We start from the raw sequence: 57,522 nt of genomic DNA on the forward strand, positions 1-57,522 counted from the left end.
GGTAGTATTGTTTTCTAGATCATATGAAAAAATATAACTCCTATCAGATTCCACAAACTCCCCAATCTGTTTAAGGGAACGATTAATGAGCTCGTCTATATCCGTTAAATCCGAATTGATATAAGTGGTAGAAATACTGATCAATAATTCCTGAAAACGCACTTGGCGTTCTATGATCTGGTCTTTTTCTAGCTGAGATAAGGTTGAATTCTTCATATAGCTACGTAAAGATTTTTAACCAATTCAATTTACCACTAATTCTCCATTAAAAAAGCCTGTAGTTCTCATTTTGGAGAAATACAGGCTTTTTTACTTATTACAATTCCCTAAAAGCAGGAAAAATGAACTTTCTTATTTTTTCATATTGACAAAACCAACCGGAGATAATAACGTCTCCATGCTACCAATATGTATACCGTCTCCAGGTGCAGTTCCCTTGGCGGCTACCCCTGGGGTCCCTTTGGGCAAATCATAGGATTCACCAACAGAGGCCGATCCATATCCAAGGTCTTTCATGGACCCGGCAGTAATACGACTTAAAGGATTTTCTCCCAAATTAAGGAAACCGGTCATCAGCTCATTGTTCAAAGCTGCTTCATCCCAATGTCCTAAAGCGGTACCCGGTCCAAAATCACCTTCAACAGGCAATTCTAAAGTTCCTCCTTCCGCATTCCAGAAGACATTGGCTTTCTTACCTAAGAAGTAAGGGTTGCTATCAGGACCGCCACGCAAAGTTCTATCAAAACCAAAGGGAGCTACGTTCCAAAGGGTTCCAATACCTAAAACGTGTCCCATCTCATGAACGATAACTTCCTCGAACAAATCCAATTCTTCCAAGAAATCCAAATCGTCCACATCAAAGAACATCACCCCTGAAAGGGTAAGAAAATCATCCGTACGAACAAATTGTGGGCCAGCCTGTCCCAAAACCTGACCAGGACCATCAATAGGAGCTAATGCTACTTCAATAATAATATCGTCAACCACTCCCTCGTCTACAAGCGGTGGAAAACCTGCAAAAGCGGAGGGCAACGTACCTGTAAAAGAAGGTTCGTCCTTAATAATGATACGCTCCCAGCGGGCTGCTGCAGCTTCAAAAACTTCTACCTGCCTTTCTGTTGGAGGCAATAAATATTTAAGTGTAATGTTAAAGCGACCCCTATCCACGCCAGGTGCCTCCGTAGTTTTTAGGGCATCCGTTCCAAGATCATCAATGATAATGGGGTCTGCAGGTGCCGATTTTAGGGCGAAAACAAGGTCTTCCTTAGTCTCCACACTTGAGACCTCTGGACTGTCAGTTTCTAGTGATACACTTTCCTGCGTACAGGAACTAAGAACGGCTGCACCAATAAAGCAAGTGCAAGCCAAAAACCGACTTGATTTAAGAAATGAGTTTTTCATATAATGTTACTGTGTTAAGAGTTAGAGACCGAAAAAAGAATTTCAGTCCTTTATTATTCTGTTAAACTTAACACAATAAACATGCAAATGCAACATTTTTTTAACATTTAAGGATTTAATAATAACCCGTTAAATATTTAAAAATGAAGCAATACCAATAAGGCTTTATTTATAAAAAAGATGGATTTAAGAAACCCCAATACTCCGTTGCGTTTTTACATCCGAAAGATAAGCCACTACCCTTTGGGCAAATTCTCGAAAGCGCCGTAGATGTTTAGAAAGTAGAAGAGCACTTTGTGAACTTACATCTACTTGGTTCCGTAAGTCTGCCAATATCGCTTCATTGTCATTTTCAAGTTCTCTAGCGTCACTTTTAAGTTCCAGAAATTGTTGAAATTGTAAGGGTGTTTTTGGTTCACTAAGATAAGAGACCAATTTATCGTTACATTGTTTGATATCGCGCTGGTTGCGGTCCAAACGCCTTAATTGAACATGTCTATCCTTAATGCAAGAAGATTCTAAAGTGAATTCATTATTAGTAGTCATAAGTTACCCCCGTTACTTGATTGATACTGCAAAATTACACTTCAAAATATCATATTTCTTACAAAGCTGAAGGATTTAACCCAAATTTCACATCAATTTTACCAATGTGCTCAATACAGTCGGTATATATTAATAACAACTTAAAAAAGAGGAGGTTATATTACATAGTTGGAACCTTGGTGGCTGAGCATTTCATAAGATATTCCTCCACATGAGATTGCAATTGTCTAAAAGTACTCAACTGTTTCTTTGCCTGGGCCACATAGGCGCTGTGCGGTATTTTTTCGCCCTTGAGAGCCGTAATTACCTCTTTATTGTTTCTATTACAAAGATCCATAGCCTTACGGAGCTGGTTGAGACGTTCAAATAGCGTATAGGTATTGGGTTCTGAGCGGTACGAATTAAGCTGTACCCGTAATTGTAGGAGATTGCGCTGATCTCGTTCCAAACGAAGTAATAAAGCGTCCTTGCTTTCCGATTCCCAGTTGAGGTAGCGATTTTGTTTAAATTTTTCCATAGCGTTCAAGATTTAGAGTTGAAATTTGTAGGATTTTAACAAGGGAACTTCTTAAAGTTACAAAAAATACGACTACAACGTTGTAGTTAGATACCTTAAATTCAGAGTTTAACATATTATAACATTCCTACATTTTAGCTGTGGCAATAAATTTCTTGTTTGAACACTCCTAGCCATTATACTGTACCTAATTTGCAGTATGGAAATAAATTTTGAATACGACAATGTAACTGCTAGTGACCGATTGGAAGAATTGGCCACCGATAAAATCAATAAACTTTTTGAACGGTATGACTTTCTTATACGCGCCGATGTATTCTTTAAACAGGAGAATACCTCAAGTCCGGAAACAGGGTTAATTTGCAACATACGCTTAAGCGCGCCGGGGCCCCGACTTTTTGCGGAAGCCAGTAACGAAAATTTTGAAGCCTCCATACGGGAATCCGTATCCGATTTGGAAAGACAATTAAAAAAACGGAAAGTAAAATTGAAAAGCCACTAAATTATGGATGATATGAGTGTAATTAGCACAGATGAAAATTTACTCACCTTGGTATACAGCTCAAAGTCGCACTTGGGAAAGCAGGTGTTGGGCTACGTTCAGGGCGCAGGTGATGACCTGAGGAGCATTGATATTGCGGAAACAAAGCTTGGTCATGCCATGTGGGTAACCTTGGCAGATGGTGTCGGGAAGAATCTTGGTGAACTTTTCAGTTTGGACAACACAGAAACACCGGATATTGAGGATAGTGATTCTTTTGAAACGGATGATTGGTTAAAATTGATAGACAACAATCCTGAATTGTTACAAAACCCCATAGCAATTAAAGGCAAGACTTTTAAACAAGTCACTAGCCGCTCAGAGGTTTTACAGTTCTTTGACGTAGATTCTGCAGGGTTGGAAAAGAAAAATATGGGAGAAGATCCTACAACGTCATCTACCACTAAGGGAGAATCCTTTATCTAGTATAAAAACAAACACCACCTAAATAAAAAAGCCACCTCTAGAGGTGGCTTTTTCGTGTGTTGGTTATTCCTCATCCTCAAACTCCAGTTTGGCCATGGTTTTGGACAAACGGCTGGAATAAGGTTGGTCTATAATATCTTGAAGCAAGCGTTCCCTTTTTCTTTCGGATATATCCAAGGTATCCACAATGGTACGGGTTTGTTCCATTTCGGCCACTCTATTCTCTTTCAGTTGAATGCGCTCTTGAGGGGTTAAGATCATTTCCGGCTCAAAGCGTTCCATGACCGTATACTTGGTTACCTCATGCTTTTTCTTATCACTTTCCTGTGCCTGCAAGGCAGCAGTACTGGCAGTACATGCCAAAACTAGGCACATACCCTTAAAAAATAATTTTCTCATAGGGGTTTTCATATAGTCTCTAGAGCTAATTTATCAATAGCTCTTTTCCATCGTATTTTTGCTGGGTGAACTGCAAAACAAATCGATAAACCGACCAATTATTCTTCTATCTTTGGATAAATCATCGATTCAATGATACGTTCTCTCGTTTTCCTTTTCTTTCTATTCGGCTGTCAGCCATCCCTTTGGTGCCAACAAATAAGTGTGCAATCTGCCGAAATTACATTTCACTTCACCTCAAAGGATGTAGAGGGAAGTATTGGAGGTTTCAACTCCAGTTCAATGATCGATTTGGGAAATCTTACCGAAAGTAAATTTTCAGGCTCCGTGCAGGTCGAAACCCTAAAAACAGGTAATTTCTTGAGGGATTGGTCGCTTAAAGGCGGAAAATATTTTGATGCCGATGCCTATCCTTCCATTCTTTTTAAAAGTACCAAAATTTCTGGAACTACAGATGGTACCTTTCAAGTGACCGGTAATCTAACCCTCAAAGGAACAACAAAACCGATTACCTTCACGTTTTCCCGTAAAGATAATCGGCTTATAGGTTTAACATCCTTGTTTACTTCAGACTTCGGCATTCATATAAAGGATGAACGGGAAGAAAATGAAGTGGATGTAACCATTGTTCTCAATTTCTAGGACATCTGCAAAAGTGAACGCATTTCTTGCTCATCCGTACTAACTCCATACAGTTTTTCGTCCACTTCCATCGCATTGGTGGCTCCCAAATCCCCTACATATAGAGGAACGAATCCAATATCGGAAATTAATTGTTCCGTTACCTTCCTACTTTTGGCATCCTGGGCGGCAAAAGGTACCGCCATTGGATTGGCTTCATCAAAGGCCCTGTTCTTTAAATCTTTGTGGTGAATGGTATTGAAAGCCTTTGCGGTAACGGCCGTATTGAATTTTAAAGCTGTATACTCAGATGCATTACGGTTGTTGTCCCTAACTTCTTGGGCAACCTCTCCATCCCTTTCAGGATAGGGATTGGTAGCATCAATGATCACTTTATTGCCATACTCCCCAGCAAAAACTTCTGCGGTTTCGTTTATGGCCTTAAATGGTGTCGCCAAAAGGTAAACATCCGCATTGGCCTCAAAGGCTTCCGCCACACTTACCGCCTTAGCATTCTTTCCGCTTTCGCGTACCATATCATTCAATTCATTGGGATGTCTGGAACTAAACAGGACTTTATGACCTGCCTTGGACCAATGTTTGCCCAAGGTTCCTCCAATTTTTCCACTTCCTATAATTCCAATTTTCATTTTGTTCTCTCTTTTAAGATTAATTAATTTCTGTCTTACGCCATTTCAGTTTTCAAAGCTACTTCAGCCTCGCCCCTTGCCGGGTAATCATTTTTGGTGACGTAGTCAATCATGTTAAGAATATCATCAAAACCCGGTCTCGCAAAAGGCATGGTTTGTATAGACGCGGCATAAAGGGTGTTATCCGGTTTTACAAAGAAAAGCCCCGGCTCGGTAAATTGATCCGGTTCTTTGTCACTAATTCCGTTGGAAACGTACAGTCCCCACTCCCTTGCCTGACTGATTGTAAGTCCGTAGGCCAATGGCAACTCTGGAATATCCCACTTTTCGGCTGTTTTTTTCGCTAGCTCTTCGGTATTGCTACTAATAGCCACCACATTAACGCCGCGTTCGCTGAACTCGTCCAACCTGCCGGCCAATTCTTCAAGCTGCTTCTTACAAACAGGGCAATGAATTCCCCTGTAAAAGACCATCATCGTAAAGCTTTCGCTTTCTTGGGCCTGTAAGCTCCAACGTGTTCCATTGATCAAATTCAGTTCTATTTGAGGTACTTCTTTTCTTGGTAATAACATATGTTTTAATTTTTATTTTAGTGATTTAAGGTATCTACAACCACCGCTATGGGTTGAATTTCATTTCGTACCTTTCTATATCTTCTTAATTGCGGTTTTGTAAGGATGTTCGACATTTCTGCACGTTGTTGACGGGCCAGTTCTGATAATAATGCCATTTTATCCTCCATGGTCATATTCGCTTTTTGAATTTTGTTCTCCCTTATGAGAAACTCCTCTAGCTTTTGCTGAAATTGCAAAATTTGCTTACCGTCCATAACCAATTCAGGTTGGTACGCTTGCGTGAGCGTCTTTGCCCATGTTTCGCTGCTTTTGTTCCCCTCCTGAAAATAGGTGTCCTGACCACGTAAACTAGTAACCAGTCCGAAACCGGATATCATCAATGCCCAAAATGTTGAATTCCTTTTCATCTTTTATTCTTTTGCGTTCCAATTATTCTCAAAGGCAAAATCATTCTGTGGAATCCGTTCCCGCTCACTCTGTTCCTGTTCTTGAAGGTCTTCCGGAAGTTTTTCCTGCTCTCCCCCAAAATATCCAATGGCGACGGCCGTAGAAAAATGATAGCCTTCAGGTACGTCAAATACTTCTTGCGCTTTTTTCCAGTCAAAGCCAGCCATATGGTGCATCGCTATTCCTTTATACTGTGCCTGTACGGTCATATTTCCCATGGCGAGACCCAAATCGTGGAGGGCATGAAAGTTGTCTTTACCGTCCGGCGTCTTCTCCTTGTAGGCAGTCAACATGAGTACGGGTGCATTGTCTGCCCAACTCTGATTGAATTCATCTAGGCAATCGTAAATCTTATCGTAGCCCTCTTCGCCCTTAAAGCCATAAATAAACCTCCATGGTTGCCAATTGTTGCAACTTGCTGCCCACCTAGCGGCTTCAAACAATTGTTTCATATCCTGTTTTCCTATGGGTTCTTCAGAAAATACCCTAGGACTATATCGTTGCTTTAATAGCGCATAGATTTCATGCTCATGATTGGCAATTTTATCCAATGCTATCTGTTCATATTCTGTCATAGCTAAATTTGTTTTAAATAATTATGTTCAATATAGCTCTGAATGAACAGGTCGCTTAACGCTACACATTCATTTTTTGATGTTAAAGCATTCCTACTTTTTGCGTCTATCTAGAATCTATTTGCATCAACTTAAATATGGATTTTAATTAACTTCGCGGCTTAAAATTCAAGTGTATGTGGGTATGGATTTTGTTTATTGCATTGGTCATGGTCTTTTTGGCATTGGACCTTGGTGTCTTTAATAAGAACGACCATGTAATCAAGAGTAAGGAAGCCGGAATATGGACGGCCGTGTGGGTTTCGGTCGCTCTTGGTTTTAGCGGGGTCATTTATTGGCTCTTTTCAAGCGGAATGGTAGAAAACCCTACAAACCTTACCCCCAATAATGCTGTTTTAAAGTATGTAACGGGTTACCTCATAGAATTATCCCTTAGTATTGACAACGTTTTTGTCATTGCTGTCATTTTTACCTCTTTTAACATACCGCCTTTATATCAACACAGAGTATTGTTTTGGGGTATTCTAGGAGCCATTATTTTTAGGGGACTAATGATTGTCTTTGGAGTGGCCTTGATATCAAAATTCGAATGGATTATCTATGTATTTGGGGTCTTTTTACTTTATACCGCCTATAAGATGCTCAAATCCGATGATAGCGAATTTGACCCAAAAAAATCATGGATTTTTAGGCAGGTTAAAAAGGTATTTCCTGTTACGCATCAAATTCAAGGACACGATTTTTTTGTAAAAAGAATGGGCGTGCGGGCGGCAACCCCACTTTTTATGGCTCTTATTGTAATTGAGCTGACCGATGTTCTTTTTGCCTTGGATAGTATTCCGGCAATTTTGGCCATTACGGCCGACCCATTTATCGTTTTCAGTTCCAATATCTTGGCAATTTTAGGTCTGCGTTCCATGTATTTCCTTATCTCGAGAATGCTGGAGAAATTCAGGTACATCAACTATAGTTTGGTAGTTATACTTGCCTTTGTAGGGCTTAAGATGTTATTCTCCCACAACATTGAGTTACCGGAATGGGTTTCCCTTACCGTTATCACCGTTTCTTTGTTAGCGGGAATAATCGCTTCCTTGGTCATTCCTCAAAAAGAGGATGAGGAAGTAATTTCAACAGAAGAGTAAGCTTTTAAGCAACCTTTTTAAATAGAGCCTGATAAATTTTAGCAACTGCCCAATTTCCTGCAGGAAAATACAAAGCGAAGAAAAGCGCCATTCCCAAGGAAAAATTTCGGATACCAAAAAACTGGTCCAATAAGTTATTGGGATAGGCATACGAGGTTTGCAAGCCATAACCTGCAAACTCCAAAAGTCCCATAGCTATAAGTCCGTACGCATACTGCATATGGAAGGGTAAACCTCTCAATAAGAGCGAAATTGGCACCATATATAAAAGATAACAGGTTATGACTTGCCACCAATAGGTGAATTGGGCAATCTCTACCGTGGCACCAAACCAGTTCATGGTGAGTCCCCACAAAAAATATAGCACACAATAAATTATAAGAAGTCGAGGATCTACTTGCAATTTGGCTTTTGCCCAGTGTAAAAATTCCTTCATGGATCAGGCCAATTTGGTATTGATTATCTGAATAGCATCTTCTACGGTCTGCATTTTTTCCATGTCTTCGTTTTCTAGCATAATATCAAATTCGTCCTCAACATCGAGAACTATATCTACTAAGTTGGCGGAATTAATATTCAGGTCGTTTATAAAGTGACTGTTCAATTCAATATCGTTAACCGAAACGTCTTCAGGTAGATAGGTTTTTATGATTTTTATTAATTTATCGTATTTAGTATGTTCATCCATTTACCAGTAATTTTAACACGTTCTAAAAATAGCACAAGCATTTACATCGCCAAAGCCGAAGCTTGCTTTTGCTAAAACTTGAAAATCCGTGTTCATTGATTTATGTGGTACACAGTCACTAGAAATGATTTTAACTATTTCCGGATGCAAATCTTCACAATTGAGATTTCCGAAAACCATTTGCTCCTTTAATTGCAAAATACAAGCTACCAGCTCAATACTTCCGGCTGCGGAAAGGCAATGGCCAAAATGCCCTTTAAACGAATTGATCCGAGGAAAATCACCCCCTTTTCGCTTGAGGGCCCTACTCCAATTTTCAATTTCCAAAGCATCCTTGGAGGTCGCCGTTAAATGTCCATTGACGATATCTACCTCTGAGGCCTGTACCTTACTATTTTCCAATGCCGACAGAATGCACCGCTGTACCGATTCACTATTAGGAGCGGTCATGGTACCTCCACCTCTTTGACCTCCACTATTGATATTACCGCCTAAAACTTCCGCATAAATGTTTGCTCCCCTTGCCTTGGCACTATCCAAGGATTCCAAAACCAAGGCACCTGCCCCGCTTCCAGGAACAAACCCTTGCGCCGAAGCACTCATAGGCCTGCTGGCACTTTCCGGCCGGTCATTAAAGTTTCTCGGAAGAATACGCATGGCATCAAAGCCGCCCCAGACGTAAGGTCCGCTATCACTGCAGCTCCCAACTAACATTCGTTCCGCTTGTCCGTTTTTAATCCGATCAAAACCCATCAATAAAGACTCCGTACCCGTAGTACATGCCGAAGAATTGGTAGTTACTTGATTACCGCACCCAATTTTACCCCCCAAGTAGGCACTCACACCGCTGGCCATGGTCTGAATAACCGTGGTGCTTCCCAAACGACGAACGTTACCTTCATCCACTAGGTTCATGGCTTCATTGAACTTGTCGACCCCTAGGGTGCCGGAACCGAAAACAATACCGCTATGCCAATCCGGATCATCTTCTGCTGCTAGCGGTAACGCGGCGTCCTTCCAAGCATCCAAACCGGCCATTACACCATATATGATTCCTGTGGCCTTGAGACCTCGTTGTTCCAAGGATGTAAAATGAGAACGAAGTTGTTCTTGAGAAATTTGCGGAGCCCCCGCTACCTGACATCCAAAATTTAGTTCTTCCAGTTCAGCAAAATGCCTAATCCCACTTACACCCATTTGCATGGATCGGTAAAAAGATTTTAGTCCCACTCCATTAGGAGCGCATACTCCCAGACCCGTAACCACCACTCTACTACCCATTAGAATCTACTTTAAGCATTCCTGCAATTTGTCCACGACAAACTATTTGATTATCAGAATTATACATTTTAACTTCGCACTTCAATTTATGAAATCGAAAATAGCGTTTTCGCGATACCACTTTTACTTTCTCTCCAGGTAAAACAGGTGTTAAAAACTCCATTTCACTACTGCTCATACCAATTTTAAAGGAGGATTTACTCTCTAACTCCTGTTCTTTGCCCAGCAAAAATAACCCCAAGGAAACTACACCAATCTGTGCGCAACATTCCGTAAGAATGACCCCCGGGGTCACTGGATAGTTTTTAAAATGCCCTTGGTAAAAAAAAGAATCCTCTGGAAATGTATATTCACCTTCCACTCCTTCCTCACTCACATGTATCAGTTTATCCACGAATAAGAAGGGCTTGGAATATGGAAGTTGCTTAATTAGATGCTGCCAGTTCATAGAGGAGAATTTATCGTAGACTTTCGCCCCCGTCCACCTTGATTACAGTGCCCGTTATCCATTGGGCCTCCGGGGTAGTTAAAAGATATACCACATTGGCCACATCCTCAGGGGAAGTTAGCCGACCATGGGGATTTCTTTGCAGCGCATTTTCCTTAATACGTTCATGGCCAGGTATCATTTTAAAGGATTTGGTTTCGGTAGCACCTGCCTGAATACAGTTCACCTTTAATCCTAAAGCAGCAAACTCCAACGCCATATTTCTTGTTAAAGACTCCAAGGTGGCCTTTGCCGCCGAAACGGCCGCATAGCCTTTCCACGCCCTTGTATTTCCTTCGCTGGTAAAGGAGATGATTCGCGCATCGCTTGAAAATAAATCTTCCTTAATCAAATCCTTTGTCCAATCATACAAACTAAGCGCCATGGCATTAAGGGTTATATGGAAATCTACATTCTCCAGTTCTTTTTCAGTTTGGGAGTTCATCGGTTTTAAATTTCCTTTGGCAATGCTATGAACCAATACTTTTAATTTTTCTTGGGCCCCTAATTTTGTTTTGATTTCCTTCAAAACCTGTTGACGTTTATTCGTTTTTACCAGATCCATATTGTACGAAACCAAATCCACGCCACTTGAAGTAATTTCTTGGAAATTAGATTTAACCTCTTCTAAATCAACTCTCCTATCTCTATGAATAATAAAAATGGAATATCCGTTCGCGGCCAGTTTTTTTGCCGTAGCCAAGCCCAATCCACTACTACCACCTAGAATAAGTGCCCATTGTTTTTTTGTTAGGTTCTCCATGATTTATGTGGCATTTACCATTCCAACAATATTCTTTGCCCCGAGAATCCCGGACCAAAACTCAGCATGAACCCTTGCTCCCCTTGTTTCAAATTGCGCTGCATAAAACGCTCCAATACGTAAAGCACCGTGGCACTACTCATATTACCAAATTGCCGTAAAACCTCTTTCGTATCGTCCACATTTTTGTCCATTTCACCAAATAGTTGTTCTACGGTCTGCACTATTTTCTTTCCTCCCGGATGAAAAATAAAGTGATTTACTTTTTTGATATCAGACCCGAATTTCTCCAAAAACGGATGGATGATTTTTGGAAAGTGTTCTTGGATAACATTGGGCACTTCAATATCCAATACCATTTTTAATCCGCCATTGGTGAGATCAAAGCCCATCATTTGAGTGGCGTTTTCAAAATGGTACATTTCAGCCCCCAGAATTTTGGGCCCGGAGGCTTTTTCTTCCGAGGACAACAAAACACATGCCGCCCCATCCCCAAAAATAGCGGCACTTACCATATTGGCCATAGAAAAATCATTCAGCTGAAAAGTTGCCGTCGGACTTTCTACCGCTACCACTGCAACACGTTTTCCAGGGTTTGATTTAAGAAAGTTATAGGCATATATCATACCCGACACCCCTGCCGCGCAACCCATTTCCGTGACCGGAAGGCGCACCACATCTTGGCGAAGCCCCAACGCTTCAATTAGAAAGGCATCCAAAGAAGGAATCATAATCCCCGTACAGCTAACGGTAATGATATAATCCAAGGAAGAAGCCTCCCATTCTTGTTGAAGCAAGGCTTTTCTAAGTACCTTTTCACCCAGCTTTTTGCTTTCCCGCACGTAAATTGCATTCTTTTCTTCAAAAGAAGTGGCAGTAAACACTTCGTCGGGACTCATGATACTATAACGGGTATCTACCGCTGCACCCTCAAAAATTTTAATCACTTTTCGCCTAAACCGTTCTTCTTGACCTTGAAGCCAGGATTCGACTAGGGGAATAATATCTTTTGTATTTCGGCTATACTCCGGAAGCTCCTTTGAAACCCCGGAAACCCTTACTTCGTTCATAAATCGTATACGTTTCTTTTTGGCCTTATGACCCAAATATATCTAAAGGCCCATTGCCAGCTAATGGTATGATTTGCCTCGGGCAGCGATTCCGCAAGTTTTAATAAATCCTTTTTTACAAAACCTCTTCTAATGGATACCTTACCATCATGCTTGGCCATCTTCGTCTTCATAAAAATAGTACTAAACCAGCCAAAAAGCACATATGCAAACCTACTTCTTTCCAAATCATTGATGATTATCGCTATACGCGACAATTCTTGGAGCTTGTTCAAGAAATGTTTGTGAAGCTCATCTTCTATATGATGAAGCGTTAGGGTGCACAAAACTATATCCACCGGCATATTTTTAATATCCCAATCGTTAACGTTCAGGTTTAAATAGGTTATCTCCGGATAAGAACGGGATTTCTCACGGGCTATATCCAAGCTAATTGGATTTAAATCAACCCCATAGCATTTAAGTTGAATACCACTGTCCCTAGCCCATTTTACCACATGTCGTAGCATTTCCCCATCACCACAACCCACATCTAAAATCGTATATGATTCTTTCTTATTTCTTTTAAAGATAGTATCTAACACCTGTAACGTTGACTTAAATCCCCCGAGTAGACGATTTACCAAGTTGATATCAGAAAAAGTAGCCTCCAACTCTTTTTTGGGCACATCGGGAGCATCCATCAATTCCAATCCTTGATATCTAGTAGGATACTCAAACATTACACAAGAGGTTTACCATGGGTAGCAGCAATTGTAGCTTTCAAAAGCTTAGAGCTCTTACCAACAAGCGATATTATAATATTGGACAATGTTGGCCTTAGAAGTATGCGCTGCAATTGCCTACCCCAATACAAACGCGCGTTAAAGGTCTTTTTCCATTCCTGCTGGTAACTTTTTTCCAATAGACTTCTATTTTCTTGACCCGATTTTACATAGGACACTACCAGCTCAGAAGCAATTTTAGCACTGTGTATGGCCATTGCCATTCCGTTGCCACAAAGAGGATGTATAAGTCCTGCAGTGTCGCCGATCATCAATACATGGTTTTCAACGGCTTTCTTTGGCCTGAATGAAATTTGTGCAATGGTCAACGGTTGCTCAAAAACGGGTTCTGCTTCTTGCAAAAAATCTTTTAAAAATTTGTTCTGGGCGATGATTTGTCCATTGAAATCTTCCACCTTCTTAAATTTCTGAAAACTATCATAATGCGCCATATAGCAAAAATTGACCTCTCCCGACTCCGTTTTGGAAAGTCCGCCATATCCTCCATGAAAATTATGTAACGCCACTACGTCATCGGGAAAGACATTCCATTTATAATGATTTTTGACCGCTACCCAGGCCGATTTTTCAGTAATAAAATCGCGATTTAGTTTTTTATCCAAAGTACTACGCTTTCCGTAAGCCCCTAAGACCACCCTTGAAGTAAATTTTTTACCATTCGATATAACTACCTCAAAACTAGATTTTTTGAATAAAATACCTGTGACTTTCTCGAATTGAACTTCTACACCAACCTCCAAAGCCCTCTTATACAAAAGTTCATCAAAAGCATAGCGACTAATCCCGAATCCGCCTAAGGGCAAATCGGCCTCCAATACCTTACCATTCCCTTGGCTCAATTGAAATTTTGAAATAGTTGGCGCTCCGGCAGCTTGCAGTGAAACTCCCAATTTTTGAAGATAGGGAAGCACCTCATTGGAAACATATTCCCCGCATACTTTGTGATGCGGATAGGTATTTTTCTCCAATACCAAAACCGAAACACCTTCTAAACCTAAATGAATGGCGGCCGTGAGTCCCGCAAGACCACCACCCACCACTACCACATCATAATCGAGTTTCACTTTTGGAATATACACATTAAAAAAAAGAATCCCGATCAAAAAATTGAACGGGATTCAAGGCTGAATTTCTCTTTTTCAAAATTACTTTATCCTTTCACTTGCTGCTTAGCTTCTTGCTTTAGGGCCTCACTAGCCACAATGGCCAATTCTACCCGTCTGTTTTTAGCTTTGCCTTCCTTGGTCTCGTTATCGGCAACAGGCTGATTTTCTCCATACCACTTGGTAGTCAACCTACTTGCATCAATTCCTTGGGATTTTAAATAATTGCTTACCGAAGTTGCCCTCGATTTTGAAAGTGTCATATTATAATCTTCCGGTCCGGCACTATCTGTATGCCCTTCCACCAACACGTTGGATTTAGGATATTCCTTTAAAATTTCGGCCAAACTGTTCAAGGTAGTTACAGATGTTCCCTTTACTTCAGATTTGTTCGTGTCAAAATAAACACCTGCATCCTCATTAAAGGTCACGTTTATTCCTTCTCCCACACGGGTAACTTCCGCTCCGGGTATTTCTTCTTCAATGCGCTCGGCTTGCCTGTCCATACGGTCACCAATGTAACCACCAGCAACACCTCCAATGGCTGCTCCTAGGATAGCTCCTAAAACGGTATTGTTACCGCTACCCACATTGTTACCAATGACACCGCCAATGGCAGCCCCACTTCCGGCACCAATAACAGCCCCTTTCTGCTTATTATTGGCGTTTTGAACAGTTTTACAACCTACGACCATAGACATGGCCATGAAAATATAAATTGATTTTATTGCAATCTTTTTCATCTATTATCTGATTTTATTGTTTGTTGAAAGAATATATGACCGAAACCATTTCGCCATTGGCGTTCACATTGGATTTTAGCGTCATACTGCCACTTGATAAAGAGACAATATCCATACCATAACCGGTACGCCCATAAAGGTCATTTTTCTTTTCGTCAATGTATTTGAACTGTAACCTATTGGCCCCGGAAGGGTCTTCCTGTACGGACCAACGAATATTTCGGGTACCCGTTGGGCAGGCTCCAGAATTCCCGTTAATAGTATAGCTTCCCGTACTGTTGTTTTCAAAAAAGTACCACGAACTACCCTCAAAACAGAAGGCATCCGCATCATTGAACAATTTTGCCTTAAAGTCACCTTCTTGTTCAAAGGAAACATCCTGCAAAATCCAAGTACCGTTTATGGTATCTCTTTGTTCCCTAATTTCTTTGCTTAGGGAGCAGGAGGCCAACATTAAAAATAGTGCGCCCAGCACAATGCTGTTCTTCATCATAAATTTAGTTTTTAGTTATCGTATATACGCGAGTAGTATGCCATTTGTTGTACGGCATTCGTTAATCTCTCGTTAACATGATGGCAAGATGCAGCTATAAATCTGGAAATCTGAATGTTAAAAAAGAAGATATTTGCTCAATTGCTAGTAGGCTATTAATTTAAGAAGTTGATCAAGAAATCGATTTTTAGGCAAGTAATTGTCTTCCAGTACTTTTGCAAATGGAATGGGAGTTTGCAAACTGGCCACTCTTTGAATGGGAGCGTCCAGAAATTCGAATCGGTTTTCCGAAACCATGGCCGAAATATCACTGGCAATTCCCCCGAAAATTGTATCTTCTTGCAGAATGATGAGTTTCCCAGTCTTTTCTACGGAGGTGTAGATGGATTCCATATCCATAGGCATCAAAGTACGTAAATCGAGTAGGTCTGCATCTATGTCCATATTCTCTTCCAAAGTTTTTAAAGCCCAATGCACTCCTGCCCCGTAGGACACTATGGTTACATCGGACCCCTCCTTCAATAGGGCCGCCTTGCCAAAAGGCAACGTGTAATAACCTTCTGGCACCTCTTGATATACACTACGGTATAAAGCTTTATGCTCAAAGAACAGTACAGGGTTGGGGTCGTTAATCCCCGTAGTCAACAGGCCTTTTGCATCTGCTGGAAATGCGGGGTACGCTACTTTTAAACCGGCAGTTTTTGTAAACCATGCTTCGTTTGTCTGGGAATGAAAAGGACCCGCACCCACATCCCCTCCACAGGGCATACGTATGACCACATCGGCCGGTTCTCCCCATCGGTAGTGGCTTTTTGCCAAATAATTCACGACAGGGTTGAACCCAGAAGAGACAAAATCTGCAAACTGCATTTCTACCACCGCTTTCATACCATTGATGGACAGGCCCATAGCAGCTTCAATAATTCCTGATTCGCATATAGGAGTGTTACGCACCCTTTCCTTTCCAAATTCGGTTAGGAAACCCTCCGTAACTTTGAAAACCCCGCCATACTCGGCAATATCCTGACCCATAACCACCAAATTGCCGTGCCTTTTCATCGACTCCTTAAGTCCGCCAGAAACAGCATCTACAAAACGTATGTTCTCGGTTTTTATAGAAGGCTCCATTACTTCATGCTGAAACGGATGATACACGTCTGCCAACTCTTTATCAGTATTCACTTCTATCAATCCCTCCTCGAAAGCCAAATTCAAATGTTGACTAATTTCTTTCTCGATTCCGGTCCGTATTTTTTGAATGGCAACTTCGGTCAAGAGTTTTTCCTCAATTAAAAAGCGTTCATAATTTTCTATGGGGTCTTTCTCCGCCCAGGATTCAAGTAAATCTTCGGGTACATATTTAGTACCGCTCGCTTCTTCATGCCCCCGCATTCTAAAAGTCTCAAACTCCAATAGAATGGGCCTTGGATTAGCCCGAACGGACTTCACCAAGTCCTTCATTCTTCGATAAATTTCCAGAATATTGTTCCCTTTAATCGTATACGATTCTATCCCGTAGCCAATACCCCTATCGGATAATCGTTTGCAAGCATATTGCTCATTAACTGGAGTAGATAATCCGTACCCGTTATTTTCAATACAAAATAAAACCGGTAAATTCCATACGGAAGCTACATTAAGGGCCTCGTGAAAATCCCCCTCGCTGGTGCCACCGTCACCTGTAAAAACAGCCGTTACTTTTTTTTCTCCTTTAAGCAAATCTCCCAAGGCAATTCCGTTGGCTACGCCCATTTGCGGACCCAAATGGGAAATCATCCCAATGATCTTATATTCTTGGGTTCCAAAATGAAAACTTCGGTCCCTACCCTTTGTAAAACCACTTGCCTTTCCTTGCCATTGGGCAAACAGTCGGTACAAGGGGATATCCTTAGTGGTGAACACTCCCAAGTTACGATGCATAGGAAGAATATACTCCTCATTAGTCAGCGCACTGGCAACACCCACAGAGATAGCTTCTTGCCCAATTCCACTGAACCACTTGCTCACTTTCCCTTGCCGCAATAGAACCAACATGCGCTCCTCGATCATTCGCGGTTTGAGCATGCGCTCGTACAAAAGGCCCAACATTTGATTACTAATACCCTCCTTGCTAAATTCCATATGGCAATTACGTCTTCAAATTTTATATAAATGTAGAAAAAAGGAATCTCACGGCTAAAATTACCTGTCACTGTTTGTATACAATATTTAGTACCTTTGCTCCACTAAAAATTTAATCGCTATGAGTGCCATACCCAGTGTAGATCTGCAGGATTTTGTTTCAGGAAATCCGGAGAGAAAAGAGAAGTTTATCAAGGAAATAGGGTCAGCTTTTGAAAATATAGGTTTTGTTGCCCTTAGTGGACATTTTTTATCCGATGAGCTGGTTGAAAACCTGTATTCGGAAATAAAGAAGTTTTTTGACCTCCCCCAAGAAACCAAGGATAAATATGAAATTGAGGGTATTGGCGGACAAAGGGGCTACACCTCTTTTGGAAAGGAACACGCCAAAGGCAGAAAAGAAGGGGATTTAAAGGAATTCTGGCATTTTGGTCAGTATGTGGAGGACAATCCGCAACTAGAAGAAGAATATCCAGACAATGTAATGGTCTCCGAATTACCGGAATTCAATAAAGTGGGGAAGGAAACCTACCAAATGTTGGAAAAAACGGCCCAATATGTGTTAAGGGCACTGGCACTTCATTTGGATTTAGAGGAAACCTATTTTGATGCGTATATCAAAAACGGTAACTCCATTCTTCGTCCCATACATTACCCACCTATTACCTCAGAACCGAAAAATGCGGTAAGAGCGGCCGCACATGGCGACATTAACCTTATTACCTTATTAATGGGGGCACATGGTAGAGGTCTACAGGTGCAAAATCATGAAGGCGAATGGGTAGATGCCATTGCCAGGCCGGACCAGTTGATGATCAATGTGGGCGATATGTTATCCCGACTTTCCAATAACAAGTTGAAATCCACCATTCACCAAGTGGTCAATCCACCCAAAGAGCTTTGGGGCACTTCCCGATATTCCATTCCGTTTTTTATGCATCCCATTAGTGAAATGCCGTTGAACTGCTTGGACAACTGTATTGATGAACAAAATCCAAAACAATTTGAGGATATTACTGCTGGAGAATTTCTGCACGAGCGATTGATTGAGTTGGGATTGATTAAAGGATAAATGCTTATTCGGCAATTAAAAATTGAATTAGGCGTTTAGGAGTCTAACCCAATTTTTGATTTATGAAGACTCACCTTTTTAACATTATATTATTCTTAATTCCAGCTCTATCATTTGGTCAGATTACATTTGAAAATGGCTATGTAATAAATAATCAAGGAGAGCGATTAGATTGTCTTATCAAAAACGTTGATTGGAAAAACAACCCCTCTAAATTTGAGTTTAAAAATACGCCAGACAGCGACATTAAGACTGGATATATCTATGATTTTCAAGAATTTGGGTTTGAAAATGGACCAAAATATATTAGAAAGAAAGTTGCTATTAATAGGTCTTCTGAAAATGTTCGTGAACTTGATGGAGACAGAAGGTTGCTATTTAACCAAGAAACGCTTTACTTAAAAATTTTGGTTTATGGTCATGCTAGCTTGTATTACTTTGAGGAAGGTAATTTAAGAAGATTTTTCTTCAGCTCTGTAGGCAATGATATTCAGCAACTACGTTATAAAAAGTACAGAACCTCTTCGCAGGGTTCTCGCAGTTCATCCATTGGTGAAAACAACGAGTTTAGACAGCAATTACTTAACAGTCTTAATTGTGAAGGTTTTAATAAAAAGAGTTTGGCGAAACTTCCTTATAAGAAGGAACCACTAGTTAAAATTTTTAAGGATTATAACAAGTGTAAAAATCCTGACTTCAATATAAATTTAAAAGATAATAAATCTGAAACAGAGTTTGACTTCAACTTAACTTTGAAGGGCAGCTTTAGGCAGTATTCCCTAACAACTTTCTATAATGCGAAACAAACGGAATTTGGAAGTGAGTCTGGAATAGGAGCAGGTATAGAACTAGAGATAGTTCTTCCTTTTAACCAAAACAAATGGGGCTTGATTTTTGAACCAACTTACCAATCCTTTTCAAGTACTACTGAACAGTCTTTTTCTTTCTCCGTTAATACTTACGAGGTTACAGCAGATTACAGCTCCATAGAACTACCGCTAGGAATTAGATATCACTCCTACATTAATAAGAAGACAAGCTTTTTTGTAAATGGCGGTATGTCTTACGATGTGATTATGAATGATAAAATTAGCAACAATAGTGACCTTTATGGTGATTTAAAACTAGAGTCTGCCAATAATCCATTTTTTGGGTTAGGATTTAAATATGGTAATTTGAGCTCTGAGTTTAGATATCAATCTGCAAGAGACGGATTGAAAAACTATCATTACCGTAAAAGTGAATTCAAAGGATTTTCTATTATTTTTGGATACAAATTACTCTAATGTCCGATTTAAAAGACCAATTAAAAAATCTTTTTCCAGATCACCAACCCCCGGAAGAAGAACCAACGGCTCAAGAAAAAAGCGATGTATGGTTGCAAGATGATCCCATCATCTGCAAGTACGAAAAACGTAAAGGAAAACCAATTACCATCTTGGAAGGGTACAATGGTGCCGATAGCGACTTTAAAAAATTGGCCAAGGAAATTAAGACCAGATTAAGTGTGGGCGGTAGTTTTAAGAATGAGCAAATCATCATTCAAGGAGATTACCGCGATAAGATCATGGAAATCCTTAAAGAAAAAGGTTTTTCCGTTAAACGCGTAGGAGGTTAATTACGTTACCTCATATTTGACGTCACAAATGACAGCGATTAGTGATTTCTGTTAATTATTTTTTGTTTTTTTCGATTAAATAGTACTTTTAATCGTCAAACCCTAATCCACCAAAAATTCATGAGTTCTCTTTTACACATCACCAATGGAGATAGCTTTACGGAAAAACTAAAATCCTTAAAGTTAAAAGGAGATATTATTACATGGCGTGAAATGCTGTGTGAAGGCAAGACATTGACCAACGTTGGAAGTGAAACCTTCTGGAAAACCCGCTTTGAATTCCTAAATAAAAATTACAAAGTCTCAAAATCTTGGTTCATTGAAAAAACATTAAAAGAATACCGTTCTCTTTGCAACCACAAGCAACAAGATGAGATCGTACTCTGGTTTGAGTACGATCTTTTTTGTCAAATTAACATGATTGCGGTATTAAGTTGGTTAAAGGCCAATCGAAAATATGCCCAGGTATATTTGGTCTGTAGCGGCAAAGAGGACAATTCCGGTAAATATTATGGTTTGGGGGAGCTTGGCGATGAAAAGCTATTGGAACTCTACAACAACAAAATTGAACTTACACAGGACGATATTGAGTATGCGGATTATGTTTGGCAATTGTATTGCAGTGATAATCCCATTCGCTTGGAAAACCTATCCGATTTCTCCCAATTTCAGTTTGAGTACCTGCCCGATGCCCTTCAGACGCATTTACAACGCTTTCCGAGTATCAAGAACGGTTTGAACGCCATGGAGAACAACATTCTTCAAATTGGAGCGAACAAAAAGCCGAAATCTAAAAAAGAATTTATTTCGGAAATTTTGCAGAACCAAGGCTTCTTAGGCTTTGGAGATTCGCAATATGACCGTGCCCTAACTCGAATGAAACCCCTATTTACAGCTCTTAACCCCGTTAGACTGAGTAAAAAGGGCAAGGAGGTACTGGACAATCAAACAAGTTATTATGCCCGCATACAAGATACGGATGTATATCTGGGCGGTGCGCTCAAATACAATTACCTCTACAATACCGATTCTAGAAGGATTTTAAAACTTTAGTATGCAATTAAGCCCTTCGGAGCTTATTTTAAATGCCGATAAAAGCATTTACCATCTTAATCTCCTCCCCCAAGACATTGCCCACACCGTTATCACTGTAGGCGATCCGGACCGTGTTGCCGACGTTTCCAAACATTTTAATACCATTGAAGTAAAAAAAGGCAAAAGGGAATTCCACACCCATACCGGAAGCTTTAAAGGAAAACGCATGACCGTCATTTCCACAGGAATTGGTACGGACAATATTGACATTGTTTTGAATGAGCTAGACGCGTTGGTGAACATTGATTTTGAAAAGCGCATATTAAAGGAGAACAAAACAAGCTTGGAAATAGTTAGAATTGGTACTTCCGGTGCCATTCAGCCCGATATTGAGGTGGACAGTTTTCTAATGAGTGAAATGGCGATGGGTTTTGATGGCCTCATGCATTTTTATGATGGTGAAAATCTTTTGGACCAAGCATTTTCCAATGCCTTTATGGAGCATGCCCAGTGGTCTTCTAAAAAGTCCAGCCCATATGTGGTTACATATGACGAAAATCTGGGGAAAAAGCTATTTTCAAATCGTATACGATTAGGTGTTACGGTAACCAATATAGGGTTTTATGGTCCACAGGGAAGAAAGTTACGCTTAAAAACGAGCGACCCGTCCCTAAACGATAAATTAAAGAGCTTTACCCACGAGGGCAGACAAATTACCAACTTGGAAATGGAAACTTCCGGTATTTACGGGCTCTCCAAACTTTTAGGTCATAAGGCCGTATCCATGAACTGCATTCTTGCAAATAGGGCTACCGGCCAATTCAGTCAAAAACCGGGTAAAAGCGTAGAGGAGTTGATTGTTTATACGCTAGAAAAACTCACCCGAAGCTAAGACCTTAACTATTCCTTTAAACAAAAAGCTTTCTCTTTTCCTATTTTTGACTTTCTATGGAAGAGAGACTATACCAACACCGAGACCTGAGCTGGCTTAGTTTTAACGGGCGTGTACTTCAAGAAGCCCAAGATAAGCGTAATCCGCTTTATGAACGCATTAAGTTCTTGGCCATATTTTCATCTAACTTGGACGAATTCTTTCGCGTAAGGGTGTCCAAATTGCGGCAGATTAAAAATGTGGATAAGCAGATTCGCAAGAAATTGAAATTACGCCCCACTAAGACCCTAAAGGAAATCATAAACAGGGTGGAAACCCAACAGGAAATCTTCGGAAGTATTTTCAAGGAGGGTATTATTCCAGAATTACAGCGTAATGGAATACATTTAATCTCCAAAGACGAATTCACAAAGGACCAACAACAAGAAGCAAAGGCATTTTTTAATTCCAATGTAAAAGAACATATAGAAATTGTACCTGTTTCTGAAGGGGAGATTCCTTTTTTGGCCAATAATGCCCTGTACTTTTACATTCGGTTTACGGACAGCAGTTCTAGTTTCGTTTCCATTCCTTCGGACAAGGTCCCTAGGTTTGTCACCCTCCCTGCAACTGACCAAAAACACTTTATCACATTTCTAGATGACATCATTTCACTAGAGTCTCATAATCTATTTAAAAATAAGAAAATACAAAGTTTATTTGAAGTAAAACTTTCACGTGATGCCGAACTGTATTGGGAAGACAATTTTGATGGGGACATCGCCCATCAGATAGGGGAATCGCTTTCGCAGAGAAAAGTAGGGCAGCCTACCCGACTACTCTATGATTTTAGTATGCCGGAAACAGACCGCAAAGCGCTTCGACATATTTTGGGCCTTGGCAAGGTGGATATGTTCCCGGGAGGGAAATATCATAATTACAGTGACTTTATGTCCTTTCCGGACCCCTCTAATAATCCGGAACTTCATTTTAAACCTCTGCCTCCCCTTCCCCATCCTGTTTTAAGCCATAGTCCGGACATATTTGCTTCCATTCGCCAAGCCGATCAGATGTTGCATTTTCCGTATCACTCATTTGACCCTGTATTGGAATTCTTGGAAAAAGCTACTATAGATCCGCAGACCGAGAGCATCAAGATTTCACTGTACCGCATTGCAAAGGACTCCAAATTGGCACTAGCGTTACTGAAGGCTCTTGAAAATGGAAAAAAGGTCATGGTATTTGTAGAACCCAAAGCCCGCTTTGATGAAGCCAATAATCTGGAATGGAGCAAAAAACTCAAAGAACATGGGGCCGAAGTGTATCACAGCGACCTTGAAATTAAGGTGCATAGCAAAATTATGATGGTGGAGCGAAAGGAAGAGGAGACTTTGCAGCGTTACGCATATATTAGCACCGGTAACTTCAATCGTAAAACCTCTAAGATTTATGCCGACCATGGGCTTTTTACCGCCGATCCCAGAATTTCAGGGGAGTTGGCACAGGTCTTTGAGGTACTGGAACGAAAACGGCTCGCCCCAATCACAAAGCACTTAATGGTGTCACCCTTTTCAACACGCACCAAGTTTTATCAATTGATAGACCAAGAGGTAAAAAATGCCAAGGAGGGACTACCGGCAGGCATTAAAATTAAAATGAACAGCCTTCAGGATAAGGATATGATCGCTAAGATTTATGAAGCGGCCGAAGCCGGCGTATCAGTTCGATTATTGGTTCGGGGTTTTTGCGCACTCCACATGGGCAACGAGAAAGCTGCTAAAAATATTCAAGTGACAAGTATTGTGGACCGATTTCTGGAACACGGCAGGATTTACTGGTTTGAAAATAACGGCGCGCCGAAAATGTTTACGGGCTCTGCCGATTGGATGACCCGAAATCTAGACCGAAGAATTGAAGTTCTTACCCCAATTTACGATAGGGAAATTTTCAAGGAACTATCACATATTTTGGAACTGCAATTAAGTGACAATGTTAAAGCCAGGATCATAGATGAAGTAGAAAGCAACGAATATTTCGCCAATGACGAAAAGCAGTGCCGTTCGCAATATGAAATTTATAAGGTTCTAAAGGAAAAGGTAATCGTATCTGCTGATTAAAAAGCATTAGGCTTAGTTTCGTATACGATTTTTTAGATGTGATATTTCATTTTATCGGGAGCCATATTAGCTTAAATTTGTAAAAAGTTTAAACCCACTTGCATGAAAGAAGTAAGAATTGTAGGCGTACCGGAACATTTCAATTTACCTTGGCATATGGCCATGGAAGACCGTATGTTCGAGGATCGAGGAATAGACCTACATTGGACCGATGTACCCGAAGGTACCGGTAGAATGTGCCAAATGCTGAAAGATGGGGAAACCGACCTGGCCATTATCCTGACCGAAGGACTGATAAAAAGCATTTCCGAAGGCAATCCCGCCAAAATCATCCAAGAATTTATTGCTACTCCCTTGCAATGGGGTATTCATGTGGGCTCAAAAAGCGATTTTAAAGCGATTTCCGAGCTTCAATCGGCGAAAGCCGCTATTAGTCGGTTTGGAAGCGGAAGTCACCTTATGGCGTATGTAAATGCCCAAAACGAAGGCTGGAGCACCGATCAATTACAGTTTGAGGTGATCAATAACCTAGATGGCGCCGTAGATGCCCTTACTTCCGGCACGGCCGATTATTTTATGTGGGAACATTTTACCACCAAACCTTTGGTAGATGATGGTACCTTTCGCCGTTTGGGCGACTGCCCTACCCCTTGGCCTTGTTTCGTAATTGCGGCTACGGACCGTTTTCTATCGGAAGAACCCAGCACTGCCCAGCATATCTTGGAGGTAATCAATGATTACACACTCGAATTCAAACAAATTCCCAGTATCGACCGCACCTTGGCCAACGAGTACGGACAACAATTGGAAGATATCAAGGAATGGCTTTCAATCACCCAATGGAGCCAAAACCAATTATCTCAGGCTTCCCTAAAAAAGGTACAGGAAACGTTACATAGTTTGGACCTAGTAAAGAACATCCTTCCAGAAGACCGAATTCTTAAGAATTTTTAAGAATACAAGACTTGACAAACACCTTTTTCGTTTTTTAATTTTAGGCTGTTTTTATTGATGCAACCATTCAGAACAAATAGCTTAACAAAATGAAAAACAGAAACTTTGGTATTTTCGTGCTTTTAGTGGGAATGCTATTTTTTGGAACTACGGCCACCATCAAAGCACAGACGTACTACGCTTTACAAATTGATAGGAATATTCGCTTTCAGGCGATTGACCTTACCGCGGAATACCAACCTTATCTGGTTATGGGTACCGACCAAGCATTGGATTTTCAACAGACTCTTGCCCGGTTTTTAGTAAAGAAAAAATCGGTGGAGGAAGACCCTACCCTTTCCTACGGGGCCAAATATAGTTTGCTCAAAAAACTCTCCAATCGAGAAACTGCAGAAATGGGCCAAGTGCTGGAAAATTACCGGTGGCGCGAATACATGCGCATAAAGCCTAGTATTCAACCCTTACCGAAACCCCCATCCAAAAAAGCATATGATGCGATTGCGGATATAGATGCTACCAATTAATGGGCTCTTGTCCAGCTTGCTTCAAAATTTCGTTGGCTTGGCTAAAATGCCGATTACCGAACCAATAACCCCGATTGGCACTTAAAGGCGAAGGGTGCCCCGAAGTGAGTATGTGATGCTTCTTTTTGTCGATAAGGGATGCCTTTTTCTTGGCAAATCCGCCCCAGAGCATAAAAATAAGGCCTTCCCGTTTGTCGGACAGTCTTTTGATTACGGCATCCGTAAAGGTTTCCCAGCCCCTTTTTTGGTGGCTGCCCGCTTCGTGCGCCCTCACGGTCAAAGTGGCGTTTAATAAGAGTACCCCTTGGGCCGCCCAACGTTCTAAATTTCCACTTTGCGGATAGGGCTTGCCTAAATCCGTTTCAATTTCCTTAAAAATATTAATGAGGGACGGCGGATGCGCTATACCCTCCTTCACCGAAAAACAGAGTCCGTTCGCCTGCCCGGGGCCATGATAGGGGTCCTGCCCAATAATCACTACTTTGGTCTCGTCAAACGGACTATGGTCAAAAGCCGCAAATACATCCTTTCCCTTGGGATAGCAGGTATGCAAGGCATATTCCGCTTTAATAAATTGGGAGAGCTGCTTAAAATACGGTTGCTCAAACTCGGTTTTTAATTGTTGTTTCCAACTTTCTTCTATGGTGACGGCCATGGGCTGTTTTTCGTTTTCAATGGTACAATCTGGGGCTAAAATTACTTAAAAAAGCCTATTTGATAACGAGGACAGATTCAGGTCATTGAGAAAATAGAAAAGAAAATTTGCTGTTATATATAACAGTTAATGCCGCGGTAGACCCTCAATCTGTAAAATGTTGTGTTTGTGTATAGATGATTTTATAATTCTGGAAGTATTGGAATGATGATTGCTATAGGGTTTAAGAGCACGAGCAAGGATGCTCGCGCTAGCGGGGAATCGCAACTTTAATATTCTACCCGCTTTCGAGGATGAAAGTATTTATCCATAATAAGAAATGGTTTTTTATTAAAACTGAAACTCGTAAACGTTGGAGCCATTTTTCCTTATGTGGCTTATGACTTCAAAATTCTTATCGATAGCTCCAATGCTCTCGTAAAATTTTTCATGGACTACATAAACCCTTACATATATTTTTTCGCCAGGTGTGAATCCTCCATTTTCCAAACTTTTACCTGTGCCGGACCATATTGAAGACGGGGAATCTACGACATAACCGTTGTAGGGTGACGAAGATACTTTGTTTCCCCCACGATAAGAACCCGACCCTAATCGATAGTCGAATTTTTGAAAGGAAACATCGGGGGTTCTACTAAAATAATACTCCTTCCCGGCTAACAACCACTCATCATTTTTAAAATGTAAATGTATCGTTTCTCCAAAAGAGTAATTTCCATATTCAAAGAAAACAATAGTTGGTTCAACAGTTGGGTATTCCAGTAGTTTTATGGTCGATAAAGTATCAATTTTCGTAGTGTTGTTAAATTGAATTGTATCATAAGTACCATACCCCTCTTTTTCAGTGACCATCTTGTAGCTTCCTACCTCTAAATTTTCAAGCGAAAATGTTCCCTTTACCGACAATGAAGTTTCCTGCACTAAATTATCCTCTTTGAATAGTTTAATAATTGTCCCATCATATTCTGTTGATTTGTTGTTGGACATGTCGAAGAGGGTAACATCTCCTACAATTGCACCCGTCTCTATTTCAAATTCTATTTTTGGTTCTTCCGAATCAGATTCCATATCAGTATTTGGGTCCTTATCACATGTAATTAATAATAAACCAATAAGAATGGTGAAGTATTTTAGGCAAAATTTGTTCATAGATTAAAATTAATAAAGACTTAAAAGTAAAGTTACCGTTTAGAAATATCACAACTACTAAAATATTTAAAACTTAGTCCTTTGGGCAAATTTTTAGGTCAAAGGGGATATTTCTGATTGACAAACATCGATAGGAAATGCGAAAATGCATCTCACTACCAGCGGAAGATTTATTCACGTGTAATTATTTTCTATTTAAGAAAATCTATAAAACTGGATATATCTCAAAGTAAAACAGCATAATAAAGTTCTGAAATTGGGCATCCCCCGCCTCGCTCGTGCCCGCAACAGTAGCAAAAGGTAAAGGATAATTATAATAGTGTAAAACAATAACCAAACACCCCTAAAGTCCCCTTAAGGGGACAACCGACCTCATTAAATAGGTCGTCAAGAACGCAAAGTACGGGAGCGTTCAAATTATCCGTTTGTGAGGAATTGAAACGAAGTTTTATTGAGTTAGGAGTTAGGAGTTAGGAGTTAGGAAAATATAAAAAACATTATAAAATGTAAGACATTGGACATAAATCCATTGTAGTTCTCAAATTTCATTTTACCCTGAAAAGTAAGAATGCCTCTTCCGAGAGTTACAGTACGAAGCGTTCAGACCTATTTTATGCAGCCTTGAACTTTTGTCTGCTTAACTTTATTGCAATCGCCAATTACTGAATGAGGTCTTACATTTCCCCATCAATCCCTACCTTTGCGCCCTATTTTTATCGCAAATGGCAGGTATTCACCCAAAAACATTACAAGATTTAGAGTTTCCCACGGTTCTCCAGCAGGTTTCCGCCCGTTGTCGTACCGAGCATGGCAAGGCCTTGGCCTTAGAGATTGCCCCCTTTACCGATGATGAGCACATACGGGAGCAATTGGGGCAAACGGCTGAGTACCTATCCTCCTTTGTTAGTGAAAACCGCATTCCGCCCCACTCTTTTGAGGGGATAGACAAGGAATTGCAATTGCTGGAGATTGAAAATACGGTTTTGGAGGTACAGGGATTCAAAAAGATTTCCAGTATTTGCACCAATATTTCCACCCTAAAAAAGTTCCTTAAAAAATTCAAGGAATACTACCCCCTCTTACATGCTGCCATTGAGGAAATTGAGGAAAATAAAGAGATTCCGGCCTTGGTGGATGCCGTTATCGACCGTTTTGGGGAAGTACGGGACAAAGCTTCGGACAAACTTTTCACACTTAGAAGGGAAATTCAACAGGTAAAGGGTAAAATTGGACAAAGCTTTTCATCGGCCCTTAATCTATATAACGGGTCGGATTATTTGGATGATATTCGGGAATCCGTTGTAGAAAACAGGCGGGTGTTAGCAGTAAAAGCTATGTACAGAAGAAAGGTAAAGGGTACCGTCATGGGTACTTCAAAAACCGGCAGCATTGTTTATATTGAACCAGAAGCCACCCTCAAATATAGCCGTGAGCTGAACAATCTGGAGTTTGATGAGCAAGAAGAAGTACAACGGATCCTGAAGGAACTTACCAATCAAATTCGTCCGTTTGCCTACCTCCTATCCACTTATCAGCAGTATTTGGCACATTTGGATATCGTGGGCGCCAAAGCCAAATATGCGGAGGATACCAATTCCCTATTGCCGGAAATCAATACGGAAGAACGACTTTTTCTTCGGGAGGCCTACCATCCCTTGCTGTATTTAAGCAACAAACTTAAAAACGAAAAGACCTATCCGCAAACCATAGAACTACATCCTGAAAATAGGATAATCGTCATTTCCGGACCTAACGCAGGTGGAAAAAGTATCACCCTAAAAACAATCGGATTACTTCAAGTAATGCTTCAATCAGGACTTCTAATTCCCGTTCATGAAAGGAGTTCCGTTTCTTTTTTCAAAACTATACTAACCGATATTGGCGACAATCAGTCCATAGAAAACCACTTGAGTACGTACAGCTATCGCCTCAAGAACATGAACAACTTTTTGCGCCTGTGCAATGACAACACCCTGTTCTTGATCGATGAGTTTGGTACCGGTAGTGACCCGGAATTGGGAGGCGCACTGGCGGAAGCTTTTTTAGAGGTTTTCTACGAACGAAATTCCTATGGCGTCATCACCACCCACTATGCCAATCTAAAAGCCTTGGCAAACGAACTACCACACGCAACCAATGCCAACATGCTTTTTGATGGCCGCACCCTTGAACCTACCTTCCAACTGGTTTTGGGCGAAGCGGGAAGTTCTTTCACGTTTGAAGTAGCCCAAAAGAACGGTATTCCCTATTCTTTGATCAACAAGGCGAAGAAAAAGATAGAGCGGGGCAAGGTCCGTTTTGATGCCACTATTGCCAAATTGCAGAAGGAACGCAGTAAAATGGCCCGTACGGGCAATAGATTGCAGGAAGAAGAAACCAAGGCCAAGGAGGAAGCGGCACGTTTGGAAAAACTGAACGCCAAGATCAAAAGCAAATTGGAAAATTATCAGGAGCTCTACGACCATGACCAGCGCATGATTCAACTGGGCAATAAGGTGAACAAAGCGGCCGACAAATATTTTAGGGACAAAAAGAAAAGACCATTGGTTTCCGAACTGTTGCGCATTGTAGAAACCGAAAATAGCAAACGCAAAAAACAATCGGCCAAACAAGCCAAAGCAGAACGTGAAAAAAAGGCCCAAGTAGCCCAAGAAGTACAAAAAGAGGTCAAGGTTATCCGCGAAAAGAAAAAGGTTGAAAAGCAAAAGGCCATTGTCAAGGAAAAGAACAAACCCAGACCTGTTTTCAAGGTGGGCGACCGGGTACGAATGCAAGATGGTAAAGCCGTAGGAAGTATCGATTCCCTGGAAAAAGGAAAGGCCATTGTCAACTATGGAATGTTCACCACCAATGTGAGCGTTGACCAGTTAGAATTGGTACAAAAGGCCAAATAGAGCCGGTTATCAATAGTTCATAAATCGTATACGATTATATCAAAACCTCCTTCTTTAAAGTCATCTACGCCATAAATCGTAAAGATTAAAACAAAAAACAGCCGACACCAAGTTGTTGAATCGCAACTTAAGGTGCCGGACTGTCCGTTCTAAAAAATAGTACTCCTAAAATTTCAGAATTTAATCTTCCTTTACGCTAATGGTCTTACAAAATCCTAGAAAATCCTTTTCGGAGCAGTAAACTTTAAAGTCCCTTTCACTACTCAAGTATTTAAGGTGAAATTCTCCCATTCGGTCCCATTGCAAGAGCGCATTTTGTAAATCAAATTGCACGTACACATCATGGGCTCCGTTTGGCGGACTTTTAACAACCCTTTTATCATTGTTTACGGTATAGTATCCGGTTTGGGTCACATTATTGGTTCCTTGCTTTTTATAAATAAACCGGAAACGGGTATCGTAGTTGGAATCGTTTACCACAATAATGTTCTCATGGTCGTATAGAAAGGTACCGCAAGTCTCAATATTGTAATCTGTCTGATAACCAATTTTGGCAATGGTATTATCCTTTAGGTATTTTACGGTATAACCCACGGGCGCCCCTGGGTTTTCCCTATTATAATCGGCACTTTCCTCAATCACGTAGTACAGGCCGCCCTCCCCTTCTTCCAAACTGTTTCCGGTGATGACCTTGGTAGCCACTTTGGCATTTCCGCCTATGGTCACCACGTTAAAGGTCGATTCACGAATAACTTTTTCGTAGCTCGCATCAATTTCTCCTTTTATAGATTTGGCTTTGGTGGCATAGTCCAACACTGCCTCCAAATTAACATCGGTAGTGGTATCAGTGGTTTCCATCCGAATCATAACAATTCGACCATATTGTACGGAACTTACATAGGCTGGCGGATTCTCTTCCGAAATTAAGGATTGGAGTCCACTCGCGCTCGCCTCACTACCAAATACGGCCGCTGGGCTGTCCGGTGTTTCTGCCACCACATCATAGTACACCTGCCTGTAAAGTGCCGCAGCTACTCTTTTCTCGGTACTCTTGGAATAATCAAACTGGGATTCAAAGGAAGAACCCGTGGCCCAATCGGCACTTACTTTTAAGGACAAGCTCATTTGCTCACTGGTATAGACCGATGTTTTTTCAAAATAGGTGTCGGCATCAATGGCATAGCCTTGAGTGGCGATATCGGAATTCCAATATTCCAAAGCCTTGTCAATTTCCGCTTGGGTATTTTGGTAGTTGGGCTCCTCTATGGTCAGATTTCCACCTTCTCCTATTCCCGGCAATTCCACCCTAATTTTTACCGGAGCCTTATCTACCTGCAAGGGTTGTGGCGCCCCTTCTATCAGCACTTTATTACCTAGCACCAAAGCCCCCGGGTAAATGACCCCTAACGTAGGGTCGAACATCACCACATTTTCAAAGTTGGAGCGGATGTCATGATAAACCGTTTTGCACTCCGTTATATAGCCCTTGTCGGTATTCCGTTGCGGATTTCCCTCATTGGAAGTACTTCCTGTGGAGGACTGCACATTTAAAAGTTCGTTAGGGTCGTAATTTAGACCCTTAATAAAGTCATTGATTTTCGCGGTTTCTTCTTCACTTAAAGTGTCCTTTGCTACGGGCTTTTCTACTGAAGGCTCATCGGTGTCCGAACCTTCGTCTTTACTACATCCAACAATAAAGAGAACAAAAAGGATTACGAATAACTGTCTAAAATGGAATGGTCTTGTTTTCATTGTATAAGGTTTTTTAGGATTCAACAGGTCTAAACTACCTCATTATCAGTGCGAACCATTTAAAATGGCATGGACAAAGCATGGACAAGCATTAAAAAATGTCCCAAAAAATTTCAAAGCCTACATATATCGATAGCTAGAAAAAATATATTAAAATATTGATATACAGTTATTTACAATATTTCTTTTCTGTAATTCGCTCAAAAAATATATAGACTGGACATGGACAAACAGATTTTGGAGATGGACAACTGCTATTTGGCAAGCACTTTTCTTTTTATCTTTCCTATACTAATCCAACCATTATGCAACTGAATATCAAACCCTTCCTTCTGTTTTTCCTTTTTTGTCTCACCTGTTTTTCGCAAAGCAGACAACAAGAATTGGATAGTCTCATCCAACGTGCCGATCATTTACCGGATAATATTGAAAAGGCACAGGTACTATCACGAATTCACGAACGCATGATGTTCATGGATAACGAGCGTGCTTTGTTATTTGCCCGTGAAGCATTTGACCTCGCCAACCGAATAAATTATGAAAAGGGCGTTGCCAATGGATATTTACAGTTCGGTAATTACTATTACAATCAATCCAAAAACGACTCCGCATCCTTTTTTCATCATAAGGCCTTGAACGCCTTTAAGGATATGAAATCGGTCAAGGGGCAGATTTTCGCACTCCACTCCCTTGCAACCATTCAACGGGAGGCTGGAGATTTTGATAAAGCCATTGAAACCACCCAATCCATTCTACAGATGTATACCGAAGAAAATAGGAGTAATTCCGATTTGGGAAATTTTGATTTGAGAGGTTCGGAATACGAGGTGTTGGGCGGAATCTATTTTGAGAAGGGCAATTATTTGATTGCCTTGCAAGAGACCTTAAAAGCACTCAGATTTTTTGAGGATAAGGGGGATGAAGTACGAAAGGCCGATGCCCTAAAGCAATTGGCTGATATTGAATTTCAGCAAGAAAATTACGCTTCTAGCCTCAACTATGCTATGAAGGCCATTGCCATCTATAAGGAAAACGATGATAAGATATACGCTAGTTATGCTTTAAACACCGCAGGGTTAGCCTCTGAAAAACTGGGAAATACAAAAAAATCAAAAAATTTACTAGAAGAATCTTTAGAGCTTGCCAAAGAAATGAACGTGCAGACCATGATGGCAACTTCCCTAAAAGATTTGGGCAGGTTAGTTTACAAAGAAGGTAATTATGAAAGTGCCCGGTCCCTTTTGGTAGAATCTATCGAAATCGCCCAAAAAGAAGACATTAAATTGAACCTTACCGCCGCCCTACATGAGATGGCCAATTTAAAAATGTTTGAGGAAGAGTATCAAAGTGCTTTAACCGATATTAATGAAGTGATTGCCATTTCAGAAGAAATAGAAGTTTTACCCACTTTAAGGGACGCCCTAAAAACGAAAGCTGAACTTCAAAAACTAATGGGCAACACCAATGACGCCTATACCAACTTTAGTAGATATGCCATCATCAACGACAGCCTCTACTCCAACCGAAAAGCGCAACAAATAGCAGAACTGAAAACTATTTATGAGACCGAAAAAAAGGAAGCGGCCCTGGCCTTACAGGAAGAAGAAATAGCCGTCCTCAATGAAAAGGCGAAAGTGGACAAGCTCACCAAAGGTTTGTACGCCGGAGGAATGGCGGCCTTTATTCTGGTGTCGGGATTGTTGTATTTCGGCTTCCGGCAGCGTATTAAGAAAAATAGGATTGCCCGTGAAAAACAGGAAGCCATTTACCAGCAGGAAATTGAGCACAAACAAAAGGAATTGGCGAGCCAGACCCTCCATTTGGTACAAAAGAATACGTTTATTCAAGAGCTAATGGAGAATTTGGAGAACGTAAAAAACTCCCCGGACAGGTTTAAAACCGAATTCAGGCGAATGGTCATGCTGCTAAAAAAGGAGAATGCCTCGGATAAGGATTGGGAAGTCTTTAAAACCTACTTCTCTGAAGTTCACAATGATTTTGATCAAAAGCTCAAGACCATTTATGCGGACATCAGCGAAAAAGAAATTCGATTGGCAGCCTTTTTACGCATGAACCTCACCACCAAAGAAATTGCCGCTACCCTCAATGTCTTGCCCGATAGTATTTTAAAGTCTAAATACCGATTAAAAAAGAAATTGGGACTGGGCAAAGAGCAGGATTTAATGATTTTCCTCAATAATTTATGAATTACGAAAAATATAGCGGATAGTATTTTGGACAAGAGAGTGTTAAGGGAAAGCTTAATATCAGTCAATTCTAAACTTAAAGAACTGGATCAAATGCATATCTTAATAAAGATAGCACTAAGAATAAGTTGCTAATAGAAGTTTTTAAAAGCATTAACTTCACACAAGGCAAGGGCTCCCAAAAATTTCCCATATGCAAATGAAAAAATTTACCGACTTCAAAACATTTAATAATTTCATTGGTGTTGATGAGCCAATCGATGAAGATATTGATGTTGGGTGCTATCCAGAAAACATCCTTTTGAAGTCTGATGGGATTTATATTGATTTTTATCGAATTTCCTTTAAAACGAATTATATAAATCCCGACTCACCAAACTTTGATCATAGTGACCCAAAACCTATTACGGCGGTATTTTTTAATAGTCCTGGAAAACTTTATGAATGGGGGTTAGATGATTTATTTGAGGGTTTTTATCTACAATTATCAAAGAAGATAATTGAAGATAACCGTTACCTTTTTCAAAACTTTCTCGAATACGGCTACCATGAGGCCTTGTTTTTGAATGAGGAGGAAGAGAAGGAGATTGTTCTTCTTTATGAGAATTTGATGCAAAAGGCAAATAATAAAAGTACAGGTCAAGATGTACTTTTGGCCTATGTGAATCTAATTCTGAATTTGGTAGAATCTTTCTATAAAAGACAGTTTTCTACAGAAGCAAAAAAGTACAACTATATAGTAAGCGAGTTTCAACAGCTTCTGAGAGACTACTATGACGGTAGAACCAAAGGCGTGCCCTCGGTACACTATTTTGCTGAGAAGATGAAACTGACACCTAATTATTTGGGTGATGTTTTAAAAACTTTCACCCATAAATCAGCAATTGAAACTATTCATGAACACATTACGCATGAAGCAAAAAAACTACTTCTCGAAAGCAAACTTACTAATTCGGAAATAGCATTTGAATTAGGTTTTGACTATCCCAACTATTTTGCCAAACTATTCAAAAAACAAACCCAGCTTACCCCAAAACAGTATAGAATAAAACAAAGAGCTCTTAACAACGGCTAGAATACCGCTTATCTGTAAAATGTTTCTTTTTTTTCAGTAAATCGTCCAGTAAGAAGTTCATATTGTTGGGTAATATTGATAAACGTATCATTATTAATATTAAAACTCTATATGATGTCACAACAAAAAATTTCTTACAAGAACACAAATAACGGGCTGATGATGTCCGCTTATCTAAATTTTCCTAATGATTTCGATGAAAATAAAAAACATCCTGCATTGGTAATAACGCATCCTGGAGGTGGTGTAAAAGAACAAACTGCGGGTATTTATGGAAGGAAGTTTTCAGAGCACGGTTTTATAACTATAGTGACAGATGCTTCTTATCAAGGTGAAAGTGGCGGAGAACCTCGTCAATTAGAGAATCCTTATGTAAGAACTGAAGATGTCAGTTCAGCAATTGATTACTTGAACACTTTAGATTATGTAGATAGTGATCGTATTGGTGCTTGGGGAATTTGTGCTGGCGGTGGCTATACGGTAAATGCTGCTATCAACGATAAAAGAATTAAAGCGGTTGGTACGGTCAGTGCTGTAAATATCGGTCATATGTTCAGCAAAGGATGGTTGGGTGACCAAGACATGAAAGATGCTATCAAGTGGCTTGAATTTGGAGCTACAGCGCGCTCACAAGAGGCAAAAGGTGATGATGTAGTTCAAATGCCAATGGCTCCAATGAAGAAAGAAGATACGCCATATACTGATTTAAAGGAAGCTTGGGAATATTATCATACTGACAGAGCGCAATGTTCAACTGCTCCTGGCTATGGCACAGCCCGAAGCTTGACCCAATTGGTCACTTACGATGCCTTTAATATGGCCGAAATCTATCTAACACAACCGTTATTTGTAGTTGCGGGAAGTGTGGCTGAATCTAAGTGGATGAGTGATGACCTGATGGAGCGTGCCGGATCGGATAATAAAGAAATGTATATTGTTGAGGGAGCGAATCATATGAAACTATATGACATTCCAGAATATTTGGACGAAGCCGTCGCTCAATTAGCACCTTTCTTCAAAGAACACTTGGGAGTTTCTGAACCTATTGAGGCTTAGGATGAAATTAAGAAATGGGCCGAATAATCCCCTCGGCCCATTTCTTTAATATTTCCAAAAACTTATTCAATCACTTATCAGTTATTAAAATTCACTTTCCCTTTTAAGCAGTTACCTTTAATCACTATATCTTTGCATCGCAACCTTAATTTAGAAAGGGTCGCTTGATAGCAGCATGGAAAAAAACAAACAAATCATTCTTTTTGACGGGGTATGCAATCTTTGCAACAATGCCGTACAGTTTGTCATCAAAAGGGATAAAAAAGATGTGTTTCGATATGCCGCCCTGCAAAGTGAGGTGGGCCAGCAATTGTCCAAAGAGCGAGGTATTGATACCTCAAAGGTAGATTCCATAATTCTTATTGATCCCGGCACGGCCTACTACACCAAATCGACCGCAGCCCTGGAAATAGGCAAGCAGCTAAAAGGATATCGGGGCCTATCCTCCATTCTACTTTGGATACCGACACCTATCCGTGATATCGTATACGATTTTATTGCCAAAAATCGCTACAACTGGTACGGTAAAAAAGACCATTGTATGGTACCCACCCCAGAATTAAAGGCAAAGTTTCTTTAACAATTCTTCATCGGGTTTAAAGTCCGTTTGATAGGGTTAACGCTCACTCCTTCAATTTACTACCATTGTAGAAAACATTTGCAATGGACGATAAGATAAAGAAAGTGGCCTATACCGGCTTTATAGCCAAGGGTGCTGTTTATGGTATAACAGGTATATTGGCTTTTTTGGCAGCTTTTAATCTGGGAGGTTCCAAGGCCGGAAAATTTCAGGTGATAGAATTCTTGGAAAAACAGCCCTTTGGTAAGGTACTTTTGGCGCTATTAGGTATCGGTCTTATTTGTTACGCGCTATGGCGCTTTATCCAGAGTATTCAAGACCCCGAAAACATTGGTACGGATAAAAAGGGGCTTGTTAAGCGGGTTTCCTTTTTCATTAGTGGACTCATTTATTTGGGGCTGGGTATTTTTTCGATAGTGGATATCTTTTACGAACCTTCCTCTGGCGGTGGCAGTGGAAACGGTTCATTCCTAGGTCCGCAACTAAAGACCTACCTATTTATCGCCATAGGACTTGCATTGGCTGGGAAGGGTATTTATCAATTTATTAAAGCTTACAAAGGCGATTTTCTTCAGAAATTTGAGATTGGCAGTATTTCCGATAGTAAAAAAAGAAAGGCCATTAAGACTTTTGGTTACGGCGGACTCATTTCACGAGGTATTCTCACCTGCATTATTTCCTATTTTTTCCTAAAAGCAGGATTTTCGTTTTCCGGCGATGATTCCATGAAAGGTACTAAAGAAGCGTTTTCCTTTCTTCAGGAAACCTCCTCCGGACCTTGGTTGATGGGAATCGTTGCTGCTGGATTGGTGTGCTACGGACTTTACATGTTCGCCCAAGCCCGCTATCGCAAGTTTAACGGCTAGTTATTTTACCTCATCAAAATTATCGTCCCAATTCTTCACTTTGGGTTTCATACTCTTTCCAACGGATTTTGCCACCATCATGGACACGCAGGCATCCCCAGTAATGTTGACCACGGTACGTAACATGTCCAACGGTCTATCAACCGCAAAAATCAACGCCAGGCCTATGGCCAATTTGTCAGCAGGAAAACCGATAGCCTCCAATACAATAACCAACATTACCATACCCGCACCGGGAACGGCAGCAGAGCCAATAGATGCCAATAGGGCGGTAAGAACAATAGTTAACTGTCCGCTAAAACTTAAATCAAAACTTAAGGCCTGGGCAATAAATACCGCCGCCACCCCTTGGTAGAGACTCGTGCCGTCCATATTGATTGTAGCACCTACCGGAAGCACAAAACTGGAAATTTCCTTATCTACCCCAATGTGCTCCTCTACCCTTTCCATAGTTACCGGAAGCGTAGCAGCGCTGGAACTCGTACTGAAAGCCAATAATTGCGCCGGACTTATTTTTTGAAGGAAGGTCCATGGGTTATACTTCGTAAACGTACCAACGACCAAACTATAGAAAACAATCATTAGCACCAAACCTAAAACCACTACTCCGGCATACTTTAAAAGTGCCAAGAGAATATCAGGGTCACCCGAAGACACCACCACATTTGCTAAGAGTGCAAAAACGGCAATGGGTGCAGTTAGCATGATCAAATCCACCATTTTAAGCACCACTTCGTTCAGGGAGTCGAAAAACTTTTTTAGCGGCTTGGCGTTCTTTTCGCCAATTAAAAGCATGGAAATACCCAAAAAGATGGTGAAAAATATCACTTGGAGCATGGAACTGTTGTCCCCCAAAGCCTTAAAAGCATTGTCGGGCACCATATCCTCCAAAAATTGCAAAGGCCCACTTTCCTTTTGACGGGAAGCTTCCTCTAGTTTAGAGGTAACCCCACTATCATTGGAATAGGTTTCCGTAAGTTGGGCGATGGTTTCCTCTGAAATGCCGATTCCAGGCTTTATGGCATTTACCAAAAGAAGCCCAATGGTAATGGCCACCACTGTAGTACCTATGTAAATAGCAATAGTCCTTAGACCTATATTTCGGAATTTTGAAATATCCTTTAAATCGGATATCCCTTTTACTAGCGAAGCAAGAATTAACGGAATGGCAATTAATTTGAGCAGCTTAACAAAGATACTTCCAAAGGGATTGATCCAATCTTGTACAAATTGAGGTCCCCATTCAAAATTGGTCATTAAAAAGCCAAAAAGAATTCCCAATAGCATTCCTATGAGAATCTTCCAGTGTAATTCCAGTTTTCGCATGCATTTAAAGTTTAAGCAAGTAATATACAGTTTTTGCTCAGAAAGCCGAAAAACAACATTCCAATGAACATAGAAAATATCAATTTCCTAAAAATTCTTATTCTTTTCCCTTGATGGTACGATTTAGCAAGGTGTAATCTGCCAATACCAAAGCGGTCATAGCCTCAACAATGGGTACGGCCCTGGGAACGACACAGGGGTCATGCCTACCTTTTCCTTGGGTCTGCACGGTATTTCCATCCCTATCAATAGTCTCATAAGGCTGAATTAGCGTGGCAACCGGTTTGAAGGCCACGTTAAAGTAAATATCCATGCCATTGCTGATACCACCTTGAATTCCACCACTGTAGTTGGTTTTGGTACTGCCGTCTTGGTTAAATTGATCGTTGTGCTGGCTACCTTTCATTTGTACGCCCTCAAAACCACTGCCGTATTCAAAACCTTTTACGGCATTGATGGATAGCATGGCTTTGCCCAATTCGGCATGAAGTTTATCAAAAACAGGTTCCCCAAGTCCGATAGGTACGTTTTTGGCCACACAGGTGATAACACCGCCAATGGTATCACCTTCTTTTCGAATCTCTTTGATATAATCTTCCATGCGGGAAGCCATTTCCATATCAGCGCAGCGAACGGGATTTTTTTCAATATTGGAAAAATCCAGCTCTTGATATGGGGTTTCCAACTTCATGGTCCCCACTTGGGATACAAAGGCATTGATTTCAATTCCCGACAAAAATTGCTTGGCAATGGCCCCTGCCACTACCCTACTGGCCGTTTCACGGGCCGAACTACGTCCGCCTCCTCGATAATCCCGAAATCCGTATTTCTGATCATACACATAATCGGCGTGCGAAGGACGATAGGAGTCTTTAATATGGGAATAATCCTTGGATTTTTGATTGGTGTTATGAATGGCAAAACCGATGGGCGTACCTGTGGTCTTTCCCTCAAAAATACCTGAATAAAACTCAACGGTATCCGGTTCTTTCCTTTGGGTTACAATGGCCGACTGCCCTGGTTTACGACGGTCGAGTTCATTTTGTATGGCCTCAAGGTCGATTTCGATACCTGAAGGGCATCCATCTAGAACCCCGCCTATGGCTGCACCGTGCGATTCACCAAAGGTGCTAAGTTTAAATATATTTCCAAAAGTATTTCCCGCCATATAATTCCCCTAAAATTAGATAACCTAAAAAGGTTATAACATTAATAAAGCCGATATCCAACATCGGCCGTTCATCGACTTTGCGTCTATTTAAAGACCTCAAAGTTAAATTTTAATTAACAGTCTTGCAAAGTAAAAGACATGGGGTTGAAGCAGAACATAATACATTGTTATTGGCTAGTTTACCATTAATTTATATGAAAGTTCTTTTTTGGAGGAAAATTCCATCAAATTGAAAAAGCGTAAACTAGAAGTCGTTGTCATTTCAGATGTTCACTTAGGTTCGTTGAACTGCCATGCAGATGAACTGAATACCTATCTGCACAGTATTGAGCCAAAAAAACTCATTTTGAACGGTGATATCCTGGATGTAGGGCAATTTAACAAACGGTATTTCCCAAAATCGCATATGAAGGTCATTCGTAAGATTATGGCCCTGTCAACCAAAGGTACACAAGTCTTTTTCATTACCGGCAATAGGGATGAAGTCCTAAGAAAGTTGTCCGGGACCTCAATGGGTAATATTCACATTGTGGACAAACTGGTACTTCAACTGGATGGAAAAAAAGCTTGGTTCTTTCATGGCGACGTATTTGACAATCCTTTTCTGAATATCAACTGGCTGGCCAAGTTGGGTTCTTTGGGGTATCAACTTCTCTTTTCCTTCAATAAGTTCACCAACTACATTTATTATAAGAGCGGCAAAAAGCGCCCTACCTTGTCCTTAACAAGCAAAGAAAACGCCATTACTACCTATATCAATGATTTTGAGGAATTTTCAGTAAAAATGGCGGTTAGAAAGCATTACGACTATGTGGTATGCGGACACCTGCACCACCCCAAAAAAGAACGGTATAAAATAAGGGACAGTCATTGTACCTATCTGAACTCCGGAGATTGGGTAAAAAACCTAACCTCATTGGAGTATAACTTTAAACGATGGAAAATTTACCGGTATCAGCATGATAAATTATCCCCTTTTTTATGGACATGGAACTGCGGGAAATGGATATGCAAGAACTTTTTGAACAGTTAGCTACCCACACAACAACAAGAAGGTTAAAAAAGAAGAAAGACCAGCGCGATTAACCTCTAATTTATTAAAGCATTTTTTAATATTGTAACCGGATGCAAAGCCTTTCTTTTGGTTCCGTCATAAATTTGATGCCTGCAACTCGTTCCATTTGCTGAAATTATGGTGTCCTCAGGGCTCTTCCTTACCGCTGGAAACAATTTAAGCTCCCCTATTTGCATGCTTACTTCATAGTGTTCTTTCTCATATCCAAAGGACCCCGCCATGCCGCAACAACCAGAGCTAATAATGGAAACCGAATAATTTTCCGGTAGGTTGAGCACATCAAACGTTACTTTTTGGTTGCTCAATGATTTTTGATGGCAATGACTGTGAATTTTAACCGTTTTGGCCTCTTTGGTAAACAGGTTTGAGGTAAGTTCCCCTTTTTGTATTTCCTGCGCCAAGAACTCCTCTAACAAGTAGGAGTTTAATGCAATGGCGTTGGTGGTTTCCGTATCCTTGACAAACCTTTTGTACTCATCCCTAAAAGTCAAGACTGCGGAAGGTTCCAATCCAATGACCGGCAACTGTTCATCTGCGAATTTTTTAAGCTTTGGAATATTTTCCAATGCCAATTTTTTGGCCTGTTTTAAAAAACCTTTTGAAAGATAGGTACGTCCGCTTTCAGCATAAAATAGCTGCACATCATAACCCAGTTTAACTAAAAGTTCTATGGCATCCTTGCCCAGTTCAATATCCAAATAATGACTGAACTCGTCAATATACAAAACCACCTTTCTTTTTTTGGCAGGTTGTTGTTTTTTATATAGTTGCAAATGTTTATCAAAATTGAAACTTGAAACTTTTGGAAGACTTCTTTGAGGTGCTACATTGGCCGTTTTCTTTAGCAACCCACCAATTAACGAAGAGTCGTACATAGCATTGGTCAACCCAGATACCTTACTTCCCAATTTGTTGAATTTGGTATTATGGGCAAACAATTTACTGCGCAGGGAATACCCATTTTCCTCTTGGTATTGATATAGAAATTCCGCTTTTAATGTGGCGATGTCCACATTGCTAGGGCACTCGCTGGAGCAAGCTTTACAGCTAAGACAATAATCAAAAACCTCTTTTAGTTCCTTTTGATCAAATTTATTTGCCTTATCGGAATTGGTCAAAAACTCACGTAATGCGTTCGCTCTCCCTCTTGTGGTATGCTTCTCATTTCGGGTGGCATGATAACTTGGGCACATTGCGCCCTTCATACTTTCCGTCTTTCTGCAGTCACCACTACCGTTGCACTTCTCCGCAGCTCTTAAAATACCCTGACTATCCGAGAAATCCAACAAAGTCTCCACTTCCGGTTCTTCCCTATCAATTTCATAGCGAAGGGATTCGTCCATAGGAAAGGCATCCACTATTTTACCGGGGTTGAATATATTTTTAGGGTCAAAATACGACTTCACTCTTTTCAAGAGCTCATAATTCTTTTCCCCGATCATTAGCGGTATGAATTCCGCCCGAACGATACCGTCACCATGTTCCCCACTAAAAGAACCCTTATATTTTTTGGTAAGCTTTGCTACATCCGTAGTAATATCCCTAAAAAGACCAACATCGGTTTTTTTCTTAAGATCAAGGATGGGTCGCAAATGCAATTCCCCCGCACCGGCGTGCGCATAATACACGGCGCTTTGGTTATATCCTTTCATAATTGCGGTAAACTCCGCTATAAAAGCACTGAGGTCTTCCACAGCCACAGCTGTATCCTCAATACAGGCCACCGCTTTCTTGTCCCCTACCATATTACCCAAAAGCCCCAATCCGGCCTTTCTTAATTCGATGGCCTTGTTAATATCCGCCCCATACAATACGGGGTTGGCATAGGACAGCCCAGATTTAGCAACAGTAGCTTGTAAGGAATTTATTTGAACATCCAAGTCTTCTTGGGTGTTGGCCTTTAGCTCCAGCATAAGCAACGCCGCAGGGTCTCCCTCAACAAAGAATCTATTTTTTAATTGCTCTCGGTTATTTTTGGTACAGTCCAAAATTACCTTGTCCATCATCTCACACAAGTGAAGCGAGTGTTCCATCACTGGTGCCACATCCAACAAACAATCTTCTAGCGTGTGATAATGGGTAACTACCATTGCGGCGTATGCAGGAGGTAAATCATCCAACTGCAGAGTGATTTCTGTTGTAAAGGCCAATGTACCTTCACTACCGCTCAGCAATTGGCACATGTTGAAATCTGCCCCATTCTCACTAAAAACGGCATTGTGTAATAATTCATCTACAGCATAACCTGTATTTCTTCTATGTATTTCAGGCTTAGGGAACTGAGCTTCTATCTCTTCCCTTATTTCTTTATTAGATAGCTCTTTATATATGCTGTTGTAAATAGAAGCTTCAAAATCGTACCCTTTCAATTTTTTTTGAAATTCATCTACGGACAGGGATGTAAATTCGGCATCGCTTCCATCAGATAAGATAGTCTTCATTGAAATAATCTTATCCCTGGTTACCCCATATTGTATGGAGGTAGTTCCTGAAGAATTATTACCTACCATGCCCCCGATCATACATCTATTGGCGGTAGATGTATTGGGTCCAAAAAATAGTCCGTGTGGTGCCAGATACTGGTTAAGTTCGTCCCTAATAACCCCAGGTTGTACCGTAACCTGCTTTTTGTCCACATCCAAAGAAACGATTTTTGTGAAGTTTTTAGAAACGTCTACCACAATACCATCGCCCACACATTGCCCTGCCAAGGATGTACCTGCCGTCCTAGGAATGATACCCACTCCATTCTTACTGGCAAAATGGATGATTTTCTTAATATCGTCCGTTGTTTCCGGAAAGGTAACCGCTAAAGGTATTTTACGGTATACAGAGGCATCTGTAGCATATAATGCCTTGGTTAATTCATCAGATAATAACTGGCCTTGAAGGGATGCTCCCAATCCCTCGAGTAAATTTTTATTCAATGGTAGACAATTTTGCTCGCTAAATTAAGTTTTTATGCTTGAACGGAACAGCTTAAAACTGTTTTTAGACAAAATTGAATATGATTATGAAAAAAATGAAGTTACTTGCCTTTTTGGCCTTTTTTGCAGCCCTTAACAGCCTATATTCACAAGAAATATCCGATCATGCCCTAGGTTTAAGATTAGGTGATAGTGATGGCTTTGGCGCTGAAATCTCCTATCAAAAGCTCATAGGTAGATATACCCGGGCAGAAATTGATCTAGGCTGGAGGGACAGCAGGGAATTTGACGCCCTTAAACTTACCGGTATTTACCAATGGGTCTATAATATTGACCGTGGTTTTAACTGGTTCTATGGTGTTGGGGGCGGTGCCGGAAGTGTAGATTTTGCCCCTAAACTTAACAATAACGGCATACCTTACGACCCCGATGGAGGACTATTTGTCTTTGTGGCCGGCGATGTGGGTGTGGAATATAATTTTGATTTTCCATTATTGGTTTCCTTGGATTTTAGACCGGAATTAGGACTTATAGGATATAGCGAGTTTGACAATACCTTTAATTTTGATGTTGCCCTTGGGGTACGGTATCAATTCTAAACCAAAACCACTTAAAAAAAAGCCCTTAACAGCAAATGTTAAGGGCTTTTTTTATTTTAACTATATGACTATTTTTACCGCAACTAAAATCATATAATGAAAAGAATAGTAGCTACCTTATCCATTTTAATTGGCCTTAGTGCTTGTAATCAAAAACCGGAAGGATATACCGTTGATGGGAACATTCGAGGAGAAGTTGAAAACGGCACCAACGTTTATTTGAGAGCTGTAGGTGAGAATGGACAACCTGTAGATGTTGATACCACGAAGTTGGAGAACGGAAAATTCACTTTTACCGGTAAAATGGATGCGCCTGAAATGCATTACCTTTTTGTGGAAAACTTAATGGGATATGCTCCCGTGATTCTTGAAAACGGCACCATCCAATTATCCGCACAAAAGGACAGTCTTGGTATGGCAGAAGTAAAAGGTACACCACAAAATGAAACCTTCACGGATTATATGGAGCAATCCAAGGAACTTACCTTAAGAGCCCAGTCCATTCAACAAGATATGCAACAGGCCAATGTAAGTAGGGATACGGCAACAGCAATTTCCTTACGGGACGAAATGCAGGAGCTTCAGGAAACTTACAAGAATTTTGAACTGGATTACATCAAACAACATCCAGACGCCTTGATTACCGCTCTATTGATAGATCGAGCCGTTGGTACCAGAACCGTAACTGCGGAGGAAGCCCAAACAATGTATGATGCCCTTTCCCCTGAAATCAAAAATACCAAGATCGCCAAAAGTATCATGGAAAAATTGGATGCCCAGAAAAAGGCCGAGGAAAATGAGAAGAATACTTCCATTGGCGCAAAGGCACCTGAATTTACCGCTCCTAATCCAGACGGTAAGGATGTGGCTCTGGCCGATGTTTTAGGCAAAGTTACTTTAATCGATTTTTGGGCTGCCTGGTGCAAACCCTGCAGAGCCGAAAACCCTAATGTAGTATCAGTTTATAACAAGTACCACGATAAGGGATTAAATATTATTGGAGTTTCTTTGGACAGAACGGCCGATGCTTGGAAAAAGGCGATTGAAGACGATGGACTCACATGGAACCATGTTTCGCATGTAGCTTATTTTAATGACCCAATCGCCAAGCTATACAATGTTAATGCTATTCCAGCTGCATTTCTTTTGGACGAAAACGGCGTTATCATTGCTAAAAACCTTCGTGGCCCAGCTTTGGAAGAAAAGGTTGCTGAGCTACTTAATTAGAAAAAACAAAATACACGGAAATAAAAAACCCCGAACATAGCTGTTCGGGGTTTTTAGTTTGAACTATTTCGAGTTAGAATTTATTTCTTACATCATTGAATTCGCCTTTAACAGTTACATTTCCAAGTTTTTTAACCTCCCCAAAAATGTTAACCTCAGAGTCACTGCCTATAAATTCAATGGTTGAACCTTCATTTAAAACCAAGTCCCCATAAATAGTAAGGTTGCCCTCAACTCTAAAGGTTGCCCCTTGGTTTACCGTAATATCCCTACGTCTGTTGTTTCTACCAATGACAAAGGTACCGTTCATTTCAAAAAGTCCATCGCTATTGATATAGGAATTATTTGTTACCGTCCAAGATCCGCAAAGCAATAAAGAACCGTTAACGGTAATCCTATTAAACCTTTTTGCACCGCGATACGCTTTTGTCTCTCCGGAGTTGACAGATAAACTACTGCTACCCCAATAAATTGGTAAATCCTCACAACGCGCAGCTAGACTCGTATCAGGTCTGTTCAGTTTTACAATTTGAAGACCGGATTTTCCAGACGCCGCAAAAATATAATCTCCTTTAGACTCCACGTAATTAATGGAACCATCAAGGTCAATAATACCTACTAAATTGGTATTGTCCTCTTGAGTTTCAGATAAACACAATCCTGCACCACCGTTGGCCATTAACAATACTTCTTCGTTGGTAGCAACTGCGTTGGTAACAATGTTTACCTGTTCTGTTCCTTCCGGATTAAGCATAATAGGCACATACTCCTTTAAGGTTCCACTTGAGCGGTCGTAAATTCCAGCACCTTTAGCGCCTTCAGAGACTACAATTCTGTTATCGTCTATATCCAACGTACGCTTACTGAAATTACCAAAATCTGAATCAATAGCGATTTCCTTATTTACGTTCAATCCTTGGTCAAGGAGTACAATTCCTGTGCTGGCATCCAACACGGCAATAGTTTCATTATGCAAGGCAACTGAGCGTAAATCTGCAAAAGAAGCGTCGGTTACAATGCTTAGGTCAGATTTATTATAAGCTGTAATCAGTCCATCTTTTCCACTCGTTACAAAAACCTTAGTACCGGATACCTCTACGTCAGTAGCATTGAATCCTTCTTGAAAACCATAAGTAAGTCCCGCGCCTGTATCCATTCTTCCTCCAGAAACCGGAATTTTAACTACAAATGAATTAGAAGTTGCCCTTACGGATTTTTCTGAATCTACACCACCAACCGCATAGACATACCCATCATTATATTCTATTGAATTGATATCTGCATTGGTATAGTAGAGCCTTGAAGTTACTTGAGGATCGTTAGGGTTGCTCACATTAACGATATCAATTGCACCGGCATAACCATCCTCTACCGTATTATAGGACACATAGGCATAATCATTGTCCACATGCACGTGAGAAGCTGTTAAGTTCTCAGCTCCAGCATAGGAAGGTGGATCCACTCGGGCTACCAAGGTAAGCGGATAATCTCCAGCTTCCTCTTCGGCCCCTTTGGCAAATTTGCCTGAAAGCGAAGCTTCACTGGCAATTTCCAGCACACCGGCATCATCAAATAAAATACTGTTTTTTAAAACGGATTCGCTTTTTTCCACGGCAACATCCTCAGATGGATCGTTATACACCGTAGTTTCATCGCTACACGATACGGCGAATAAGAGCGCCGCAATAGCGGTTAGGGAAACTCTTTTCATTATAAGCAGGTTTAAATCAATTAGATTTGGGTTCTAATTAAACGTCAAAATTAGGGCAAGTGTATATTTTCGTACAAGTTTTTTCGATGAACGGCCAGAAATGGAGCCGTGAGATGCCCCAAAGTTTCGATGAATGGTAAATAAATAGCTTCTTAAAAAGAAGTGAAATTATATTTTACCCATCTTTTCCATTACGAACAATACAATGATGGGCACGGCCAATAATAAGACCATAAAGGTTTCTTGCACCAATAACTGCGGAAGAAATAGCAAGGTGGAAACATAGCCTCCCACTGCACCACCAAAGTGGGCCGTATGACCAATATTACCTATTCTACTTCGCATCCCATAAATGGAATATAGAAGATATCCAATTCCAAAAACGTAAGCAGGTAACGGTATAGGAATAAACATGAAGCCCAAGCGCATATCAGGTTGTAATAAAATAGCGGCATATAAAACACCTGTTACGGCACCACTAGCACCTACAGCACTATAATAAGGTTCATTTTTATGGAAGAACATGGCCAAAAGACTTCCGGCCAACAAGCTAACGAAATAGACAACCAAAAATTTCCCCGTTCCAAGCCACCCAATCACTACAGGTGCAAAGAAATAAAGGGTGAACATATTAAAAAAAAGATGTGCCCAATCTACATGCAAAAACCCAGAAGTAAGCATTCTATCCTTTTGGCCCGCATTTATAGCCGAAATATTGAACTTATACCTTTCAAAAAATGAAGTATCGTTAAAGCCTTTTAAGGAAACCAGTATATTGGCAGCGATGACCGCTATTGTGGCCAAATCCATATTGTACATGCAACACAACTTATAATCGGTTCAAATATAGCTATATTTGCCAATTAAAACCGAACCATGCAATTGCTTGTTTTTGTTCTGGCCTACCCCCTACTTTGGCTTGTTTCCAGATTACCTTATAGACTTTTTTACGCCTTTTCAGACTTTATTAATTTTATAGTATATAGAATTGCTGGGTATAGGACCAAAGTAGTTAGGGACAATCTTAAAATGGCGCTACCGGATAAATCCGATGAAGAACTAAAAACCATTGAAAAAAAGTTCTACAGACATCTTTGCGATACTTTCCTAGAAATGGTGAAAACAATGGGGCTCTCTAAAGAAGAGGTTAAGAGACGTTACAATGTTGTTAATCCCAATGTGGTACGCGAGCTGGAAAAATCAAAAACAATTTTAGTGGTTTGCTCCCATTATGCCAATTGGGAATGGAACGTGAGCATCAATAACTATTACAGTTCTAAAGGCTATGCAGTTTATCAAAAAATAAGTAACAAGTACTTTGACAGTTGGGTCAAGAAAGTACGCTCTAAGTGGAACACTACCTTAATCACCCAAAAACAGGTGGTTCCTACGGTAGTTAAAAATCATCGTGACAATGTCAGGGGAATTTTTGGAATGGTGAGCGACCAATCTCCCCAAAAGCACTTGGCCCATTACTGGGCAGAATTTATGGGTATAAAAGTTCCTGTAGTTAACGGCGCAGAAATTATGGCACGTAAGATGGACCTTGCCGTGGTTTTTCTAAAAGTATCCAAAGTAAAAAGAGGCTATTATAACGCTGAATTTATACCTATTACCTCTTCTGGGAAACAAACAGAAAAGAATGAAATTACAGATACCTTCTTAAGATTGGCAGAACAACAAATTAAGGAGAGACCGGAACATTACTTATGGACCCATAGACGATGGAAACACAGAAATAGTGTTCCTCAAGAGTTTTTATAGAATTCTAAGAAGTTCTTTTTATATTTCAGGACCAAACCATTTTTACAACCAAAAATTCTAGTGTCCATGGAAATTCTTGAAACCCTCTATGAGGAGCTGGTCGGCTTTTTCGGAATCACCCAAGCTTGGGAAATTTTAAAGTCTGGCAATTATGAGGTCCTTCGAACGTATGAAGGCATTACTACTTTTATTATTCCCATAATTCCTTTATTGGTTTTTTTAGAACTAATTTTAGGATTGGCCTATAAAAAGCCTCAAACACGGGTTTACAAGGTTAATTTTTTAATTTATGTTTTTAACCGTTTTGTAGGAAGGTTTATAGCCATTGCCATGGTTACCCTCTGCATTGGTTGGTTTCAGCCTTTGGCCATATTTCAAACCAGCCCAACTTGGTACTGGTTCATTTACGCCTATATTATTTGGGAATTTGGGCATTTTATTTACCATTACCTTGGCCATAAGGTCCGTTTGTTCTGGTGCCTGCATTCTACGCACCATGCGCCCGAGGATATGAACCTATCGGTAACCTACGCTCATTTCTTTTTGGAAGCGCCTTATGCAGATACTATCAGAACCATTATTTGTATTCTCGCAGGGGTGCAGCCTGAAATGCTTTTTGTTATCATGTTCATTGACGGTACCTACGGAGCATTTATTCATGTTGGAGAGAATGTGATGAAAAAAGCTGATTTTGGTTTTTTAGGCAAGTACATCTTAACACCTTCCCATCACAGGGTACACCATGCGAAAAACCCTTTATATATGGATACCAACTTTTGCAATCTATTGAATATTTGGGACCGCGCCTTTGGCACCTATCAAGAGGAAAAGGAATATGAAAAAATACGTTACGGAATAACCCGTGAAATGGATTCGGGCAATTTTATGGATGTCTATTTTGGAGAATTTGTTGCGCTCGGAAAAGACATTTGGAAAGCCCCTGGCATCAAAAATAAATTGATGTATGTCATAATGCCTCCGGGATGGAACCACACGGGAGCCCATATGACCTCAAAAGTAGTGCGAAGTGAATACTTTAATGCCCAAAAAACTAAGGATAAAGCAGCAGCGTAGCCATTACAATACAATGGTCGCTAGCATAGTTTTCACATAAGACCTTATAATCCAATAATTTCCAACGCCCTGACTGATCAAAAAGAATGTAATCTATTTTTTTAGTTGGGGCTTTAGATGGGTAAGTAGGCTGTTTAACTTCCTCCGAAGCACCTTGTTCAAAAACATTTTTGAGAATTGAAATGGTTTCACTGTTGGGTTCGGCGTTCAAATCGCCCAATAAAAGCGTGGGAATGGAATCCTTATGAAATCGCTCTACCAAAGCCCTTGCCTGCATTTCCCTGTCTTTACTATCCTGTTGATGATCTAAATGCGTACCCACAAACTGGACGATATTCTTATTGGCGGTCTCTACTCGCACGATAGCGGCAGCCCTTGGTTCGGAATCGGGCAAATGTGGCAAGGCCAAATTCTCTGAAGAAACAAAACTCAATTTAGAAAGAATTCCTTCTCCATATTCACCTCCATCGTAATACATGGCACGAGCAAATAAAGGTGCCATTTTAGTACGATAGCCCAACTCCGTAGGCAGGTCATGATTTTTGGCACGCTTGGTTTTAAAATCTACTTCCTGCAATGCTACTAGATGCGGATTATACGATTTTATAATGCCTGCAAGGGAATCCAAATTAAAATCGTTTTCTAAAGTGGCCCCATGTAGTATATTAAAACTCATTACCCTAAGGGTGTCCTGAGCATAGTTCTTATATCCTGATAGAACAAAAAACAATATAAACAGTGCACCCCTAAAGTTGTTCATAATTCGTAAAGTTTAAATTCCGGCTACGGTCTTGATTTCACCAATAATACGATCGGCGAGTTCATCCGCTGCTTGCTGACTCCCTGCTTCGGTATAAATACGGATGATAGGTTCCGTATTGGATTTTCTCAAATGAACCCAATTGTCCGGGAAGTCAATTTTTACCCCGTCTATGGTGGAAATTTCCTCGTCCTTGTATTTTTCGGCCATGGCCTTTAAAATACCGTCCACATCCAATTCAGGAGTCAATTGTATTTTTTTCTTGCTCATAAAATATGCCGGATAACTGGCCCTTAATTCGGCTACCGTCCCACCTCTTTCGGACATCAACATTAAAAACAAGGCTGTACCCACCAAGGCGTCTCGGCCATAATGACTTTCTGGGTAAATAATTCCGCCATTACCTTCTCCTCCAATAATGGCCTCGTTGGCCTTCATTTTGGTCACAACGTTTACTTCTCCGACGGCCGCGGCCTCATAGGTACCACCGTGCTTTTGAGTTACATCTCGCAAAGCTCTTGAAGAAGACAGATTAGAAACGGTATTTCCTTTGGTTTTACCCAACACATAATCGGCACAGGCCACTAAAGTATATTCCTCACCGAACATTTCACCCGTATTATCTATAAACGCCAACCGGTCCACATCGGGATCCACTACAATTCCAAAATCGGCTTCCTCCTCTACCACCAACTTACAAATATCCTCTAAGTGCTCCTTTAAGGGTTCTGGATTATGAGGAAAATGCCCCGTAGGCTGACAATAAAGCTTAACAACCTCTACCCCAATTTCTTGCAATAATTTAGGAATAGCAATACCTCCGGTAGAATTCACACCGTCAACAACCACTTTGAATTTTGATTTTCTGATGACATCGGCATCCACCAAACTTAAATTGAGCACTTCGTCAATATGTATATCTATGTAAGAATCGTTTTTAAGGATGCTTCCCAAATCATCCACTTCCGAAAAAGCGAAATCTTCATCTTCGGCTATTTTTAAAATTTTAGCACCTTGCTCCGCATCTAAAAACTCTCCTTTTTCATTAAGCAACTTCAATGCATTCCATTGTTTAGGATTGTGGCTGGCCGTTAGAATAATTCCGCCATCCGCTTTTTCCAAGGGCACCGCAATTTCTACTGTAGGGGTTGTAGATAGGTCCAAATCCACCACATCTATTCCCAATCCTACCAAAGTGGAAACCACCAAATTTTGTATCATTTCACCGGAGAGACGGGCATCGCGACCAATAACCACTGTCAATTTCTCTTTTTTGGAATAATCTTTTAACCAAGTACCGTAGGCCGCCGTAAATTTTACCGCATCTATAGGTGTTAAATTATCGCCAGGATTGCCTCCAATGGTTCCTCTAATTCCAGAAATTGATTTTATCAGTGTCATATTTTAAAAATCTAGTAAAAGTTTTAGCAAATATAATGGTCTACATCAAAACCTACGTAAGCAATTTGTAAATTCGAGGCAATGAATTTTCTTGCACACATCTACCTTTCTTTTGACGATGAAGAAATCACCATTGGCAATTTCATTGCCGATAGCATTAGGGGAAACAGATTTGACCACCTGCCCGAAAAAGTTCAAAAAGGAATTTTACTACACCGTGAAATCGATACGTTTACCGATTCACATCAAATTCCGAAAATAAGCAGCAAACGCCTGCACAAAAATTACAGCCATTATAGCCGTGTCATCGTAGATATTTTTTACGACCACTTTTTGGCAAAAAACTGGGAAAATTACAGTGAAATTCCGCTGGATTCCTATGTTGAGAGTTTCTACGACCTTTTAGAAAACCACTACCCTATTTTGCCGCAGGGTACCAAAAGAATGATGCCCTATATGATTGCGGATAATTGGATCTATAATTATTCTAAAATGGAAGGTATAGGGAAGGTACTGAACGGTATGAACCGGCGCACCCAAAATCGTTCAAAAATGAATTTTGCCATTGTAGACCTTGAAAAACATTACGACGATTTTGAAAAGGAATTCACAGATTTCTTTGAAGAACTGATTGTCTTTTCAAAGCACAAATATATATCCCTAATTGACTAACTAAACACCTGACCGATCATGAAAAAAAGTCCTTTAGCAAAAATCTTATTTTTTCTTGCTCTATTAGCATTTGTTAACTGCCGTACCAAACCAGCGGCCCCCACGGGTGTAGTAGCCGAAAAAGCGATGGTGGTATCCGCAAGGGAAGAAGCATCTAAAATTGGTGTTGAAATATTAAAAAAAGGAGGTAACGCCTTTGACGCTATGGTAGCTACAGAAATGGCCTTGGTAATAGCATACCCCTTTGCGGGGAATTTAGGTGGCGGGGGATTTATGGTCTACCGCAAAGCAGACGGTGATGTAGGCGCATTGGATTACCGCGAAAAAGCGCCTCTTTCCGCTCATAAGGACATGTATTTGGATTCCCTTGGAAATGTTATTCCCAATATGAGCACTAAGGGAGCTACCGCAGTTGGAGTGCCAGGAACAGTGGCCGGGATGATGGCGGTTCATAAAAAATTCGGCTCCCTGCCCCTAGAAGAAATTTTTGCCCCGGTTATCGAATTGGCCGAAAAAGGTATTGTCGTTACCGAAAACCAAGCCAAGCGATTTGAGTGGGCCAAAGAGCAAATATTAGAAGTGAACGATAGTTCAACCACCTTTCCCATTGATAGCAAGGTGAACGATATGGTTACCTATCCGGCATTGGCCAAAACCATGCGTATCATAGCCCAAAAAGGACACGATGGGTTTTACAAGGGGGAAGTAGCCCAAACCTTGGCCGCCTTTATTCAAGATAAAGGAGGTTTCGTAACGGAAGAAGATCTAGCCAAATACGAAGCCGTATGGCGACAGCCCATTATTTTTAATTATAAAGGTTTAAGGATTATCTCTATGAGTCCCCCAAGTAGTGGCGGGGTAACCATCCATCAGATATTTAAAATGATAGAGCCCCATGATATTGGCCAATATGGGCCGAATTCGGAAAAAGCGATTCAATTATTTACGGAAGCTGCACGCCGCGCCTATGCGGATAGGAATTATTATTTAGGCGATCCAGATTTTACCGATATTCCTTTGGATGTGCTCTTGAGCAAATCATATTTAAAGGAGCGTATGGCCGATTTTTCTTTTGAAAAAGCCACGAAATCCGAAGAGGTAAAAGAAGGAAACATCCAAATGGCCGAAAGTATGGAAACCACCCACTATTCAATTGTTGACGCCGCAGGAAATGCCGTATCTGTCACCACCACTCTCAACGGTGCCTATGGATCAAAGCTTTATAGTGATGAACTGGGTTTCTTTCTAAATAACGAAATGGATGATTTTAGCGCAAAAGCTGGTGTACCCAATATGTTTGGACTCATAGGTGCCGAGGCCAATAGCATTTCACCAGAAAAAAGAATGCTGAGTAGCATGACTCCCACCATTGTAGAAAAGGAAGGCAAACTTTGGATGGTGGTAGGTACACCCGGAGGCTCTACCATTATAACCGCCGTAGCACAGACCATTTTAAATGGATACGAATTTAATATGAGCATGCAAGAGGCGGTAAATGCCCCCAGATTTCATCACCAATGGTTGCCAGATGTTGTTATCTTTGAACCGGAAGGTTTTTCGCAAGAACTGAAAGACAATTTAAAATCCAAGGGCTATAATATCAATGAAGAGCGCACTCCAATCATTGGAAAAGTAGATGCTATTCGAGTGTTGGAAGATGGTCGATTGGAAGGTGGTGCCGATAAACGGGGGGACGATACCGCCGTAGGTTTTTAATTAGAAAATGAAAAAGTTATTATGACTATTGAAGTTTTACACAAATTTGAACTTAATAATAAAAATCAGGAACGAATACGAACCCTGTACAAACAGCTGAACGATACCATAATCCCCCGACCCTTACATCAGGTACTACAAGAAGACAACCATGTTATATTCATGGTCTGTAAGGATGAGAAGGAAGAAATTGTAGGCATCGCACTAATGGCCACCTATAAAGTAGTTTCCGGGTTTAGGGGCTTGGTAGAAGATGTTGTTGTTGATGAGGCCTACCGAGGAAAAGGAATTGGCCGAATGCTTATGGAAAGTCTGCTCGAGGAAGCAAGAAGAAAAAGCATAGATGAAGTTATGCTGTTCACGGGTCATCATAGAACACCTGCCATCAACCTTTACAAAAGCCTCGGATTTAAAATCAGGGAAAGTGGCGTTTACAATTTGAGCTTTAGAAAATAAGAATCAGACTTTCTTTACATGTTTAAGTTGCCCTTTAAGCTCTTCCATGGATTCCTGTAATTGTTTAAGAAGGCCTTTTTCGGTGCTTGCGTCTTCTCCAAAGGTGATGCGGCTGCTCACCTGCCATAATTCCTGAATCTGAAAGGGCTTTATTTCATACGGAGGATAGGATTCATTGAGGGATACCAAGGTTATATTATTGGAATTGGGCCTCCGCTCTATTTTTTTGACCAGAACTGCATCTTGAAGCACCACCACGTACATCTTATTGGGACTTACATCATCTATATGCTCAACGGCTTTCGCCAAAACCCACTCCCCCGGTCTTAAATTGGGCAGCATACTGTCTCCCTCAACCTGAAAACCCCGGTAGGTGGCATTTCTAAATTCCGGGATGGGCAAATCAAAAGCCGGTAGCTGCTGGTACCAACTGGTATCCTGTATGTTCTGAGGATAGCCGGCAGCAGCTTTCGCATTTACCAGCACCATATTCTCACGGTCTTCGGCATCTACGGTAACCACTTTAGGAATAACACTGGTATGCGAGGTTTCCAGATGTTTGTTCTCACTTTCACCAAACAACCATAGCGGATTTATTTTAAATTGCTTTAAAAGCTCGGCTACAACCTTTCCGGAGAGTTTGGTGCGCCCCCTTTCAATATCTGCAGTCGTGTTTTTAACACCGATTAGATTGGCAAATTCGGCCTGGGTGTACCCTAACTCCCTTCGTAAATCTGTAAATCGTTTTAAGGTTAGCTCGTTCTCCATACTTCAAAAACTTATTGATTTTCAAATCCATACCTCTTATAAAAGCCGAAAAACTTTTCTAAGTAGCACTCAAATATACATTTTTTGGACATATTCCATTAATTTTTTTGGATTATTTCCATATTTAGGATTTAATCCATAATTTTGGAATAATTACAATAAATGCTATGTCATTCGAGAGAATTAAAGAAAAATTGAATATTCTGGCAGATGCTGCCAAGTATGATGTGAGCTGCGCCAGTAGCGGTAGTAACAGGACAAATAAAAATAAAGGGCTTGGAAATAGTACGGGCATGGGCATCTGTCATAGCTATACGGAAGATGGGCGCTGCGTATCCTTATTAAAAATATTAATGACCAACTATTGCATTTATGATTGTGCTTATTGCGTAACCCGTAAAAGCAACGATATTAAAAGGGCCGCTTTTAAAATTCAGGAAGTAGTTGACCTTACCATCAACTTCTATCGCAGAAATTATATTGAAGGTCTGTTCTTGAGTTCAGGAATCTTCAAAAGTGCCGATTATACCATGGAACGTTTGGTGGCGGTAGCCAAAAAGCTTCGGGAGGAGGAGAATTTCAATGGTTATATTCATCTAAAATCGATTCCCGGTGCAAGTGATGAGCTGATGCGAGAAGCGGGGTTATATGCAGATCGTCTTTCGGTAAATATTGAAGTTCCAACAGTATCAGGATTAAAATTATTGGCTCCCGATAAAAATTATGAAGATTTCACCAAGCCTATGCTCAAGGTAAAAAATGAAATTCTTCAATATAAAGCGGAGAAAAAAATCATAAAGAGTACTCCCAAATACGCCCCAGCAGGCCAAAGTACGCAAATGATAATTGGCGCCACAGGGGAATCGGATAAGGACATCATGTATTCTGCCACCCATTACTACAAGAACTACCACATGAAACGGGTGTATTACTCGGGTTACGTACCTGTTGCGGAAGACAAAAGATTGCCAGCCATAGGGTCTCAAGTACCTTTATTGCGAGAAAACAGACTTTACCAAACCGATTGGCTATTACGATTTTACGGTTTTCATGTCAAGGAGATTTTGAATGCAGAT

Annotated in this window: 58 protein-coding genes (2 of these 58 running past the window's edge); 27 read left to right on the forward strand and 31 right to left on the reverse strand. The window is 40.6% G+C overall.

Annotated elements, in window-relative coordinates; translation table 11 throughout:
- The 4 genes from BIZ36_RS07595 to BIZ36_RS07610 all read right to left on the reverse strand — a co-directional run.
- A protein-coding gene (locus tag BIZ36_RS07595) for a sensor histidine kinase (protein ID WP_187457285.1) crosses the window boundary here: on the reverse strand, positions 1-216 show its beginning. 1,089 nt of this gene lie to the left of the window's left edge; only the first 216 of its 1,305 coding nucleotides appear in the window; its start codon is at positions 214-216; its stop codon lies off the left edge, out of view.
- 135 nt (positions 217-351) lie between these two features.
- Positions 352-1,401 (reverse strand): leishmanolysin-related zinc metalloendopeptidase, encoded by a 1,050-nt coding sequence (locus tag BIZ36_RS07600; RefSeq protein WP_187457286.1) that lies wholly within the window; start codon positions 1,399-1,401, stop codon positions 352-354.
- A gap of 186 nt (positions 1,402-1,587) precedes the next feature.
- Positions 1,588-1,947 (reverse strand): hypothetical protein, encoded by a 360-nt coding sequence (locus BIZ36_RS07605; RefSeq protein ID WP_187457287.1) that lies wholly within the window; start codon positions 1,945-1,947, stop codon positions 1,588-1,590.
- Positions 1,948-2,107: 160 nt separating this feature from the next.
- Positions 2,108-2,464 carry a hypothetical protein gene (locus BIZ36_RS07610; RefSeq protein ID WP_187457288.1) on the reverse strand — a complete coding sequence of 119 codons (357 nt, stop codon included), beginning with the start codon at positions 2,462-2,464 and terminating at the stop codon, positions 2,108-2,110.
- A gap of 199 nt (positions 2,465-2,663) precedes the next feature.
- On the opposite strand from BIZ36_RS07610, the gene hpf reads away from it, so the two are divergent.
- Both hpf and BIZ36_RS07620 read left to right on the forward strand, forming a co-directional pair.
- Entirely contained in the window at positions 2,664-2,966 is a 303-nt protein-coding gene (hpf, locus tag BIZ36_RS07615) for a ribosome hibernation-promoting factor, HPF/YfiA family (RefSeq protein ID WP_187457289.1), read from the forward strand.
- Between the two features lie 12 nt (positions 2,967-2,978).
- Positions 2,979-3,431 (forward strand): arsenate reductase family protein, encoded by a 453-nt coding sequence (locus BIZ36_RS07620; RefSeq protein WP_187457290.1) that lies wholly within the window; start codon positions 2,979-2,981, stop codon positions 3,429-3,431.
- A gap of 63 nt (positions 3,432-3,494) precedes the next feature.
- Here the strand turns inward: BIZ36_RS07620 and BIZ36_RS07625 are convergent, their stop codons facing one another.
- The gene (locus BIZ36_RS07625) at positions 3,495-3,830 is read right to left on the reverse strand and encodes a hypothetical protein (protein WP_187457291.1); all 336 of its coding nucleotides are present in this window, start codon (positions 3,828-3,830) and stop codon (positions 3,495-3,497) included.
- Positions 3,831-3,962: 132 nt separating this feature from the next.
- Here BIZ36_RS07625 and BIZ36_RS07630 point away from each other — a divergent pair, with 132 nt between their 5' ends.
- Entirely contained in the window at positions 3,963-4,472 is a 510-nt protein-coding gene (locus BIZ36_RS07630; protein WP_187457292.1) for a YceI family protein, read from the forward strand.
- Here BIZ36_RS07630 and BIZ36_RS07635 read toward each other — a convergent pair.
- The 4 genes from BIZ36_RS07635 to BIZ36_RS07650 are packed head-to-tail and all read right to left on the reverse strand — an operon-like array spanning position 4,469 to position 6,698.
- Entirely contained in the window at positions 4,469-5,101 is a 633-nt protein-coding gene (locus BIZ36_RS07635) for an NAD(P)-binding domain-containing protein (protein ID WP_187457293.1), read from the reverse strand. The two genes, BIZ36_RS07630 and BIZ36_RS07635, sit on opposite strands and share 4 nt — an antisense overlap.
- A gap of 35 nt (positions 5,102-5,136) precedes the next feature.
- Positions 5,137-5,673, reverse strand: coding sequence for a peroxiredoxin-like family protein (locus BIZ36_RS07640; RefSeq protein WP_187457294.1), 537 nt, complete (start codon positions 5,671-5,673; stop codon positions 5,137-5,139).
- A 17-nt stretch (positions 5,674-5,690) separates the two neighbouring features.
- Positions 5,691-6,083, reverse strand: coding sequence for a hypothetical protein (locus BIZ36_RS07645; RefSeq protein WP_187457295.1), 393 nt, complete (start codon positions 6,081-6,083; stop codon positions 5,691-5,693).
- Positions 6,084-6,086: 3 nt separating this feature from the next.
- Positions 6,087-6,698 (reverse strand): nitroreductase family protein, encoded by a 612-nt coding sequence (locus BIZ36_RS07650; protein ID WP_187457296.1) that lies wholly within the window; start codon positions 6,696-6,698, stop codon positions 6,087-6,089.
- Between the two features lie 176 nt (positions 6,699-6,874).
- Between BIZ36_RS07650 and BIZ36_RS07655 the strand changes: the two genes are divergently transcribed.
- Entirely contained in the window at positions 6,875-7,840 is a 966-nt protein-coding gene (locus BIZ36_RS07655) for a TerC family protein (RefSeq protein WP_187457297.1), read from the forward strand.
- A gap of 4 nt (positions 7,841-7,844) precedes the next feature.
- On the opposite strand, the gene BIZ36_RS07660 is transcribed toward BIZ36_RS07655, so the two are convergent.
- The 11 genes from BIZ36_RS07660 to BIZ36_RS07710 all read right to left on the reverse strand — a co-directional run bounded on the left by BIZ36_RS07660 (position 7,845) and on the right by BIZ36_RS07710 (position 17,374).
- The gene (locus BIZ36_RS07660) at positions 7,845-8,276 is read right to left on the reverse strand and encodes a hypothetical protein (RefSeq protein WP_187457298.1); all 432 of its coding nucleotides are present in this window, start codon (positions 8,274-8,276) and stop codon (positions 7,845-7,847) included.
- A gap of 3 nt (positions 8,277-8,279) precedes the next feature.
- The gene (locus tag BIZ36_RS07665) at positions 8,280-8,528 is read right to left on the reverse strand and encodes a phosphopantetheine-binding protein (protein WP_187457299.1); all 249 of its coding nucleotides are present in this window, start codon (positions 8,526-8,528) and stop codon (positions 8,280-8,282) included.
- A 12-nt stretch (positions 8,529-8,540) separates the two neighbouring features.
- Positions 8,541-9,809: a beta-ketoacyl-[acyl-carrier-protein] synthase family protein gene (locus BIZ36_RS07670; protein ID WP_187457300.1), complete on the reverse strand. Its 1,269-nt coding sequence runs from the start codon at positions 9,807-9,809 to the stop codon at positions 8,541-8,543.
- Entirely contained in the window at positions 9,802-10,257 is a 456-nt protein-coding gene (locus BIZ36_RS07675; RefSeq protein ID WP_187457301.1) for a 3-hydroxyacyl-ACP dehydratase FabZ family protein, read from the reverse strand. The genes BIZ36_RS07670 and BIZ36_RS07675 overlap by 8 nt, the downstream gene beginning before the upstream one ends.
- Positions 10,258-10,267: 10 nt before the next feature.
- Positions 10,268-11,059, reverse strand: coding sequence for an SDR family oxidoreductase (locus tag BIZ36_RS07680; RefSeq protein ID WP_187457302.1), 792 nt, complete (start codon positions 11,057-11,059; stop codon positions 10,268-10,270).
- A gap of 14 nt (positions 11,060-11,073) precedes the next feature.
- Entirely contained in the window at positions 11,074-12,129 is a 1,056-nt protein-coding gene (locus BIZ36_RS07685; protein WP_187457303.1) for a type III polyketide synthase, read from the reverse strand.
- Positions 12,126-12,851: a methyltransferase domain-containing protein gene (locus tag BIZ36_RS07690; protein ID WP_187457304.1), complete on the reverse strand. Its 726-nt coding sequence runs from the start codon at positions 12,849-12,851 to the stop codon at positions 12,126-12,128. Before BIZ36_RS07690 ends, BIZ36_RS07685 begins: the two co-directional genes overlap by 4 nt.
- A complete protein-coding gene (locus BIZ36_RS07695) occupies positions 12,851-13,978 on the reverse strand; it encodes an NAD(P)/FAD-dependent oxidoreductase (protein ID WP_187457305.1) in 1,128 nt (375 codons plus the stop codon). The genes BIZ36_RS07690 and BIZ36_RS07695 overlap by 1 nt, the downstream gene beginning before the upstream one ends.
- An 86-nt stretch (positions 13,979-14,064) precedes the next feature.
- Positions 14,065-14,760: a YiaD family glycine zipper/OmpA-like lipoprotein gene (locus BIZ36_RS07700; RefSeq protein WP_187457306.1), complete on the reverse strand. Its 696-nt coding sequence runs from the start codon at positions 14,758-14,760 to the stop codon at positions 14,065-14,067.
- A gap of 13 nt (positions 14,761-14,773) precedes the next feature.
- Positions 14,774-15,253, reverse strand: a complete 480-nt coding sequence (locus BIZ36_RS07705; RefSeq protein ID WP_222937304.1) for a lipocalin family protein — start codon at positions 15,251-15,253, stop codon at positions 14,774-14,776.
- A 144-nt stretch (positions 15,254-15,397) separates the two neighbouring features.
- Positions 15,398-17,374 (reverse strand): alpha-ketoacid dehydrogenase subunit alpha/beta, encoded by a 1,977-nt coding sequence (locus BIZ36_RS07710; protein WP_187457307.1) that lies wholly within the window; start codon positions 17,372-17,374, stop codon positions 15,398-15,400.
- Between the two features lie 121 nt (positions 17,375-17,495).
- Here BIZ36_RS07710 and BIZ36_RS07715 point away from each other — a divergent pair, with 121 nt between their 5' ends.
- The 8 genes from BIZ36_RS07715 to BIZ36_RS07750 all read left to right on the forward strand — a co-directional run bounded on the left by BIZ36_RS07715 (position 17,496) and on the right by BIZ36_RS07750 (position 25,565).
- Positions 17,496-18,446 (forward strand): isopenicillin N synthase family dioxygenase, encoded by a 951-nt coding sequence (locus BIZ36_RS07715; RefSeq protein ID WP_187457308.1) that lies wholly within the window; start codon positions 17,496-17,498, stop codon positions 18,444-18,446.
- 62 nt (positions 18,447-18,508) lie between these two features.
- Positions 18,509-19,732 (forward strand): outer membrane beta-barrel protein, encoded by a 1,224-nt coding sequence (locus tag BIZ36_RS07720; RefSeq protein ID WP_187457309.1) that lies wholly within the window; start codon positions 18,509-18,511, stop codon positions 19,730-19,732.
- Entirely contained in the window at positions 19,732-20,064 is a 333-nt protein-coding gene (locus BIZ36_RS07725; protein WP_187457310.1) for a translation initiation factor, read from the forward strand. The genes BIZ36_RS07720 and BIZ36_RS07725 overlap by 1 nt, the downstream gene beginning before the upstream one ends.
- 120 nt (positions 20,065-20,184) lie before the next feature.
- On the forward strand, positions 20,185-21,117 hold the full coding sequence (locus BIZ36_RS07730; protein WP_187457311.1) for a DUF1835 domain-containing protein: 933 nt from the start codon (positions 20,185-20,187) through the stop codon (positions 21,115-21,117).
- Position 21,118: 1 nt separating this feature from the next.
- Positions 21,119-21,991 (forward strand): nucleoside phosphorylase, encoded by an 873-nt coding sequence (locus BIZ36_RS07735; protein WP_187457312.1) that lies wholly within the window; start codon positions 21,119-21,121, stop codon positions 21,989-21,991.
- Positions 21,992-22,047: 56 nt separating this feature from the next.
- Positions 22,048-24,087: a polyphosphate kinase 1 gene (ppk1, locus tag BIZ36_RS07740; RefSeq protein WP_187457313.1), complete on the forward strand. Its 2,040-nt coding sequence runs from the start codon at positions 22,048-22,050 to the stop codon at positions 24,085-24,087.
- 102 nt (positions 24,088-24,189) lie between these two features.
- On the forward strand, positions 24,190-25,041 hold the full coding sequence (locus BIZ36_RS07745) for a substrate-binding domain-containing protein (protein WP_187457314.1): 852 nt from the start codon (positions 24,190-24,192) through the stop codon (positions 25,039-25,041).
- Between the two features lie 89 nt (positions 25,042-25,130).
- A complete protein-coding gene (locus tag BIZ36_RS07750) occupies positions 25,131-25,565 on the forward strand; it encodes a hypothetical protein (protein WP_187457315.1) in 435 nt (144 codons plus the stop codon).
- Here the strand turns inward: BIZ36_RS07750 and ung are convergent.
- Together ung and BIZ36_RS07760 are read right to left on the reverse strand one after the other, a co-directional pair.
- On the reverse strand, positions 25,555-26,220 hold the full coding sequence (gene ung / locus BIZ36_RS07755) for a uracil-DNA glycosylase (RefSeq protein ID WP_187457316.1): 666 nt from the start codon (positions 26,218-26,220) through the stop codon (positions 25,555-25,557). The genes BIZ36_RS07750 and ung overlap by 11 nt on opposite strands.
- Positions 26,221-26,550: 330 nt before the next feature.
- Positions 26,551-27,369: a zinc-binding metallopeptidase family protein gene (locus BIZ36_RS07760; protein ID WP_187457317.1), complete on the reverse strand. Its 819-nt coding sequence runs from the start codon at positions 27,367-27,369 to the stop codon at positions 26,551-26,553.
- A gap of 722 nt (positions 27,370-28,091) precedes the next feature.
- Between BIZ36_RS07760 and BIZ36_RS07765 the strand changes: the two genes are divergently transcribed.
- Positions 28,092-30,263: an endonuclease MutS2 gene (locus BIZ36_RS07765; RefSeq protein WP_187457318.1), complete on the forward strand. Its 2,172-nt coding sequence runs from the start codon at positions 28,092-28,094 to the stop codon at positions 30,261-30,263.
- A gap of 180 nt (positions 30,264-30,443) precedes the next feature.
- On the opposite strand, the gene BIZ36_RS07770 is transcribed toward BIZ36_RS07765, so the two are convergent.
- A complete protein-coding gene (locus BIZ36_RS07770) occupies positions 30,444-32,015 on the reverse strand; it encodes a thiol-activated cytolysin family protein (protein WP_187457319.1) in 1,572 nt (523 codons plus the stop codon).
- A gap of 305 nt (positions 32,016-32,320) precedes the next feature.
- Between BIZ36_RS07770 and BIZ36_RS07775 the strand changes: the two genes are divergently transcribed.
- The 5 genes from BIZ36_RS07775 to BIZ36_RS07795 all read left to right on the forward strand — a co-directional run bounded on the left by BIZ36_RS07775 (position 32,321) and on the right by BIZ36_RS07795 (position 37,799).
- A complete protein-coding gene (locus tag BIZ36_RS07775; RefSeq protein WP_187457320.1) occupies positions 32,321-34,222 on the forward strand; it encodes a tetratricopeptide repeat protein in 1,902 nt (633 codons plus the stop codon).
- 199 nt (positions 34,223-34,421) lie between these two features.
- The gene (locus BIZ36_RS07780) at positions 34,422-35,297 is read left to right on the forward strand and encodes a helix-turn-helix domain-containing protein (protein ID WP_187457321.1); all 876 of its coding nucleotides are present in this window, start codon (positions 34,422-34,424) and stop codon (positions 35,295-35,297) included.
- Positions 35,298-35,459: 162 nt separating this feature from the next.
- Positions 35,460-36,353: an alpha/beta hydrolase gene (locus BIZ36_RS07785; protein WP_286174663.1), complete on the forward strand. Its 894-nt coding sequence runs from the start codon at positions 35,460-35,462 to the stop codon at positions 36,351-36,353.
- Between the two features lie 175 nt (positions 36,354-36,528).
- The gene (locus BIZ36_RS07790) at positions 36,529-36,933 is read left to right on the forward strand and encodes a thiol-disulfide oxidoreductase DCC family protein (protein WP_187457322.1); all 405 of its coding nucleotides are present in this window, start codon (positions 36,529-36,531) and stop codon (positions 36,931-36,933) included.
- A gap of 83 nt (positions 36,934-37,016) precedes the next feature.
- A complete protein-coding gene (locus tag BIZ36_RS07795; RefSeq protein ID WP_187457323.1) occupies positions 37,017-37,799 on the forward strand; it encodes a DUF1206 domain-containing protein in 783 nt (260 codons plus the stop codon).
- Here the strand turns inward: BIZ36_RS07795 and BIZ36_RS07800 are convergent, their stop codons facing one another.
- Together BIZ36_RS07800 and aroC are read right to left on the reverse strand one after the other, a co-directional pair.
- Entirely contained in the window at positions 37,800-39,125 is a 1,326-nt protein-coding gene (locus BIZ36_RS07800; RefSeq protein ID WP_187457324.1) for a dicarboxylate/amino acid:cation symporter, read from the reverse strand.
- Positions 39,126-39,222: 97 nt separating this feature from the next.
- Positions 39,223-40,293, reverse strand: a complete 1,071-nt coding sequence (gene aroC / locus BIZ36_RS07805; protein WP_187457325.1) for a chorismate synthase — start codon at positions 40,291-40,293, stop codon at positions 39,223-39,225.
- A gap of 232 nt (positions 40,294-40,525) precedes the next feature.
- Here aroC and BIZ36_RS07810 point away from each other — a divergent pair, with 232 nt between their 5' ends.
- Positions 40,526-41,329 carry a UDP-2,3-diacylglucosamine diphosphatase gene (locus BIZ36_RS07810; RefSeq protein ID WP_222937306.1) on the forward strand — a complete coding sequence of 268 codons (804 nt, stop codon included), beginning with the start codon at positions 40,526-40,528 and terminating at the stop codon, positions 41,327-41,329.
- Between the two features lie 56 nt (positions 41,330-41,385).
- Here the strand turns inward: BIZ36_RS07810 and BIZ36_RS07815 are convergent, their stop codons facing one another.
- Positions 41,386-44,298 (reverse strand): FAD-binding and (Fe-S)-binding domain-containing protein, encoded by a 2,913-nt coding sequence (locus BIZ36_RS07815; RefSeq protein ID WP_187457326.1) that lies wholly within the window; start codon positions 44,296-44,298, stop codon positions 41,386-41,388.
- Between the two features lie 86 nt (positions 44,299-44,384).
- Here BIZ36_RS07815 and BIZ36_RS07820 point away from each other — a divergent pair, with 86 nt between their 5' ends.
- A complete protein-coding gene (locus BIZ36_RS07820; RefSeq protein ID WP_222937307.1) occupies positions 44,385-44,897 on the forward strand; it encodes a hypothetical protein in 513 nt (170 codons plus the stop codon).
- 96 nt (positions 44,898-44,993) lie between these two features.
- On the forward strand, positions 44,994-46,124 hold the full coding sequence (locus tag BIZ36_RS07825; protein WP_187457327.1) for a TlpA disulfide reductase family protein: 1,131 nt from the start codon (positions 44,994-44,996) through the stop codon (positions 46,122-46,124).
- Positions 46,125-46,197: 73 nt separating this feature from the next.
- On the opposite strand, the gene BIZ36_RS07830 is transcribed toward BIZ36_RS07825, so the two are convergent.
- Both BIZ36_RS07830 and BIZ36_RS07835 read right to left on the reverse strand, forming a co-directional pair.
- Positions 46,198-47,835, reverse strand: coding sequence for an LVIVD repeat-containing protein (locus BIZ36_RS07830; protein WP_187457328.1), 1,638 nt, complete (start codon positions 47,833-47,835; stop codon positions 46,198-46,200).
- A gap of 168 nt (positions 47,836-48,003) precedes the next feature.
- On the reverse strand, positions 48,004-48,654 hold the full coding sequence (locus BIZ36_RS07835; RefSeq protein WP_187457329.1) for a rhomboid family intramembrane serine protease: 651 nt from the start codon (positions 48,652-48,654) through the stop codon (positions 48,004-48,006).
- A 57-nt stretch (positions 48,655-48,711) separates the two neighbouring features.
- On the opposite strand from BIZ36_RS07835, the gene BIZ36_RS07840 reads away from it, so the two are divergent.
- Complete coding sequence (locus BIZ36_RS07840; protein WP_187457330.1) at positions 48,712-49,599, forward strand: lysophospholipid acyltransferase family protein; 888 nt, start codon at positions 48,712-48,714, stop codon at positions 49,597-49,599.
- 66 nt (positions 49,600-49,665) lie between these two features.
- Positions 49,666-50,673 (forward strand): sterol desaturase family protein, encoded by a 1,008-nt coding sequence (locus BIZ36_RS07845; RefSeq protein WP_187457331.1) that lies wholly within the window; start codon positions 49,666-49,668, stop codon positions 50,671-50,673.
- On the opposite strand, the gene BIZ36_RS07850 is transcribed toward BIZ36_RS07845, so the two are convergent.
- On the reverse strand, positions 50,651-51,433 hold the full coding sequence (locus BIZ36_RS07850; protein ID WP_187457332.1) for an endonuclease/exonuclease/phosphatase family protein: 783 nt from the start codon (positions 51,431-51,433) through the stop codon (positions 50,651-50,653). The two genes, BIZ36_RS07845 and BIZ36_RS07850, sit on opposite strands and share 23 nt — an antisense overlap.
- Before the next feature lie 12 nt (positions 51,434-51,445).
- Entirely contained in the window at positions 51,446-52,834 is a 1,389-nt protein-coding gene (glmM, locus tag BIZ36_RS07855; protein ID WP_187457333.1) for a phosphoglucosamine mutase, read from the reverse strand.
- 81 nt (positions 52,835-52,915) lie between these two features.
- On the opposite strand from glmM, the gene BIZ36_RS07860 reads away from it, so the two are divergent.
- From BIZ36_RS07860 to BIZ36_RS07870, 3 genes are read left to right on the forward strand one after another with little or no spacing between them, the layout of a single operon-like run.
- Positions 52,916-53,506, forward strand: a complete 591-nt coding sequence (locus BIZ36_RS07860) for an acyl carrier protein phosphodiesterase (protein WP_187457334.1) — start codon at positions 52,916-52,918, stop codon at positions 53,504-53,506.
- 18 nt (positions 53,507-53,524) lie between these two features.
- Positions 53,525-55,222 (forward strand): gamma-glutamyltransferase, encoded by a 1,698-nt coding sequence (gene ggt / locus BIZ36_RS07865; protein ID WP_187457335.1) that lies wholly within the window; start codon positions 53,525-53,527, stop codon positions 55,220-55,222.
- 21 nt (positions 55,223-55,243) lie between these two features.
- Complete coding sequence (locus tag BIZ36_RS07870; RefSeq protein WP_187457336.1) at positions 55,244-55,678, forward strand: GNAT family N-acetyltransferase; 435 nt, start codon at positions 55,244-55,246, stop codon at positions 55,676-55,678.
- Positions 55,679-55,681: 3 nt separating this feature from the next.
- Here the strand turns inward: BIZ36_RS07870 and BIZ36_RS07875 are convergent, their stop codons facing one another.
- Complete coding sequence (locus tag BIZ36_RS07875) at positions 55,682-56,446, reverse strand: XRE family transcriptional regulator (RefSeq protein ID WP_187457337.1); 765 nt, start codon at positions 56,444-56,446, stop codon at positions 55,682-55,684.
- 167 nt (positions 56,447-56,613) lie between these two features.
- Here BIZ36_RS07875 and BIZ36_RS07880 point away from each other — a divergent pair, with 167 nt between their 5' ends.
- Positions 56,614-57,522: the 5' portion of a putative DNA modification/repair radical SAM protein gene (locus tag BIZ36_RS07880; RefSeq protein WP_187457338.1), read on the forward strand. The gene runs 354 nt beyond the window's last position; 909 of the gene's 1,263 nt are visible here — the first part of the coding sequence; it begins with the start codon at positions 56,614-56,616; its stop codon lies beyond the right edge, outside the window.

Origin of the sequence: Cytophaga sp. FL35 (genome assembly GCF_014349235.1) — a bacterium.
GTDB lineage: Bacteria > Bacteroidota > Bacteroidia > Flavobacteriales > Flavobacteriaceae > Euzebyella.

Bases quoted from the DNA above. Each gene is read 5' to 3' on its own strand.
- BIZ36_RS07705 (WP_222937304.1), bottom strand. From the start codon at position 15,253: ATGATGAAGAACAGCATTGTGCTGGGCGCACTATTTTTAATGTTGGCC.
- ggt (WP_187457335.1), top strand. From the start codon at position 53,525: ATGAAAAAAAGTCCTTTAGCAAAAATCTTATTTTTTCTTGCTCTATTA.
- BIZ36_RS07750 (WP_187457315.1), top strand. From the start codon at position 25,131: ATGAAAAACAGAAACTTTGGTATTTTCGTGCTTTTAGTGGGAATGCTA.
- BIZ36_RS07715 (WP_187457308.1), top strand. From the start codon at position 17,496: ATGAGTGCCATACCCAGTGTAGATCTGCAGGATTTTGTTTCAGGAAAT.
- BIZ36_RS07825 (WP_187457327.1), top strand. From the start codon at position 44,994: ATGAAAAGAATAGTAGCTACCTTATCCATTTTAATTGGCCTTAGTGCT.
- BIZ36_RS07605 (WP_187457287.1), bottom strand. From the start codon at position 1,947: ATGACTACTAATAATGAATTCACTTTAGAATCTTCTTGCATTAAGGAT.
- BIZ36_RS07820 (WP_222937307.1), top strand. From the start codon at position 44,385: ATGAAAAAAATGAAGTTACTTGCCTTTTTGGCCTTTTTTGCAGCCCTT.
- BIZ36_RS07875 (WP_187457337.1), bottom strand. From the start codon at position 56,446: ATGGAGAACGAGCTAACCTTAAAACGATTTACAGATTTACGAAGGGAG.
- BIZ36_RS07675 (WP_187457301.1), bottom strand. From the start codon at position 10,257: ATGAACTGGCAGCATCTAATTAAGCAACTTCCATATTCCAAGCCCTTC.
- BIZ36_RS07660 (WP_187457298.1), bottom strand. From the start codon at position 8,276: ATGAAGGAATTTTTACACTGGGCAAAAGCCAAATTGCAAGTAGATCCT.
- BIZ36_RS07730 (WP_187457311.1), top strand. From the start codon at position 20,185: ATGAGTTCTCTTTTACACATCACCAATGGAGATAGCTTTACGGAAAAA.
- BIZ36_RS07840 (WP_187457330.1), top strand. From the start codon at position 48,712: ATGCAATTGCTTGTTTTTGTTCTGGCCTACCCCCTACTTTGGCTTGTT.
- BIZ36_RS07780 (WP_187457321.1), top strand. From the start codon at position 34,422: ATGAAAAAATTTACCGACTTCAAAACATTTAATAATTTCATTGGTGTT.
- BIZ36_RS07735 (WP_187457312.1), top strand. From the start codon at position 21,119: ATGCAATTAAGCCCTTCGGAGCTTATTTTAAATGCCGATAAAAGCATT.
- BIZ36_RS07725 (WP_187457310.1), top strand. From the start codon at position 19,732: ATGTCCGATTTAAAAGACCAATTAAAAAATCTTTTTCCAGATCACCAA.
- BIZ36_RS07775 (WP_187457320.1), top strand. From the start codon at position 32,321: ATGCAACTGAATATCAAACCCTTCCTTCTGTTTTTCCTTTTTTGTCTC.
- BIZ36_RS07870 (WP_187457336.1), top strand. From the start codon at position 55,244: ATGACTATTGAAGTTTTACACAAATTTGAACTTAATAATAAAAATCAG.
- BIZ36_RS07645 (WP_187457295.1), bottom strand. From the start codon at position 6,083: ATGAAAAGGAATTCAACATTTTGGGCATTGATGATATCCGGTTTCGGA.
- glmM (WP_187457333.1), bottom strand. From the start codon at position 52,834: ATGACACTGATAAAATCAATTTCTGGAATTAGAGGAACCATTGGAGGC.
- BIZ36_RS07630 (WP_187457292.1), top strand. From the start codon at position 3,963: ATGATACGTTCTCTCGTTTTCCTTTTCTTTCTATTCGGCTGTCAGCCA.
- BIZ36_RS07700 (WP_187457306.1), bottom strand. From the start codon at position 14,760: ATGAAAAAGATTGCAATAAAATCAATTTATATTTTCATGGCCATGTCT.
- BIZ36_RS07860 (WP_187457334.1), top strand. From the start codon at position 52,916: ATGAATTTTCTTGCACACATCTACCTTTCTTTTGACGATGAAGAAATC.
- BIZ36_RS07710 (WP_187457307.1), bottom strand. From the start codon at position 17,374: ATGGAATTTAGCAAGGAGGGTATTAGTAATCAAATGTTGGGCCTTTTG.
- BIZ36_RS07800 (WP_187457324.1), bottom strand. From the start codon at position 39,125: ATGCGAAAACTGGAATTACACTGGAAGATTCTCATAGGAATGCTATTG.
- BIZ36_RS07790 (WP_187457322.1), top strand. From the start codon at position 36,529: ATGGAAAAAAACAAACAAATCATTCTTTTTGACGGGGTATGCAATCTT.
- BIZ36_RS07665 (WP_187457299.1), bottom strand. From the start codon at position 8,528: ATGGATGAACATACTAAATACGATAAATTAATAAAAATCATAAAAACC.
- BIZ36_RS07690 (WP_187457304.1), bottom strand. From the start codon at position 12,851: ATGTTTGAGTATCCTACTAGATATCAAGGATTGGAATTGATGGATGCT.
- ppk1 (WP_187457313.1), top strand. From the start codon at position 22,048: ATGGAAGAGAGACTATACCAACACCGAGACCTGAGCTGGCTTAGTTTT.
- BIZ36_RS07635 (WP_187457293.1), bottom strand. From the start codon at position 5,101: ATGAAAATTGGAATTATAGGAAGTGGAAAAATTGGAGGAACCTTGGGC.
- BIZ36_RS07835 (WP_187457329.1), bottom strand. From the start codon at position 48,654: ATGTACAATATGGATTTGGCCACAATAGCGGTCATCGCTGCCAATATA.
- BIZ36_RS07720 (WP_187457309.1), top strand. From the start codon at position 18,509: ATGAAGACTCACCTTTTTAACATTATATTATTCTTAATTCCAGCTCTA.
- BIZ36_RS07785 (WP_286174663.1), top strand. From the start codon at position 35,460: ATGTCCGCTTATCTAAATTTTCCTAATGATTTCGATGAAAATAAAAAA.
- BIZ36_RS07655 (WP_187457297.1), top strand. From the start codon at position 6,875: ATGTGGGTATGGATTTTGTTTATTGCATTGGTCATGGTCTTTTTGGCA.
- BIZ36_RS07640 (WP_187457294.1), bottom strand. From the start codon at position 5,673: ATGTTATTACCAAGAAAAGAAGTACCTCAAATAGAACTGAATTTGATC.
- BIZ36_RS07600 (WP_187457286.1), bottom strand. From the start codon at position 1,401: ATGAAAAACTCATTTCTTAAATCAAGTCGGTTTTTGGCTTGCACTTGC.
- BIZ36_RS07830 (WP_187457328.1), bottom strand. From the start codon at position 47,835: ATGAAAAGAGTTTCCCTAACCGCTATTGCGGCGCTCTTATTCGCCGTA.
- BIZ36_RS07845 (WP_187457331.1), top strand. From the start codon at position 49,666: ATGGAAATTCTTGAAACCCTCTATGAGGAGCTGGTCGGCTTTTTCGGA.
- BIZ36_RS07685 (WP_187457303.1), bottom strand. From the start codon at position 12,129: ATGAACGAAGTAAGGGTTTCCGGGGTTTCAAAGGAGCTTCCGGAGTAT.
- BIZ36_RS07795 (WP_187457323.1), top strand. From the start codon at position 37,017: ATGGACGATAAGATAAAGAAAGTGGCCTATACCGGCTTTATAGCCAAG.
- BIZ36_RS07850 (WP_187457332.1), bottom strand. From the start codon at position 51,433: ATGAACAACTTTAGGGGTGCACTGTTTATATTGTTTTTTGTTCTATCA.
- hpf (WP_187457289.1), top strand. From the start codon at position 2,664: ATGGAAATAAATTTTGAATACGACAATGTAACTGCTAGTGACCGATTG.
- BIZ36_RS07620 (WP_187457290.1), top strand. From the start codon at position 2,979: ATGAGTGTAATTAGCACAGATGAAAATTTACTCACCTTGGTATACAGC.
- ung (WP_187457316.1), bottom strand. From the start codon at position 26,220: ATGGCCGTCACCATAGAAGAAAGTTGGAAACAACAATTAAAAACCGAG.
- BIZ36_RS07625 (WP_187457291.1), bottom strand. From the start codon at position 3,830: ATGAGAAAATTATTTTTTAAGGGTATGTGCCTAGTTTTGGCATGTACT.
- BIZ36_RS07650 (WP_187457296.1), bottom strand. From the start codon at position 6,698: ATGACAGAATATGAACAGATAGCATTGGATAAAATTGCCAATCATGAG.
- BIZ36_RS07610 (WP_187457288.1), bottom strand. From the start codon at position 2,464: ATGGAAAAATTTAAACAAAATCGCTACCTCAACTGGGAATCGGAAAGC.
- BIZ36_RS07680 (WP_187457302.1), bottom strand. From the start codon at position 11,059: ATGGAGAACCTAACAAAAAAACAATGGGCACTTATTCTAGGTGGTAGT.
- BIZ36_RS07745 (WP_187457314.1), top strand. From the start codon at position 24,190: ATGAAAGAAGTAAGAATTGTAGGCGTACCGGAACATTTCAATTTACCT.
- aroC (WP_187457325.1), bottom strand. From the start codon at position 40,293: ATGGCGGGAAATACTTTTGGAAATATATTTAAACTTAGCACCTTTGGT.
- BIZ36_RS07765 (WP_187457318.1), top strand. From the start codon at position 28,092: ATGGCAGGTATTCACCCAAAAACATTACAAGATTTAGAGTTTCCCACG.
- BIZ36_RS07670 (WP_187457300.1), bottom strand. From the start codon at position 9,809: ATGGGTAGTAGAGTGGTGGTTACGGGTCTGGGAGTATGCGCTCCTAAT.
- BIZ36_RS07760 (WP_187457317.1), bottom strand. From the start codon at position 27,369: ATGAACAAATTTTGCCTAAAATACTTCACCATTCTTATTGGTTTATTA.
- BIZ36_RS07770 (WP_187457319.1), bottom strand. From the start codon at position 32,015: ATGAAAACAAGACCATTCCATTTTAGACAGTTATTCGTAATCCTTTTT.